Source organism: Clostridioides sp. GD02367 (assembly GCF_045900275.1).
GTDB lineage: Bacteria > Bacillota > Clostridia > Peptostreptococcales > Peptostreptococcaceae > Clostridioides > Clostridioides difficile_A.
In genome coordinates this window covers 173,015-230,685 of sequence record NZ_JBJODK010000006.1, presented here as the reverse complement: position 1 = coordinate 230,685, position 57,671 = coordinate 173,015, and the positions used below count along the sequence as shown (strand labels likewise).

General features: G+C 28.3%; 51 protein-coding genes (2 of these 51 running past the window's edge). 6 read left to right on the top strand and 45 right to left on the bottom strand.

The annotated features are described in order from the left end of the window. Nucleotides 1-465, bottom strand: partial view of a nicotinate-nucleotide adenylyltransferase gene (gene nadD / locus Q3223_RS10660; protein WP_054271118.1) — the 5' portion only. The gene continues 225 nt to the left of window position 1, outside the view; the window shows 465 of its 690 coding nt (coding positions 1-465); it begins with the start codon at nucleotides 463-465; its stop codon lies beyond the left edge, outside the window. Between the two features lie 275 nt (nucleotides 466-740). Here nadD and recX point away from each other — a divergent pair, with 275 nt between their 5' ends. Both recX and Q3223_RS10650 read left to right on the top strand, forming a co-directional pair. Next, nucleotides 741-1,379, top strand: coding sequence for a recombination regulator RecX (recX, locus tag Q3223_RS10655; RefSeq protein WP_167639594.1), 639 nt, complete (start codon nucleotides 741-743; stop codon nucleotides 1,377-1,379). A gap of 152 nt (nucleotides 1,380-1,531) precedes the next feature. Further along, a complete protein-coding gene (locus tag Q3223_RS10650; RefSeq protein ID WP_223152806.1) occupies nucleotides 1,532-3,535 on the top strand; it encodes an alpha-amylase family glycosyl hydrolase in 2,004 nt (667 codons plus the stop codon). Nucleotides 3,536-3,634: 99 nt separating this feature from the next. Here Q3223_RS10650 and Q3223_RS10645 read toward each other — a convergent pair whose 3' ends face one another. The 10 genes from Q3223_RS10645 to Q3223_RS10600 all read right to left on the bottom strand — a co-directional run bounded on the left by Q3223_RS10645 (nucleotide 3,635) and on the right by Q3223_RS10600 (nucleotide 15,268). Next, on the bottom strand, nucleotides 3,635-3,946 hold the full coding sequence (locus Q3223_RS10645) for an antibiotic biosynthesis monooxygenase (protein WP_219673232.1): 312 nt from the start codon (nucleotides 3,944-3,946) through the stop codon (nucleotides 3,635-3,637). 78 nt (nucleotides 3,947-4,024) lie between these two features. After that, on the bottom strand, nucleotides 4,025-4,843 hold the full coding sequence (locus Q3223_RS10640) for a helix-turn-helix domain-containing protein (RefSeq protein ID WP_054277228.1): 819 nt from the start codon (nucleotides 4,841-4,843) through the stop codon (nucleotides 4,025-4,027). 103 nt (nucleotides 4,844-4,946) lie between these two features. Beyond that, nucleotides 4,947-5,471: an ECF transporter S component gene (locus tag Q3223_RS10635; RefSeq protein WP_407811950.1), complete on the bottom strand. Its 525-nt coding sequence runs from the start codon at nucleotides 5,469-5,471 to the stop codon at nucleotides 4,947-4,949. Between the two features lie 23 nt (nucleotides 5,472-5,494). Then, nucleotides 5,495-6,637, bottom strand: a complete 1,143-nt coding sequence (locus tag Q3223_RS10630) for a pyridoxal-phosphate-dependent aminotransferase family protein (protein WP_407811949.1) — start codon at nucleotides 6,635-6,637, stop codon at nucleotides 5,495-5,497. A gap of 269 nt (nucleotides 6,638-6,906) precedes the next feature. Next, nucleotides 6,907-9,294: an ABC transporter permease gene (locus Q3223_RS10625; protein WP_407811948.1), complete on the bottom strand. Its 2,388-nt coding sequence runs from the start codon at nucleotides 9,292-9,294 to the stop codon at nucleotides 6,907-6,909. Next, nucleotides 9,287-9,970: an ABC transporter ATP-binding protein gene (locus Q3223_RS10620; RefSeq protein WP_054271126.1), complete on the bottom strand. Its 684-nt coding sequence runs from the start codon at nucleotides 9,968-9,970 to the stop codon at nucleotides 9,287-9,289. The genes Q3223_RS10625 and Q3223_RS10620 overlap by 8 nt, the downstream gene beginning before the upstream one ends. A gap of 115 nt (nucleotides 9,971-10,085) precedes the next feature. Continuing rightward, entirely contained in the window at nucleotides 10,086-11,396 is a 1,311-nt protein-coding gene (locus Q3223_RS10615) for a HAMP domain-containing sensor histidine kinase (protein WP_054271127.1), read from the bottom strand. After that, a complete protein-coding gene (locus tag Q3223_RS10610) occupies nucleotides 11,390-12,097 on the bottom strand; it encodes a response regulator transcription factor (RefSeq protein WP_054271128.1) in 708 nt (235 codons plus the stop codon). Before Q3223_RS10610 ends, Q3223_RS10615 begins: the two co-directional genes overlap by 7 nt. A gap of 231 nt (nucleotides 12,098-12,328) precedes the next feature. After that, nucleotides 12,329-14,149 (bottom strand): bifunctional metallophosphatase/5'-nucleotidase, encoded by a 1,821-nt coding sequence (locus tag Q3223_RS10605; RefSeq protein ID WP_407811947.1) that lies wholly within the window; start codon nucleotides 14,147-14,149, stop codon nucleotides 12,329-12,331. Between the two features lie 234 nt (nucleotides 14,150-14,383). Beyond that, nucleotides 14,384-15,268, bottom strand: a complete 885-nt coding sequence (locus Q3223_RS10600; RefSeq protein WP_284182156.1) for a DUF4846 domain-containing protein — start codon at nucleotides 15,266-15,268, stop codon at nucleotides 14,384-14,386. A 207-nt stretch (nucleotides 15,269-15,475) separates the two neighbouring features. On the opposite strand from Q3223_RS10600, the gene Q3223_RS10595 reads away from it, so the two are divergent. Beyond that, nucleotides 15,476-16,393, top strand: a complete 918-nt coding sequence (locus Q3223_RS10595; RefSeq protein ID WP_407811946.1) for a ribonuclease Z — start codon at nucleotides 15,476-15,478, stop codon at nucleotides 16,391-16,393. Between the two features lie 111 nt (nucleotides 16,394-16,504). On the opposite strand, the gene Q3223_RS10590 is transcribed toward Q3223_RS10595, so the two are convergent. Then, complete coding sequence (locus tag Q3223_RS10590) at nucleotides 16,505-17,839, bottom strand: CoA-disulfide reductase (RefSeq protein ID WP_284182157.1); 1,335 nt, start codon at nucleotides 17,837-17,839, stop codon at nucleotides 16,505-16,507. Nucleotides 17,840-18,178: 339 nt separating this feature from the next. Between Q3223_RS10590 and Q3223_RS10585 the strand changes: the two genes are divergently transcribed. Then, nucleotides 18,179-19,567: a cation:dicarboxylate symporter family transporter gene (locus tag Q3223_RS10585; protein WP_407811944.1), complete on the top strand. Its 1,389-nt coding sequence runs from the start codon at nucleotides 18,179-18,181 to the stop codon at nucleotides 19,565-19,567. A gap of 160 nt (nucleotides 19,568-19,727) precedes the next feature. On the opposite strand, the gene Q3223_RS10580 is transcribed toward Q3223_RS10585, so the two are convergent. The 19 genes from Q3223_RS10580 to Q3223_RS10490 all read right to left on the bottom strand — a co-directional run bounded on the left by Q3223_RS10580 (nucleotide 19,728) and on the right by Q3223_RS10490 (nucleotide 42,557). Beyond that, nucleotides 19,728-20,936 carry an alginate O-acetyltransferase AlgX-related protein gene (locus Q3223_RS10580; RefSeq protein ID WP_054271134.1) on the bottom strand — a complete coding sequence of 403 codons (1,209 nt, stop codon included), beginning with the start codon at nucleotides 20,934-20,936 and terminating at the stop codon, nucleotides 19,728-19,730. Nucleotides 20,937-20,951: 15 nt separating this feature from the next. Beyond that, a complete protein-coding gene (locus tag Q3223_RS10575) occupies nucleotides 20,952-22,370 on the bottom strand; it encodes an MBOAT family protein (protein WP_054277238.1) in 1,419 nt (472 codons plus the stop codon). Nucleotides 22,371-22,387: 17 nt separating this feature from the next. After that, a complete protein-coding gene (locus Q3223_RS10570; RefSeq protein WP_223152801.1) occupies nucleotides 22,388-23,464 on the bottom strand; it encodes a hypothetical protein in 1,077 nt (358 codons plus the stop codon). Between the two features lie 10 nt (nucleotides 23,465-23,474). Continuing rightward, complete coding sequence (locus tag Q3223_RS10565) at nucleotides 23,475-25,697, bottom strand: glycosyltransferase (RefSeq protein WP_227832256.1); 2,223 nt, start codon at nucleotides 25,695-25,697, stop codon at nucleotides 23,475-23,477. A gap of 89 nt (nucleotides 25,698-25,786) precedes the next feature. After that, entirely contained in the window at nucleotides 25,787-26,632 is an 846-nt protein-coding gene (locus Q3223_RS10560; RefSeq protein ID WP_223152800.1) for a glycoside hydrolase family 5 protein, read from the bottom strand. Nucleotides 26,633-26,997: 365 nt separating this feature from the next. After that, on the bottom strand, nucleotides 26,998-28,746 hold the full coding sequence (locus Q3223_RS10555; RefSeq protein WP_407811943.1) for a DUF4091 domain-containing protein: 1,749 nt from the start codon (nucleotides 28,744-28,746) through the stop codon (nucleotides 26,998-27,000). A gap of 55 nt (nucleotides 28,747-28,801) precedes the next feature. Continuing rightward, nucleotides 28,802-29,611 (bottom strand): carbohydrate ABC transporter permease, encoded by an 810-nt coding sequence (locus Q3223_RS10550; protein ID WP_054271139.1) that lies wholly within the window; start codon nucleotides 29,609-29,611, stop codon nucleotides 28,802-28,804. 15 nt (nucleotides 29,612-29,626) lie between these two features. After that, on the bottom strand, nucleotides 29,627-30,544 hold the full coding sequence (locus Q3223_RS10545; protein ID WP_054271140.1) for a carbohydrate ABC transporter permease: 918 nt from the start codon (nucleotides 30,542-30,544) through the stop codon (nucleotides 29,627-29,629). A 95-nt stretch (nucleotides 30,545-30,639) separates the two neighbouring features. Next, nucleotides 30,640-31,932, bottom strand: a complete 1,293-nt coding sequence (locus tag Q3223_RS10540) for an ABC transporter substrate-binding protein (protein ID WP_407811942.1) — start codon at nucleotides 31,930-31,932, stop codon at nucleotides 30,640-30,642. A gap of 306 nt (nucleotides 31,933-32,238) precedes the next feature. Then, complete coding sequence (locus Q3223_RS10535; RefSeq protein ID WP_074178472.1) at nucleotides 32,239-32,979, bottom strand: SIS domain-containing protein; 741 nt, start codon at nucleotides 32,977-32,979, stop codon at nucleotides 32,239-32,241. 2 nt (nucleotides 32,980-32,981) lie between these two features. After that, complete coding sequence (locus tag Q3223_RS10530; protein ID WP_054271142.1) at nucleotides 32,982-34,241, bottom strand: PTS ascorbate transporter subunit IIC; 1,260 nt, start codon at nucleotides 34,239-34,241, stop codon at nucleotides 32,982-32,984. Between the two features lie 133 nt (nucleotides 34,242-34,374). Continuing rightward, on the bottom strand, nucleotides 34,375-34,653 hold the full coding sequence (locus tag Q3223_RS10525) for a PTS sugar transporter subunit IIB (protein WP_054271143.1): 279 nt from the start codon (nucleotides 34,651-34,653) through the stop codon (nucleotides 34,375-34,377). A 12-nt stretch (nucleotides 34,654-34,665) separates the two neighbouring features. Beyond that, on the bottom strand, nucleotides 34,666-36,585 hold the full coding sequence (locus tag Q3223_RS10520; RefSeq protein ID WP_407811941.1) for a BglG family transcription antiterminator: 1,920 nt from the start codon (nucleotides 36,583-36,585) through the stop codon (nucleotides 34,666-34,668). Between the two features lie 181 nt (nucleotides 36,586-36,766). Next, nucleotides 36,767-37,291 (bottom strand): hypothetical protein, encoded by a 525-nt coding sequence (locus Q3223_RS10515; protein WP_054271145.1) that lies wholly within the window; start codon nucleotides 37,289-37,291, stop codon nucleotides 36,767-36,769. 3 nt (nucleotides 37,292-37,294) lie between these two features. Continuing rightward, nucleotides 37,295-37,792 (bottom strand): pantetheine-phosphate adenylyltransferase, encoded by a 498-nt coding sequence (gene coaD, locus Q3223_RS10510; protein WP_054271146.1) that lies wholly within the window; start codon nucleotides 37,790-37,792, stop codon nucleotides 37,295-37,297. Between the two features lies 1 nt (nucleotide 37,793). After that, nucleotides 37,794-38,348, bottom strand: coding sequence for a 16S rRNA (guanine(966)-N(2))-methyltransferase RsmD (gene rsmD / locus Q3223_RS10505; RefSeq protein ID WP_054271147.1), 555 nt, complete (start codon nucleotides 38,346-38,348; stop codon nucleotides 37,794-37,796). Between the two features lie 58 nt (nucleotides 38,349-38,406). Beyond that, on the bottom strand, nucleotides 38,407-40,464 hold the full coding sequence (gene recG, locus Q3223_RS10500) for an ATP-dependent DNA helicase RecG (RefSeq protein WP_161803383.1): 2,058 nt from the start codon (nucleotides 40,462-40,464) through the stop codon (nucleotides 38,407-38,409). Nucleotides 40,465-40,544: 80 nt separating this feature from the next. Then, entirely contained in the window at nucleotides 40,545-42,188 is a 1,644-nt protein-coding gene (locus Q3223_RS10495; protein WP_054271148.1) for a DAK2 domain-containing protein, read from the bottom strand. 18 nt (nucleotides 42,189-42,206) lie between these two features. Beyond that, nucleotides 42,207-42,557, bottom strand: a complete 351-nt coding sequence (locus Q3223_RS10490) for an Asp23/Gls24 family envelope stress response protein (RefSeq protein ID WP_021385398.1) — start codon at nucleotides 42,555-42,557, stop codon at nucleotides 42,207-42,209. A gap of 360 nt (nucleotides 42,558-42,917) precedes the next feature. Between Q3223_RS10490 and rpmB the strand changes: the two genes are divergently transcribed. Then, entirely contained in the window at nucleotides 42,918-43,106 is a 189-nt protein-coding gene (gene rpmB / locus Q3223_RS10485) for a 50S ribosomal protein L28 (protein ID WP_003416297.1), read from the top strand. A 159-nt stretch (nucleotides 43,107-43,265) separates the two neighbouring features. On the opposite strand, the gene Q3223_RS10480 is transcribed toward rpmB, so the two are convergent. Then, the gene (locus Q3223_RS10480) at nucleotides 43,266-43,418 is read right to left on the bottom strand and encodes a hypothetical protein (protein WP_009893656.1); all 153 of its coding nucleotides are present in this window, start codon (nucleotides 43,416-43,418) and stop codon (nucleotides 43,266-43,268) included. A gap of 97 nt (nucleotides 43,419-43,515) precedes the next feature. After that, on the bottom strand, nucleotides 43,516-43,992 hold the full coding sequence (locus tag Q3223_RS10475; protein ID WP_219673209.1) for an Rpn family recombination-promoting nuclease/putative transposase: 477 nt from the start codon (nucleotides 43,990-43,992) through the stop codon (nucleotides 43,516-43,518). A gap of 219 nt (nucleotides 43,993-44,211) precedes the next feature. On the opposite strand from Q3223_RS10475, the gene Q3223_RS10470 reads away from it, so the two are divergent. Beyond that, complete coding sequence (locus tag Q3223_RS10470) at nucleotides 44,212-44,973, top strand: MerR family transcriptional regulator (RefSeq protein ID WP_074178476.1); 762 nt, start codon at nucleotides 44,212-44,214, stop codon at nucleotides 44,971-44,973. 113 nt (nucleotides 44,974-45,086) lie between these two features. On the opposite strand, the gene Q3223_RS10465 is transcribed toward Q3223_RS10470, so the two are convergent. From Q3223_RS10465 to rsmB, 12 genes are all read right to left on the bottom strand, one after another. Continuing rightward, nucleotides 45,087-47,423: a sensor histidine kinase gene (locus tag Q3223_RS10465; RefSeq protein ID WP_223152796.1), complete on the bottom strand. Its 2,337-nt coding sequence runs from the start codon at nucleotides 47,421-47,423 to the stop codon at nucleotides 45,087-45,089. Continuing rightward, the gene (locus tag Q3223_RS10460; RefSeq protein ID WP_054271152.1) at nucleotides 47,395-48,111 is read right to left on the bottom strand and encodes a response regulator transcription factor; all 717 of its coding nucleotides are present in this window, start codon (nucleotides 48,109-48,111) and stop codon (nucleotides 47,395-47,397) included. The genes Q3223_RS10465 and Q3223_RS10460 overlap by 29 nt, the downstream gene beginning before the upstream one ends. Nucleotides 48,112-48,488: 377 nt before the next feature. Then, nucleotides 48,489-49,145 carry a nitroreductase family protein gene (locus Q3223_RS10455; protein WP_223152795.1) on the bottom strand — a complete coding sequence of 219 codons (657 nt, stop codon included), beginning with the start codon at nucleotides 49,143-49,145 and terminating at the stop codon, nucleotides 48,489-48,491. A 54-nt stretch (nucleotides 49,146-49,199) separates the two neighbouring features. Beyond that, complete coding sequence (locus Q3223_RS10450) at nucleotides 49,200-49,829, bottom strand: HAD family hydrolase (RefSeq protein ID WP_074178477.1); 630 nt, start codon at nucleotides 49,827-49,829, stop codon at nucleotides 49,200-49,202. 132 nt (nucleotides 49,830-49,961) lie between these two features. After that, complete coding sequence (locus Q3223_RS10445; RefSeq protein WP_054277248.1) at nucleotides 49,962-50,603, bottom strand: thiamine diphosphokinase; 642 nt, start codon at nucleotides 50,601-50,603, stop codon at nucleotides 49,962-49,964. Nucleotides 50,604-50,611: 8 nt separating this feature from the next. Next, on the bottom strand, nucleotides 50,612-51,283 hold the full coding sequence (gene rpe / locus Q3223_RS10440; protein WP_054271155.1) for a ribulose-phosphate 3-epimerase: 672 nt from the start codon (nucleotides 51,281-51,283) through the stop codon (nucleotides 50,612-50,614). Nucleotides 51,284-51,287: 4 nt separating this feature from the next. Continuing rightward, nucleotides 51,288-52,172, bottom strand: coding sequence for a ribosome small subunit-dependent GTPase A (gene rsgA, locus Q3223_RS10435; protein ID WP_054271156.1), 885 nt, complete (start codon nucleotides 52,170-52,172; stop codon nucleotides 51,288-51,290). A gap of 97 nt (nucleotides 52,173-52,269) precedes the next feature. Beyond that, nucleotides 52,270-53,007 carry an elongation factor P 5-aminopentanone reductase gene (gene ymfI, locus Q3223_RS10430; protein WP_407811940.1) on the bottom strand — a complete coding sequence of 246 codons (738 nt, stop codon included), beginning with the start codon at nucleotides 53,005-53,007 and terminating at the stop codon, nucleotides 52,270-52,272. Between the two features lie 107 nt (nucleotides 53,008-53,114). Then, nucleotides 53,115-55,133, bottom strand: a complete 2,019-nt coding sequence (gene prkC / locus Q3223_RS10425; RefSeq protein WP_407811939.1) for a PASTA domain-containing Ser/Thr kinase PrkC — start codon at nucleotides 55,131-55,133, stop codon at nucleotides 53,115-53,117. Between the two features lie 16 nt (nucleotides 55,134-55,149). Next, nucleotides 55,150-55,902: a Stp1/IreP family PP2C-type Ser/Thr phosphatase gene (locus tag Q3223_RS10420; RefSeq protein ID WP_054271159.1), complete on the bottom strand. Its 753-nt coding sequence runs from the start codon at nucleotides 55,900-55,902 to the stop codon at nucleotides 55,150-55,152. Between the two features lie 19 nt (nucleotides 55,903-55,921). Then, nucleotides 55,922-56,953 (bottom strand): 23S rRNA (adenine(2503)-C(2))-methyltransferase RlmN, encoded by a 1,032-nt coding sequence (gene rlmN / locus Q3223_RS10415; protein WP_074178555.1) that lies wholly within the window; start codon nucleotides 56,951-56,953, stop codon nucleotides 55,922-55,924. Nucleotides 56,954-56,961: 8 nt separating this feature from the next. Further along, on the bottom strand, nucleotides 56,962-57,671 hold the 3' portion of the coding sequence (gene rsmB / locus Q3223_RS10410) for a 16S rRNA (cytosine(967)-C(5))-methyltransferase RsmB (RefSeq protein ID WP_407811938.1). It continues 616 nt past the right edge of the window; only the last 710 of its 1,326 coding nucleotides appear in the window; its start codon lies off the right edge, out of view; the stop codon is at nucleotides 56,962-56,964.

Genomic DNA, 57,671 nt, shown 5'->3' with positions numbered 1-57,671 from the left:
AGCTATAAAGGTAGCTAACTCAAAGTTTTTCTTTACATCTTTCCACTCTTCAACACTACAAATAGCATCTGCCCCTGTTATAAAATAAATATCTGCATTTTTGTATTTTTTCTTCAAGTATTTTAATGTATCTATTGTATAAGTCCTTTTTTTTCTTTCGATTTCTACTTTTGAAACTAAAAAATCTTCATTGCTTTCAGTTGCTAGAAGTGTCATATTATATCTATCATACTTGTCTGTAGTGATACATAACTTATGTGGTGGATTTCCTGATGGTATAAAGATAATTTTGTCAATGTCATACTTGTCTCTAATAAATTCTGCTGTTGCTAAATGAGCATAATGTATAGGGTCAAAAGTACCTCCCAATATACCTATTTTGATTTTGCCTTTATGGCGATTAAATTTCTCTAGTTTTTCAGTATTTTTCAACTCCGCCTTCTTAACTAGATTTTCGCTTTTCATATTTTGTCTCCTTTTAATGTTATAATACTATTGTACCATTATTTTTTATTTCTTAAAGCTTATAATTTATTTTTTTTGGTATATAATTATATTTATATGATAAAAAATGCTTTAAAAAATAATTATTTAACATGTTTTTACTTTACTTTTTAATAAAAATAACTTTTTACTATTTTGTCTTAATTTTGATAAAATATAACATATAAATGTAAGCTTTTTATTAAATTTTATTAGTTGCTTTTGTTAATATAATTACATACAAAAAGGGAGGATTTATGGGTATAATTACTAAGATAGAACAACAAAAAAGAAATGATGATAGAGTTAATATTTATGTAGATGATAAATTTTTTATTGCTATATTTAAAGAACTTGTTTATACATTCAACTTAAAAAAAGGGAATGAAATAAATGAAGAGGAGTTAAAACCTATTTTGGATGATGAAATGTATATAAAAGCTAAAAATAAAGCACTAAATATTTTATCTCATGCTGACCAGTCCGAAAAAAAAATAAAAGAAAAGTTATCAGCAGAATTTGATGAAAACATAATTGATAGAGTTATAGATTTTCTTAAAAATTATAATCTCGTAAATGATAGTGTATTGGCTCAAAAAATAGTTAATACAAATGTTAATTTAAATAGATGTGGCAAAAACAGAATTAAGCAAAATCTATACAATAAAGGTATCAATAGAAGTACAATTGATGAAGCTGTGTCTGAATTGGATAAGGATACTGAATTTGAAAATGCTATGTATCTAGCAAAGAAAAGGTTTGAAAGGGTAAAGAAGGAAGATAAAAAGAAAATATATCAAAAAATTTCTCAACATCTTTCCTATAAAGGCTTTGATTATGATATTATTAAAAGAGTTTTAAACAAACTTTTAAATTTTGATGAATATGATATATAAGTGTAAATACTAAGGAGGTAAATTATGAAATTAATCATTGGTGGCTTAAGCTTTTTATTAGGATTATATAATATATATCAATTATATAGAGAAGATAGTATGAGATAAATATTATTTTTTAGATGTAATATTTATTATGGAGGAGAAACAAAATGAAAAGTCAAAAAAGATTTAAAATTTTAGATATTGATGTATACCTACAACCATTTGAATCTGATATAAAAAAGAGAATGAAACATTATGAAGATGTTAAAGCAAAACTATTAACCAATTATAAAGATTTTAGTTCTTTTGCAAATGCTCATCTTTACTATGGCTTTCATCAGACAAATGATGGATGGTTTTACAGGGAATGGGCTCCAAATGCAGACAGTTTATCATTAATTGGTGACTTTAATAATTGGAATAGAAAATCTCATCCTCTAAAAAAAATTGGTTCTGGTAATTGGGAAATATTTATTCCCAACAAAGATAGTTTACCTCATAAGTCAGAGGTAAAAGTACAAGTCATTGCAAATGGAAAAACATTTGACCGTATACCACTATATATAAAAAGAGTAATTCAAAAAGATTTTGGTGGATTTAATGGACAAGTATGGCAGCCAGAGACTCCATTTATTTGGACTGACAATGAGTTTGACTTAAAAAGCATAACTTCTCCACTAATCTATGAATGTCATATAGGTATGGCTACTGAAAATGAATCTATTGGGACTTATAGTGAGTTTACTGAAAATATACTTCCTAAAATAAAAAAATCTGGATATAACACTATTCAGCTTATGGCTATTATGGAACACCCATATTACGCATCTTTTGGGTATCAAGTTTCAAATTTTTATGCAATCTCTTCTAGGTTTGGTACTCCTGAAGACTTAAAAAATCTTATAAATACTGCTCATTCCATGGGAATTGCTGTTTTATTAGATTTAGTTCATTCTCATGCTGTAAAAAATATTCTAGAGGGAATAAATGAGTTTGATGGAAGTGAACATCAATTCTTCCACTCAGGTCCAAAAGGAAATCATCCTGCTTGGGGTACAAAACTCTTTAACTATGGTAAACCTGAAGTAATCCATTTCTTACTTTCAAATATAAAATTTTGGTTAGATGAGTATCATTTTGATGGTTTTAGATTTGATGGTGTAACCTCAATGTTATATCATAACCATGGTCTTGGAGTTTCATTTGATAGTTATAAAAAATATTTTAGTATGAATACAGATATTGAGGCTATAACATATCTCCAATTTGCAAATGAATTGATAAAAGAGATTAAACCTAGCTCAATAAGTATTGCAGAAGATATGAGTGGAATGCCTGGTATGTGTATACCTATAAAAGATGGTGGAATTGGATTTGACTATAGACTTGCAATGGGTGTCCCAGATTTTTGGATAAAAACTATTTCTAACTTATCTGATGAAAATTGGGATTTGGGTAAAATGTGGTATGAACTTACAACTAGACGCCCTGGTGAAAAAAATATAGGTTATTGTGAATCTCATGACCAAGCATTAGTTGGTGACAAAACAATTATTTTTTGGCTAGCTGATAGGGAAATGTACTGGAACATGGAAATAAACTCAAATAATCATATTATAAATAGAGCTATCTCTCTAATTAAGCTAATCAAATTAATAACTTTTTCTCTAGCTGGTGAAGGATATCTAAATTTTATGGGAAATGAATTTGGACATCCTGAATGGATTGATTTTCCACGAGAAGGAAACAATTGGAGTTATAAGTATGCTAGAAGGCAATGGAGCCTTTCAGAAAATGATACTTTAAAATATAAACAATTATTAAACTTTGATAAAGCTATGCTTGAACTTACAAAATACAGTGATGTTTTTATCCAAAATGGCTACGAACTTATACATATGGATAATGATAAAAAACTTTTAGTATACAGTAAAGGCAAATATTTATTTATATTTAATTTCCACCCTAATCTAATACAGTCAGTTGATATTTCAAAATTTCAAAATACAAACTACAAGACAGTACTAAGCACTGATATGATAGAATTTGGAGGAAACACAAAAAAAGAAAACTTACTAGACTATAATGTCTATTTTAGCTCAGCCCCACCATCTTCAAAACTACCTATTGCCTCTCGTACAGCAATAGTTCTTTTAGATAACAATATTTAAATATTAAAATAGATACTAAAAGCCAAATAACAATTTTAATACAAAATGTTATTTGGCTAATTTATTTTTTTGTGGTTTAATTACTTTTTAGATTTAAAACTATAATTTCCAGCTTTTAATTTGTGGTATTATGTTCATTTTAACAGTTTGACTTTTTAAAGCTTTTCTAAATTTCTCAGTTGAAGACTCCTTAAACATTTTGCTAGAAGAATTCTTAAGGTCTTCCATAGAATCCCAATGTTGTATCATAATCCATTTTTGGCTTTTTTCATCATGTAAAAGCTCAGTATCAATAAAACCAGGTTGTATAGAATGAAATTTCATTTCTAAATCATTTACAATCTCTATAAACTCCCCTTTTGACAAGTTTTCTTCCACACTAAACTCCACTATCTCTGTAATAATTTTCATATACAAAACCTCCAATTTATTTTTCTTATATCATATCAAAAACTAAATTAGAGGTATTGTAAAAAATCGACAGTGTAATTACAAGTAACTATACCTTATATTTTCTTTAATAGTCTTATTCTCACTAATAAATTTAATTGGTGATGTCCCTGAAAATTCTTTAAATTCTTTTATAAAGTGTGCTTGGTCATAGTACTCATTTTCATAGATAAAATCAAAAAGTTCATTATTTTTATAGGTGCGAATAAGCTGATTACTTGCCATTTTAAATCTACATATTCTCTTTAAAATTTTAGGTGTATATCCTGTATATTTTAAGCAGATTCTTTCCAAAGTTTTAATATTTATATTCATATCATCACAAAAAGATTTTATATTACTATACCTATTGTCATATATAAATGAATCCAAAATTTTTACAGATTTATTTTCAATCAAACCTTCTTCTAGTATAGATAACAACACTTCTTCTAAATATAAAACATACTTTTCTACTGATGATGTTTTATTTAAAGAGTCTTCCAACTTTTTTGCAAATATATCTGATACTTGTTCTAGATTGACAATTTGACCATTAAATTCTGAAATTGGTACCTTTAAAAATGGATAAAGACCAAATGGATAAAAAGAGATTCCCATAACACGTATATTTCCACGTTGAATGATAAATCCATACTTGTCTCTTATTCCATTAAAATGTATATTACTAGTTGTATAGTTTTGGTTTCCAATTTTATATTTTATAATATCAGAAAGATTAAGAATAATATCTATACTATCTGTGGGTAATAACTTATTGTTTAACAATATATTTTCATCTGTCTTAAGATACCAAATAAACTTTACCCATGGCTTTAAACGAGCACTTCTAACTGAATATCTTGTAACTGATAACATATTGAGTTAGCCCCTATCCTAAAATATTTTTATTATTATGTACTTCACCTTAATATTATACAATATAATTTATGCTATCAGAAAATTTTAGTCTACTTTATTATCATTTCATACATTTTTTCAATATTTTAGAAATAGGAAGTGCTATTATAAGACCTATTAATACTTGCATTAAATTACCTGGTATTGATGTAAGAGGTACTACAAAATTTCCATAAAGTATAACCTCTGTTACATAATATCCAAACAACATCCAAATTGATGAAACAACTATTCCTATTACATTTATTAAAAAATTGTTTCCATTCTTGCCATTTGCCCATACAATCTTTCCAAGTAAATAACCCATGATACCTCTAACTATAAAAGTAAATGGAGCCCATAGAGTCCATCCAGATATTAAATCAAAAAGTGACATACCAATAGCACCTGATAAAGCACCTTTCTTACTTCCAAATACTATCGCTGATATGAATAACATTGTTGTTCCTAAATGAACAAGCCCACCATTTATAGATATTGGCAATCTTATATTTATAAATTTGGTTGCAATAAACACTAAAGCTATTAATAGTGAAGTTTCTACCATGTCTTTCGTCGTAAATTTTTGTTTAGCTATAATTTCCATGCTTCATCCCCCTTGTCTAACTATTAAAAATAATACTTATTAAATAAATCTAATAAACTTCCATTTCCTTTAAATCCTAATGTATTTAAACTTTTATCCAAAATATTTAGTATGTGTTCTATTTTATTTAGATTAGCATTTTCTCCCATATGACCTATTCTTAAAATAGTGTCCATGTACTGATTTAATGATGTTGCAACAAGTGTATTATAATTTTTAAGCATGTATTTGGTAAGTTTTAAAGCTCCTATACTTTCAGGAATTTTTATAGCTGTGACTGTATTAGAATACCCTTCTTCTAAAAATAATTCTAGACCATATTCCTCAATAGATTTTCTGACACTATAAGCTATTTTTTCATGTCTATCTAATACTTTTTCTATTCCCTCTTCTAATATATTATCAAGAGCTTTATCAAGACCTATTATGTCGCTTATTGGCATTGTATAAGGAAAGTATTTTTTTTCATAATAACCTTCCCATATATTTAAATTGCAATAAAAACCTGTTACATTCGTTTTTCTATTCTTTATACAATTTTTTGCATCTTTACTTATCCCAACTATAGTAAGACCTGCTGGTGCAGAGATAGATTTTTGCGAACCACCTAATATTATGTCTATTTTAGATTCATCTACATTTAATCTCTCTCCAACCATACCTGCTACAGAATCAACTACAGTTAATATTCCATATGCCTTAAGTAATGGGCATATTTTACTTACATCGTTTAGTACACCAGTTGGAGTATCACAGTGTACAACTGTTGCATACTTAAAGTTACTATCTTTATCTAAAAATGCCTTTAATTCATCAACATCTATACTTTTAGTATATTTACTTGAAAAAAGCACATACTCTCCACCATACATTGTTACAAAATCTTTAAAACCTTCTCCATATATCCCATTATCAATTACAAGGACTCTGTCTCCCTTTTCTGTAAGTGATGCACAGGCAGCTTCAAGCCCTAATATACCTTCTCCACTCAATATGTAAACATCATTTTTTGTACCAACTATATTACCAAACTTTTCACATGTCTTTTTATAAAATTCAACAAAATCAACATCTATATCTGGGTTTGTTGTCTTCTCTGCTCTTGCTAATCTTACATTTTCCCTAGTTTCTGTTGGTCCTGGTGCATAATTAATTTTATTGTTCATATATATTCAGCTCCTTTTTATTTTCTATACGATTATTATACAAAATTTTCATTTTATATGGTACAATTTTATGTTTTTTTAAAATTGTACCAATACATTTCCCCTATAAACAATCTCCTCTATTAGACATACAAATAATTGCACAATAAAATACAGAGCAAATATCATTTTAGAATATCTACTCTGTATCTATATATTTTAATCTATTTACTTAACTTTTTATATTCTTCTTTTTATTACTTAAAAACTACCCATTAAATATCCATATTTTATTCACTATATCTTACTCTATCAATAAGTGATTCTTTATTGAAACTTTTTCCTATTAAATATGTTGTTATAAATTGAGCTATAAGAATACATACAGCCATCAATATGATTGGTACTATTGGTAAAGCATATGTTGCATAAGATAATCCAGTCTTTTTTAGAAATATAACAGCAATGTATCCTAATATTCCTCCAGATAAAATACTTCCTATCATCATTCTAGAAGTATAATATATAGCTTCTGAGTTAAGCATTTTTACTAATTGTTTATTAGTAAGACCAATAGCTTGAAGCATACCAAGTTCTTTCTTTCTAGTAACTATACTAGTTATCATTGTATTTACAAGATTCATAAATCCAATCACACCTATTATACCTGTTAAAGTGTATCCCATTATCTTTATAAATGAAATAACAGCCTTATTTGATTCTACTCTACTATCTAAAAAATCTGTCTCTAAAAAACCATTAGATTTAGCGATTTTCTTTATACTATCTTTTATTTCTTGATACTTTCCTTCTTCTGTATATATTCCTAAACTACTTGTTGAATCATGTTTCAAAGTTCTATCTATAAAATCTTTTCCAATGCCAAAGCTTGGAGACCCCATAGCTATTGCTTGAACTTTAAATTCTTTTTTTATTATTTTATCTCCATCATATAGAGTTAATTTTATTTTATCTCCTGCCTTTACTCCCATTTCTTTTGCTGTATCAACATGAGTAATTACTATTTCATCTCCTGTTTGCAGTCTTTCAAAATTTATTTTTCCATCTACTAAATTATTATTTAATGCTTTGACATCATTTTCATCTACACTCTGTAAAAGGTCATGTTTAAATTCAACATCATAATCATCCATTCCAACCTTTACACTTCTTGCAGACTCTATCTTTTTAATTCCCTCTATATCTTTTATTTGATTTAAAAAGTCTTTACTTAAAGGATTATTCATTTGCAAAATATTCAAATTATTTTTAGGATTTTTATCACTATCCATTTCATAACCAGCAAGTCTAACCTCTATATCATAAGGAAAATTTGCTCTTGCCATCTTTTCAGCATCAAAACTTTCTAAGGCAGTTGATACTGTTATAAATATAGTTCCACTCAATATAAGAGATACCAATGTCATGTAAGTACGTTTTTTATTTCTTTCTAAATTAGCTTGTGATAATCTCTTTAAATTTATATTTTTATAACCTTTTCTCTTATTTTTATTACTTATTTTATTTCCAGTATATCTTACTGCATCAACTATAGATACTTTTGATGCTACTTTCATTGGCTTTAAAAGTGATAACACAACAGACATAAAGCTTATTATTATAACCAATAATATAACTGGTAATTGTGATGATTTTATATCTATATCCATAACTGATTTTATTATAATATTTGAAAGTGCATATCCTAAGATTGTTCCTATTGGTATTGCTATCCCTGCTAAGATAAAACCTTCCTTAAATACTATATTTTTTACTTGTTTTTTAGTCGCACCAATTGCTCTAAGCTTTCCAAATTCTTGAACCTTCGTAACTATTGAAATGTAGAATATATTGTATATTACTAAAATACTAGACAATACAATTACTAGTCCTACAAATACTCCACCCATAATTGTTTCCATATCAGGTTTTAAAGCATTTATATAATTTTCATTTACAGCTACATTAATAGTATCCAATCCTATATCATTAGCAACCTTATTTAATTTTGATTTTGCTTGTTCTATCGATAAATTACTTTTATCATTTAATTTCACATATATATTAAAATCTTCTTGTGACATATCTCTAGTATTTTTCATATATGTTTCTGATATAATAGCTGAATAAAATTTACCTGCTTCAGATATTTCACTAGTTTTTAAAATTCCAGTTATAATGAATTCTTTTTCAATTCTTTTATCGCTTTTATAATCATTATAAGATATTTTTATCTTTTCACCTAAGTTTTTGTTACTATAACCAAGTGCTTTTAAAGCTCCTCTATCTAACACAATTTCATTTTCTTTTGTTGGTAACTTCCCTTTGACAAACTCAAAATTATTTAATTTTAAAGCATCTTCATTCATGTATGCTAGAGAAATATTTGAATCATCTTCTAACTTCTCAAAACCTACTCCATTCATTTTACCAGTTAACTCTACATCTGCATGATTACTCAATATATTAGCTTGTTTTTCATCCGCATTAGCTAATATACCTTGATAATTACCTGAATACTTTATAGTATTTTCTTTCTGATAGGTTCCTGCATCAACAATATAAATTCCAATAGATGAAAGCATTAAAGTTGAAAGTATTATAGTAATTATTATTAGAATACTTTTTGATTTATTTTGCTTTAGATTACTTTTTGCTATTTTAGTAGTATTAATCATTTTTATCACCAACCTTTGATACCCTACCATCTTCTATAAATATAACTCTATCAGCCATTTGAGCTATACTATCATCATGAGTTATCATAACTAAAGTTTGACTGTATTTCTTAGACATAGACTTTAGAATACTCATAACTTCATCAGATGTTTTAGAATCTAGGTTTCCAGTTGGTTCATCTGCAAGTATTATAGCTGGTCTTGTAGCTAATGCCCTTGCTATTGCCACCCTTTGTTGTTGACCACCTGATAATGTATTTGGCAAAACATCGTGTTTATTTTCAAGTCCCAATGATTTTAAAAGCTCTTTTATAAATTGTTCATCTACTTCTCTACTATCTAGACCAATTGGTAACACTACATTTTCCCACACATTAAGAGATGGTATCAAGTTATAACTTTGAAATATAAATCCTATTTTTCTTCTTCTGAATACAGCAAGTTCTTCTTCTTTTAATGTAAATATGTTTTTATTATCTATATATACATTCCCAGATGTAGGTATATCAAGACCTCCAATCATATGTAAAAGAGTGCTTTTTCCAGAACCTGATTTTCCTATTATTGCAACAAATTCACCTTCATTTATTTCTAAGTTGACATTATCTAAAGCTCTTACTAAGCTCTCTCCTGTTCCATAATGTTTTGATAAGTTTTCAGTATATAGTATTTTCATAAAATTATCCTCTCATTCTAAGTTATATTACTCCATTTTTTATTACGTTTTATTTCTGGAGCTGTTTATACTTATATAATAAATGTAGAGGCTTACATTTTCCTTTCATTTAATATTACATAGTTGTAAGAAACAGAGAAAACTTGCTTCCTACCCCTACTTTAGAAGAAACTATAATATTTCCACCCTGTTCTTCTAATATTTTTCTACTTAGATACAATCCTACTCCACTACCTTCTATAGATTCAACTTCCTCAGATATACCTCTATAAAAACGTTTAAATATGTTATTGAACTCACTCTTTTTAATTCCACTACCATTATCTTCTATTATAATTTTAAAATAATTAACAGTTTCTTCTACAGAAATGTTTATTTCTCCATTTATTTGTGTATATTTTACAGCATTATCTAATACATTGAAAATACTCTCTTCAGTCCATTTTTTATCATGAGGTATAATCCTACTATCGAATTCATTTATATTTAATGTTATGTTTTTAATCTTAGCTTTAGGCACTACACTTTTTATAGCATTTAAAATGGTATTTTTTATATCATTATCTTCTTTTTTTATGTTTATCATACTAATCTCTAGCCTTGATATGTTAACCAAAGAATTTATCAAGTTTTCTAATTTATTTATAGAATTTTTGTTAGTTAATAGAAATTCTTGAGCTTCGTCTTCATCTAATTCTTCTTCTATAAGCAATGTATTATACAATTTTAATGATGCTAAAGGAGTTTTTAGTTGATGAGAGATATCTGTTACTAATGATTTCACACTCTCTTTTTCTTTCTCCAATTTAATAAATTTTATCTTTAAGCTTCTATTCAGCTCATATAGACAGTTATTTATTTTGCTAAATGTACCTTCTTTAAAATACTCATTATACTCTACTAGATAACCAGTATCTTCTAGGTCAGTAGTGTCTTTCAAATAATTTTCTTGTGACATCTTATCTACTATAAAGTAAATTTTACTCAATCTTTTATTTATGTATCTTATAAAATAATAGATTATGCTTGTAACAACTATAAACATTACTAAAAAAATAAGAACTGATTCTCTAAAAAAAGATTTTAAGTACAGTCCAAAATTTTTATCATTTGACATTTTATTTTCTAATCCATATCCAAATTTTTTAAATGCTTTTTCTCCAATATCTACCTTACTATAGTCAGAATTGTAAATAGATTTTACTATATCTATTTCATCATTGGGATATTTATCAATCAATACCCCTACAATACTTTGGGTGTTTTTTATTTGATATTCATATAATTTATGTAATCTATTGTATTCAAAGAGTATAAACATAAGTGTTATTATTAGTACAGATAAAACAGAACATCCAATAACTCTTCTCATTATATAATCATCTCTCATACTGAAGTTATCTTTGAGATTCATATTTTTTAACATTTTTTTATACTCCTTTCCCCCCACATATATCCAACCCCTCTTACTGTCTTTATATACTTAGGTTCAGATGGATTTTTTTCTACTTTCTGTCTAAGTCTTCTTATATTTACTGCAATAGTATTATCATCTACAAAATTTCCACTATTGTCCCATAGAGATTCTAATAGTTGTTCTTTCGTCAACGTCTGCATTGAATTTTCCATAAGATATCTTAAGAGTTTAGTTTCTGTTTTACTCAAAATTATCTCTTCTTCTTTATTATCTGTTTTTATAATCAACTTATTTTCTATATAATAAAAAAATAAATCATCACAAACTAATAAAGTATAATTTTTTACTGTATTTACCCTTTTCATAAGTGCATTCACTTTGGATATCAATACCATCAAACTAAATGGCTTTGTGATATAATCATCTGCACCTAAATCATATCCTGTGACAATATCTACTTCTTCATCAAGGGCTGTTAGCATTATTATGTAAACATCACTTTTATTTCTAATCTCCTCGCAAAAATCAAAACCACTTCCATCAGGAAGACCTATATCAGAAATAATTAAATTTATCTCTTCTTTTACGAAAATATTTTTTGCTTCTTCTATGCTAAATGCATTAAAAACATTGTATCCTTCTTTTTTTAGTTTAAAACTGATTCCCCTATTTAAAGATTTATCATCTTCCAAAAGTAATATATTATTCATCCTTCTATCCTCCATTATCATACATACTAGCTAAATTATATCATACTAGTAAAATCATTTTATTTATTAATTTATAAATATTTATAGATTATTAATTGGATTTCACTTAGATATAAATATACTTAAACACAAAAAAACAAAGGTAATTAGTATTTATACAACTAATTACCTTTGCACTTTTATTAGTGTCTAAGATTAAATTTTTATTTGCTAACTCTTACTTATTAATTTTTATTTTGACTTTTTGTTTTTTAAACCTATTTGATTAAAGTTTAATAAGTATAGTAATGTACTTGATGCTATAAATACAATCATACTATTTGAAAAACCTAAGTCTCCTGTTTTAGGAGATTTTTCTTTAGCTTCTCTTTTATATACTCCTGTATTAGAACTCTCTATAGGTTTTATTTTATCTGTTTTTTTACTTTTATAACTATCAAAATTTTTTATATCATTATTAGATGTACTACCTTCATTATCACTAATATTTTCTTTATTTTCTCCTACTATCAATTCACTCTCTTGATTATTACTTGCTATCTCTTTTTTAGATTTGATACTAATTCTTCCATCTATACTTTGTGATATTTCTTTTTTGTACTCTATATATTCAATTACCATACTCTCTAAATTTCCGAAATCCTTTAATACTGGCTCTTTTGAAAAGCAACTAAAGTCATCTCCACCTGATGCTATATAATCATTAGTTGCAACCACATACTTTTTATCCAAATTTAATGGTTTTCCATCTTTTAAAATATCCGTTATTTTTTCTCCTTCTTTTTGTTTTGGGTCAAAATAATATGACATTCCTCCTACTTGTAAAAAGGCTGAATTCTTTTCTGGATAGAGTTTTACTCCTTGCTCTAATACATCTTTAATTTGTGCTCCTGTAAGTTCTTTGGTAACTATCGTATTATTAAAAGGAAATACATCTACAATATCTCTTCTTGTTATGTTCCCTTTTTCTATTGTATCTCTGATATTTCCTCCATTAAATAGAGAAATATCAGCCTTAGTCTTATCAAGTAAAATATCACTTATTAAATTACCTAAATTAGTTTCTTTTGTCCTTACATTTTCATATGAGCCATCTAGAGTATTTTTTGTTACGCCTATAACTTTATCTAATATTTTTTCTTGATGTTCTTTTATTTCATCAATCTTTTTACTTATACTATCATCCAATTCATATTTTAATGCTTCTTCCTTATCTATCAATCTAGCTGATTTATTTTCTATTTTTATATTTTCTATATTACTAGTATTAAGTGTTAGTTTTACTTCGCCAATATGTTCTAGATATTGTCCTGTACTTACAATCAATGTGTCACCAACTTGCTTGCCATTTTCAAACTTAGTATGACTATGCGCATCAATAATTAAATCGATACCTTGGACTTCATTTGCTATATCTATACTATTTGGCTTACTTAAATTATTAGTACCAATATGGCATATTGCAACTATTACATCAGCACCTTTTCCTTTCAACTCATTTACTTGCTCTGTTGCATTCTCTATAGGATTTGTAAACTCCAATCCTTCCACATTTTTAAATCCTGTCTTGCTCTTTGTTTCTTGAGTTGTAAGTCCAAAAAATCCTATCTTTATACCATCTATTTCTTTTATATCATTACTATCAAATACTTTTTCACCATTTTTGAGGATATTTGATGATAAAAATTTTAAATTGTTCTCTCCTGAACTAGCCATTTGAGATAATTCAAACAATCTATCTTTTCCATAATTAAAGTCATGATTACCAGGAGTAATGTAGTCATATCCAGCACACTTAATCAATTCGATTGCTTCTTTCCCTTTGTCCATATTTACTATTGGAAGTCCATGTAAACAATCTCCTGCATCTACTAAAATTGAGTTTGGAGTGTCTTTTTTCAATGTAGCTAGATTACCTATTTGTATATGTTCATTACCTTCAGCATATCTTCCATGTATGTCATTAGTGTGAAAAATAGTTATTTCTTCAATTTGCTCTAGCCCATAAGAAATAACACTCTGACTTGTTGTAATTAGAATTATAATTACCAAAATTAAATATCTCCTAATTTTCAATATAAATTATCCTCCTCAAATTAGTTTTAGCTTTAGATAAAATTTATATTTTACATAAAACCTTTTAGATAAATATTAAATATACATAAGATTAATTAACATAACCTTTAATATCTATCTATCAATTTAATTTTGTCCATATCCAATTAGTTTTAATCTAATTACATTTTTTCTCATATGTATTTTTCTTTTATTTTATATAAAATTATTTTAAAATCTTTTCAATTGGTCTCTTTTAAAAGTCCATTGAGGTATTGTTAAATCACCTTTAAAGTCTAAACTATACCAAGGACTTAGGTTTGCGTTTTTGCGATTAATAAGAAGCTGAGTTTGTTGTGCAGGCATATAGCTTTGAGCTATCATAAATACTTTTTCTCCAGTCTTTTCATTTTCTGCCATATCCATAATTATACTTGCATGTCCTGGGCTTCCACCAATTATAAAAACATCTCCTATCTTCATATCATCAACTTCTACAGGTTTCAATTCTTTTTCAAGAGATAAAGTTCCTGAATAAGCAAATACTATATCCATAAACTTTCTAAAGCTCTCATAAGATGTTGAATATTCAGTTGATTTATACCAACTTGAACCACTATCTTTTACTGAAATTCTATATCCTTCTACCCACTTTGAATACTTAGCCTTAAAACCATCGACAAAATCAAAACTTATTTCGTCATACCTTTTATTCTGATATAAGTATTCAGCTCTCATAAGCATAATTGCATCTGCACATTGATGTAAATCTCTATTACCAATATCAACATCGAATACACTATCATAAATGCCTTTTGATTCCTTAGTTCTGCCATCATAATACTTTACCTTTTCTCCATAATTTTTCAACTTAGTATTTCTAAGAAATGATTCAAAACTACCTTTTTCTACATCCACTCTTTTAAAACCTTTTGGTGGCTCATACCTATCTTTCAATATATTTGCATCTTTATGTACTATTATTGCTTGTTCATATTCTTTAGAGCTTTGAGTTTTCTTAGAACCTTCAATAGTTTTTTTACTTTCTCCATTACTACATCCAACCAAAGTTAATGTAATCAATGACAAAATAGTTATTTTCTTTAATATTTTCATTAATTTATCCTCCTTTAAATGTTTCTAAAAATAAAATTCAATTTCTTCTCATAAAGTTTTTATATATTTCAATACAAAAAAACTATTTGACAATATTTCTTGACTCAAATACACATTTATTGATATATTTAATGTTAAAATAATTATAATAGGATATTATAATAAAAACAAACAACAGATTTGTGTTAATTTTAGAAAGGGGAAAAAATGATAGATTTAACTTTACTTGGATGTGGTGGAAATGTCCCTATGCCAAACAGATTTCTATCTTCTGTGTTCATAAACTATAAAGGTAGAAAAATACTAATTGATTGTGGTGAGGGCACTCAGGTATCCATGAAGCTAAAAAAATGTGGCTTTAAAGATATAGACTTGATTTGTATAACCCATTTACATGGTGACCATATATTTGGACTTTTAGGACTTTTATCAACGATTGGAAATAGTGGTCGTACAAGTGATTTAACTATAATTGGCCCAGTTGGAATAGTTGATTGTATTCGTTCTATGAGAAATTTAGTAGAATATATACCATATACTTTAAAAATCATAGAAAATCCTCAAGGTAATTTTACTTTAGATAATGAGTTTTTAAGAAATGTAGAAATTTCAACAATTGATTTAGAACACTCCATAGAGTGTTTAGGGTATAGTTTTAATTTTAGAAGAAATCCTAAATTTGATATAGATAAGGCAACTAGAAATGAAGTTCCTAAAATATTGTGGAAAAAACTCCAAGAAGGTCAAAGTGTAGTTTTAGATTCAAAAAAGTACACTCCAGATATGGTCTTAGGAGAATCAAGAAAGGGCGTTAAAATAAGTCTTACGACTGATACAAGACCTATAGAATCAATACCAAGCTTTATAAAAAATAGCGATTTATTCATATGTGAAGCTATGTATGGCGATGATTTAGATATATCAAAAGCTGTTAAAAACAAACATATGACTTTTAGAGAAGCTGCAAATCTTGCAAAACTAGGAAATGTTAAACAACTCTTATTAACACATTTTAGTCCATCATTAGATATGCCTAATATGTACTTAGAAAATGCCACTAATGTTTTTGAAAATACAATTCTTGGAGAAGATAGGCTAAGCCTACACTTAAATTTTGATGAATAAATATCTATTTATATTTATTAACAAAAACTTAGGAATGAATTTTACATTTATAGAAATATTTTCGTGTAAATTCATTCCTTCAATTACTTGTTGGCTATAATCTAAATAATATTATTTAGATACATTTCCAGCCACATTTAACACATCCCAGGTTCTTGCAAATGGAGGAGCATAACACAAGTCTAACATTCCAAGCTGATTTGTGGTCATTTTTCCAAAAATAGCAGCTGCCAATACATTTGCTCTTTGTACAGCATCCTTAAACCCAGCCACTTGTCCTCCTAAAATAACTTTTGTATCTGCATCATAAACAAGTTTTACATATATCTTATTTCTTCCTGGATAATAATGAGTTTGATTATAATCAGAAATAAATTTAGATTTAACATTTATACCTAAAGCTTTAGCTTGTCTTTCTGTAATTCCAGTTGAAGCTGCTTCCATATCCATAATTTTTATACAACTTGAAGATAGTGAACCTTGATAAGAAACTTCTCTTCCTCCTAGATTTTCTCCTACTATCCTACCTAATTTATTAGCTCCAGTTGCTAAAGGTACATATACATTTTCATTACTTACTATATTCTTTATGGTTGAACAGTCACCAGCAGAGTATATATCTTTTACAGAAGTTCTTCCGTACTCATCAACTACTATAGCTCCATTTTTTAGCATTTCTATATTAGTATTTGACAAAAACTCTGTATTAGGTCTAACACCAGTAGCAATTATTACTACATCTGTATCTATTTCTCCTTTATTTGTTATAACTTTTTCTACTTTATCTTCTCCATACAGCTCTACAACCATTTCATCCAAGTGCAATTTAACATCATGTCTTCTTATTTCTTCCTCTAAAACATCTGTAATTTCCTTATCAAATACTTGAGGTAATATTCTATCTTCCAATTGAATTACATGTACATCTTTGCCTAACTTCTTACATGCCTCAACTGCTTCTAATCCTATAAATCCAGCACCTATTATTGTAACTCTTTTATTTTCTTTGTCACTTAAAATCTTTTTTAAATATTCTCCATCATCTAAACTTTTTAACATAGAAACATTCTTCAATTCTACATTTTTTATAGGAGGCATAATACTTCTTGCCCCAGTTGCTATCATCAATTTATCATAGTAATCTTCATGTATTTCACCTGTTTTTATATTTTTTACTTTTATTTTTTTAGATTCACTATCAACTTCAATAACTTCTTTAAATATATTTAAATCAATTCCAGATTCTCTAAGTTTTTCAGGTGTTCTTGCTAATAAGTCATTAGCATCATCAAAATATCCACCAACAAAATATGGCAATCCACAAGCACCAAAAGATACTATCTCTGTTTTTTCGTAAACAATAACCTCATATTCAGGTTTCATTCTTTTTAATTTAGCTGCAGCACTCATCCCAGCTGCAACACCACCAATTATTATTACTCTCATTTTATCTCTCCTTTGATGTCTAATTAATTTCTTTACTTATTTTGAGCTTTTAATTTGATATATATTCTATGTACACATCTTTATAATAAATTGATGTTATTTTTTTCACATCATTTTGTTTGAAATCAAATTTCACAAAAGCTATTTTATCTTTTCTTACCCAAAGCCAAATTCTTTAAACACATATTATACCCTATTTTTCTGTATTTAATCACATTTATGTAAATTAAATTAATTTATTCTATGTTGGTAAATTATGATATAATATTGACATTTTTTTAATATATTGATATTATTTAGACTTAGAAAAATTTATTTTTAGATAAAGGAGAAAAAATATTGGAAAGTTCATTCTTATCACAATTTCTTATGATTACAGATTTTAAAACGATTTTTTTTATAATCTTGCTTTTAGGTACATTCTTTATTGTTAGGCAATTTGAAAAGAAAAAAATCAAATTTTCATTGAGAACAATATATGCTACAATACTCGGACTTATATTAGGAATTATAATTCAAGCTTTTGCTGGTTTTCCTAATGATACAACTCAAGTTACTTGGCTACAAGAAGTAAGTAAATGGTATAGTCTATTTGGCTCTGGATTTATGGACTTATTAAAAATGTTAGTAGTACCTTTAGTTTTCTTATCAATTATAAAGGTAATTATTAATATGAAAGATAATAATCTTGGGACACTTACTTTTAGGTCTTTAGGTATGCTTCTTACTACTACTGCTATAGCTGCTATTGTTGGAATTGTAGTTGCAAATATAATGAAGTTGGGTATAGGAGTTAATCTACCTGCTTTGGGAGGAACTCAAGAACTTAAAGAAATAAATTCTCTTGTGGATACTTTAAGAGGATTACTTCCATCAAATCCTGTAATGGCTATGGCAAATGGAAATATCGTAGCTACAATAATATTTGCTACATTTATAGCTACATCAATAAAAAGATTAAACAAAAAACATTCTGAAACGATAAAACCATTTATAGATTTTATAGAAGCATCTTACAAAATAATTGTAAGTGTATCTATGACTGTTATCAAATTTATGCCTTATGCTGTAGTTGCCCTACTTGCAAATACAATAACTTCACAAGGTATTAGCTCAATAGTATCTGTTTTACATTTTATATTAGCACTTTATATATCAGTTGCAGTATTATTTGTTATACACTTAATTTTTATAACTTTAAATGGACTAAATCCCATTACTTATATAAAAAATTCAACTGAAGCTCTACTTCTAGCATTTACTTCGCGTTCTAGTTTAGGAACATTGCCTGTAACGATAGAAAGCTTAGTACAAAATCATGGAGTTGATGAGGGTGTATCAAGCTTTACAGCAAGTCTAGGTGCAAATATGGGTATGAATGGTTGCGCAGGTATATATCCTGCTTTAATGGCTGTTACACTTGCCAATATGGCTGGCGTAAACATGGACATAAGCTTTTATGTTATGTTGTTAATAGTTATAACAATTAGTTCTTTTGGAATAGCAGGACTTCCAGGAACTGCTACAATGGCAGTTTCAGTTGTTATATCTGGAGTTGGCCTTGGCTCTTATTTTCCATTAGTTGGTGGAATCCTTGCAATAGACCCTATATTAGATATGGGACGTACAATGGTAAATGTTAATGGTGCTATGGTATCATCAATTACTGTAGGAAAATCACTTGGAAAAGTCGATAAAGAAGTATTTAGTAAAAAAAATATTTCTTAAAATAAGCATGAAAATAAATGAGGCTGTCTCAAAATAGAGATAAGCCTCTTTTTCATTGTTGAAATAATAAAAATATATTTGATTTCATCTAAAAAAGAGTGCCTCATGAACTAAAAAGTTCATGAGGCATTCCCATTTATTTTTTATTTTATTTACAAATTTACTCACAAAATGGAAAGAATTCTTTTGTAAGATTTTGAGGATATACAGATATAAAAACAAAATCATAGTCTTGAGACTTTGCATATTCCAAAATATCTCCATCATAATATCTAGGGTCTATCATATCTATAGTTGAACAAACAGAAGAAAAGAATGCGGCTGTTGGTACAATTAAAGAGTCTTTAACAAATAGCACTTTTAATCCTTCTGGATTTTCTATATTTTTTATTTTAACTAATGGTCTATTTCCCAATAAATAAGTAAAATACTTATCAGATTGACCATCCATTAAATTAAGGTCTGCATTAAAAGGATATGACAATATCAGACTCTCTTCAAACCTTCCTTTTAATTCAAATTTCTGTGACTTAGAATCTGTATAATAAGTATAATCAGTCTTAAATTTAGGATAAATCAATGTAAAGTCATCTATACCACCATACAAAATACCAGTCTTTCTTCCCATAGAACCAAGAAATGATTTAGGGTATACAATTGAATTATAATTATCCTTATCTCTATAATAATGATTTTCATCTAAATTCATACTGTATTTTTTATTAAGTTGTTCAACTAGTTCACCAAACGCCCAAAAAGAAGTTTCTACTTTCCAGTGATGGTCTGTTTTAAAAAATAAATCATCTTTTGGAATGCCACTTTTTAAAATACTTTCCCTAAAATCAATATAGTCGACATTGTACTTTTTTAGTTGATTTAAAAAATTATCTGCAGTCTCATTGCTATAAGAATAAGGTATCCCTTTTGGAAATTTTGTCACTCCTTTTATATATTTATCTGGAGTCATTAAATAAACTAATTTAGTGTTTTGTTTGTTCATCTCCTCAGAGAATTTTCTCACCCTATCTGCTAGTACTCCAACTTGATTTGGAGCTTTAGCAAAATATGTATAATGCATCTTCCCAGAAGTATCCTTTACAACACTAAACTTTGAAAACTCATTTTTACCCATTAGCTTTTGTAAATATCCATAAGTTTCAATAAATGTGTTTTTATATATTACTTTATCATTTACGGTATTATCAATAGATGATATTGTATCTTTTAGACTACTTTTCTCAGCAACTGAATTTTTTATTTCCTGTATCATATCTTTTCCAGAATAACAAATATTAAAGATAGAGAAAGCGAATAAAACAATTAAGAATATGATTGCTGTTATTAATCTTACTTTAAAAAATCTATTCATACTTTTCCCCCTTAACTAAAAATTAAAATAAATAAATGGATTATAGCTTCCAGTTACTAAATATGTCACAGAAATAAAGAATAATAAAATTGCCGATATTGGATAAAACACATTAAATAGCATACTGTATTTAGCCTGTTCAACAACAAACTTATTGATTTTCTTCGCAATAGGCATGCTAAAAATAAATGCAAATATAAAGAAAATCCAATATTCTTTCAAAAACATATATGTATAATCACTCCATATGGCTCCATTTCCTCCAAACATAGCTTTAAAATAATTATATGCTTCTTTTAAATTAGGTGACCTAAACAATACCCACCCAAAATTAACTACTAATAAAGTGTAAACATGCTTTATAAAATTACGATTTTCAATTTTTTCAAGCATTATAAATCTCTCTATAATTAAGAAAACAAAATTTAAAATTCCCCATATTACAAATGTCCATTCTGCTCCATGCCATATTCCAGTAAATAACCATACTATAAACATATTTCTAATCATAATATCTTTATTTGCCACTCTAGAACCTCCAAGCGGAAAATAGATATAACTCTTAAACCACATTCCTAAAGAAATATGCCACCTTCTCCAAAATTCAGTAATTGATTTTGATATATATGGATAATTAAAGTTTTCTTCAAATTTAAATCCAAACATAAGACCTAGACCTATAGCCATATCTGAGTAAGCAGAAAAGTCAAAGAATATTTGCAGGGTATAAGCTATGGAACCAAGCCATGCAAGTGATGTAGCTATTTCTCCTTGACTATTCATGGTATAAATATAGTCTGCTACTATAGCCATATTATTTGAAATTAATACTTTTTTGCCTAGACCTGTTATAAACCTACAAGTCCCAATGGAAAACTTGTTCCAAGTTTCCTTTCTATTATGAATTTGTTCTGCTACACTTTCATATCTAACTATAGGCCCTGCTATTAATTGTGGAAAAAAAGCTATATAAAGCCCCACATAAAAAGGATTCTTTTGAACATCTCCATGTCTACGATAAACGTCTATAACGTAAGACATCCCTTGAAATGTGAAGAATGAAATTCCTATAGGTAAAACAATACTAGGTATAGTCAACTCAGTACTAATAAGTTCGCTAATATTTCTTAGTGCAAAAGCTAGGTATTTAAATATAAATAAAACACCTATATTATATACACACATTAAAACTAAAAAAACTTTTACTTTTATTTTACTTTCCCTATATCTATCTACTAGTAAACCAAATATGTAATTCACTATTATAGAAGCTACCATAATAACAACAAATTTCGGTTCTCCCCAAGCATAAAAAAATAGACTAACAACAAGCAATATCATATTTTGTATAGTTCGATTAAATCTAAACATATAATACAATACTAAAGTTATTGGCAGGAAATAAAATAAAAAAATTAAGCTTGAAAATAACACACTCAAACCTCCTCTCTCTACTTAGTTTTTGAGCGTTTTTTCCAATACAAATATATTCCAAAACATATTATTACTAAAGATATAAATAAAATTTGAATAAATATTATGATATTATTCATAAAGTTTATCTTTTTCATATCTTGTACTGTTGGTGATTGTTTAGGAGATACTAATGTATATGGAACACCATCTTTATCTTTTTGATTAATACTCCAAGACTGAGTCAATTTTATTTTCTTTCCAACTTTAAATTTCTCATCAACATTAACTTGTAAAATAATTTGTTCTGGTTTAACTTTATTACTTAATGTTAATTTACCTGTTTGAGATATATTTACATTATCTTGTTTTTCAGTAAGAGAATACTTAATTTTTGAATTACTTTCAAGACCTAGCACCTCGTACTGACTTATACTTTGACCCAATACAGGTATTTGTACTTCTTCATCACCAATTATTTTAATATTATGCAAAGATTCTAACTGCTCCTCAACCAATAAAGATAACTTTTTTATAGCAATAACATTATGTTCTTCATCAGATGGGATAAATGTAATCCCCCAACTGACAACATTTGATAGCATATTTGAATCCAGTAATATATTATCCTTATCATTTATAAAACTATTAAAATTCACATATATTTTACCATCAAACTCTCCTGGCACTTCTATACATCCATCTTTTATTCTATCTGAATATATTATATTTTTATCTTCAAAAAATACTTCACTTCCTTCTTTTAACCTAAACTCAAGCATATTCTTACTTTGTATACTTAAATTTATTCTTTGAGAACTTTTGTTTTTATTTTGAATCTCAATATAAAAATTATGGTATATACTCCAATTTTCTTTTATATTTTGATAAATATATAAATAATGTTCCTTATCATTTTTAGAACTATCTGTTTCTATTTTTATACTTCTATCTTCATGTATAATCTTAGAACTTAGGTCATTATCTATCTTCTTAAAAGATAAATCTAATATTTTGTCACTCGTTGCTGAACTTATAAAAGTAGCATTTATTAAAAAAACAAACACCAAAATAAGATATTTCACAGAACAAAAAAACACTTTTAAAGTTTTCATCTCATCTCTCCTAAATATATTCCATGGGTTCAAACTCATCATTACTCTGTTCTTTCTTTTTACTAGGTTCTGAAACAACAACTGTCTTATTTTGTAATATCCAATCCATCATTTCATTTCTTAAAAAGAAATTTTGCATTATACTGTCAATGTTATTTACTTTATATAAAATACCTCTTTCATCGGTTTTGCCCTCACATAAATCACATTCTAACACAATATTTTCATTAATTTCCAATGTTACTTCTTTAGGATAAATATTTTTATTCTCAAAATTTAATAATACATATTGATAATTAAAGTTTACCATTCTTAATTTGCCTATATTTTCTACATCCATATGAAAATTCATATTGATTCTTGGACTTCTTCGTGATAATGTTCTAGCTTTTTCAATACGTTTTTTTACATTAATTTGCAAGTCATCAAAGAAACCTAGTTGATTAGATATTGTCATTGGTAAAGTAGGTATTCTATCATGAACAATACACATCCAGTTATCTACTTCATTATCTTCAATATGTGTAATATAGGCTGCATATTTCCATTTTGAACTTACTTCTACAACATTAACAATCTTTGCTTTCATATTAGCTATATACGTCTCATTTCCTGATTTTTCTCTAAACTCTACTTCAAACTCTTTTTCTGGACAAATATATTCTGGCTTATCTAACAAAAATGCAAATCCATTTTCTGATATATCGATTGTCTTTGAAGAAAGTACATAAGAATTTTGCTTTAACTTAAATTCAATTTCAGCAACATAACGCTCAGACTTTCTTAATTGTTGTCTTCCTGATATAAATAAAGTAGCCATAACAAGATTGAAAAGATTTCCTATTAGCCAAAACAAGACGACTGAATATGTCATTGAACCTATTTTAAATATTGATATAAACATTTTTAAAATTCCTATTATAGATAACACTATATAAATAAAATACGGGATACCCTGTAAAAACTTATACATTTTATTTTCTTCTAACTTATTCTTATTTGTGACTGAAAATTTATTTTTGGATATTGCAAACGTTTCGAGTATCACTGATGGCATTAAAGACTGAAACATTATAGTTTCATATATATTGGTCCATCTAGTATTTCTTATGTTTTGAGAAAATATTTTAAGAGATAAACTACTTAGAATATACATAGGTAACCAAAATACCAATACTTGAAGTAGTGTACATTTTACTACAATCACATTAAATACAGAAAATAATATAGGTGCCATTATATATACAAATCGTTTTATACTTGCATACCAATAAGTAATTGAAGAAATATAACTTATTTTCTGCCAAAAACCTAAACCTCTCCTAAATAAAATATTTAGTCGTCTACCAGTTTGTATACACCCACGTGCCCATCTTTCACGTTGTTTAATAAGACTTTTTAAGTCAGTAGGAGATAGACCTGATGCATGTACTTCTGGAATAGCATAACATCTATACCCCTTGCTTTGAATTAATATACCTGTTGCAAAATCTTCTGTAATGGAATTAGTATAAAATCCATCAACTTCTTCTAAAGCTTCTCTTGAAATAACAGTATTACTACCACCATAAATTACAGAATTTGTTCTGTTTCTAGCTAACTGAATATCTCTATAAAAATAATCCTGCTCATTTGGAATTCTACCTTCAGAGTGCAGATTAAATTGAAATAAATCTGGATTATAAAAGCTTTGTGGCGTTTGCACAAAACCAACTTTTTCATACTCCTCTTCTTTTCCATCTTTTTTAGCTTGCTCATTTTTCAAAAAGTATGGTATTGTAGCAATCAAGAAATCATGCATTGGTATCATATCTGCATCAAATGTAACAATCAAAGGAGAATTTGTATGTTTCATTGCATTATTTAAATTCCCAGCTTTTGCTCCTTCTCTTTCCGTTCTAGTTATATAATTAACCCCCATTTTTTCTGCTAGAATACGCATTTCTTCACGATTTCCATCATCACATATGTATATATGTACCTTTTTCTTATCTGGATATTGCATATGGATACATCCATTTATAGTTTTTCTCACTAAATCAACAGATTCGTTATATGTTGCAACGAATACATCCACATGTGTATAAAGCTCTTCACTTATAATTGGCTTTTCAGGACACTCAATATTTGACATACCATAATAATGTACAAACATTTCCATCATTCCTAGTATCTCTACAAAAAGAAGTATTATAGCGCATATTAATGCAAACATCCCCTCTTCTTTAGGCACTGTATAAAAAATTCTCCAAAAAATATATATGATATTAGTAATGATAGTTAAAGTTATAAGTATTTTCTTTGAATTTTTTTTCACAAAAATCATCTCTTTTCTATTAATGAATTTAACATATCTTTATCCCAAGTCCCTTCAGTTTGATTATATATTCCAAATCCAGAAGCAAGCTCCCAATAAGCCCATGAAAAATTTCTTTTTTCAGCCTCTTTTCTTACAGCTTTTACCCAAGCTTTTCTTGAAGCTTCTGGTGCTTCTTTTGTTATTCCAAATTCACCCAGAAAAACCTTTACTTTATTTTTATTTGCCCAATTTTCCACAATATCAAACCTTTTTCTTATATACTCCATTTGTTCATCGGTTCCTTCCCAAGTAATATTGCTCAAGTGTTCAAAGCCCTTGTGGTATATATTTCCTTGGAATGCAAAATCATTTGGCTCATAATAGTGAAAAGAAACTACTATATTAGAATCTTTAGGAATATTTAATTCATTTAAATAATCAATTTGATAGAAATTGTATGGTCCAACTATAATGGTTCTTTTAGGGTTAGTTTTTCTAATTATATTTACTGCTTCTTTAATGTATTCATTTAATAACTGTGAAGATAGGTTTTCTTTAGGCTCATTTAACAATTCAAATACCAATCTTTTATCGTATCTTTGGTATCTATTAGCTATCTGTTGCCATATTTTTAAAAACTTATCTTTATTAACTTCTGGTTCTTTCATAATTTCCTCAAAATGATGCAAATCCAACACAACTATTAAATCTTTATCCAACGCATAGTTTATATATCCATCAATTTTCTTAAAAAATTCCTCATCAATTTTAAAATCTTTAGAAGTTGATGTATAATCAGAAAACCTTACAGGTATACGTACTGTATCAAAACCTGCATTTTTTATATCATCAAAAAATTTATTTGACATTTTTACATCCCAAGGAAAATCTTTGGGTGATTCTAGTGCATTACCTATATTTATGCCTCGTTGCATCGTGACTGTATCACTATTTCCTCTTATTATAAAATAAAACCAAACAAACACTATACTTAAAAAACATATTATAATAACACCTATTCTTTTTATCTTACTCTCCCCCTAACAATATTATTTTCTACATAATATTATGCAATCTTTATTATAACAAATTAAATTGCATCATGTTATATATAATTATTCTCATTTATAAACTTTACATTGATTATAATTTAAAAATACTTGATACATCTAAAAAAAGGCAGTATATTACTAAATAGTTTTAACTACTTAGTAATATACTGCCTTTTATTTTTTTACAATTTATCCAATAAATCTAACACTTGTTTTTTAACTTTATCATATCCAAAATTATCAAGTGAATATCCTAGTTCTATGTTTCCAAAACCTTTAATCTCAGCATTTTCTTTTTTATTTAATAATTCTTGCATAAGTTCAACTTCTATATATTCTCTTCCCTTTTCTTTTTCCAACATAGTAAATAATTCAAAATCTTGTATTCCAAATCTTAAATTCTCCATTCTAACACTTCTAACTGGCTTTAAATCTTTTCCAGGATAAACAAAGAACATATCTCCAGCCTTCCAAATAGGGAATTTGTAACTTGCATCCCTCCAAGGGTCTTCCGTCCATAAATTGTAATCCCATCTTAAAAATCCATCAAGACCAAAATAATAAGTATACCATCCTATTATTCTATTTTCCACAAAAGGAGAACTTATAAAACTATTTGGCTTCTCTGGAAAACAGCATACAAACCAAGTTAATATTCCACCCTTATCATTAACCTTTTTCTTTAACTTGTCTATATCTTTGTAATTTTGAATAGTAAGTTTTAAGTTTATTGACATATCATCAACTTCATCTTTAGCTCTATCTAAGAAATTTTGGTCATGTGTTGCTGATTTGTACTTAACTTTATATTCATCTACAGTAGAGTTTATAAACTCGATACACTCTTTTACTACTTCTGGATTATTTGGTTCATCAGCTATCACTCTAACTCTATCCCATAACCCACATTCTATTAAGTGATTTAAAACTAATCCTATATATTCTTTTAAATCTCCTGTATTATTTATAAACTTAAATACCTTATCATTTTCATCATAATATCTTACTCTTATTGGGTCTTTATAGCCTTCTATAGGGTTTCCAAATTCGCCAGCACACCAATTGCCCAACAAACCAAATAAATCTATTTCCTGAGCCATTTTATGCTTATTAGCTATATTTATATACCTGTCCATACTTTCAAAATTACATTTAATCTTTCCATCTATACCTTTTGAAACACTCACCATATTGTATTCATATAAGTTTGATGGATTTTTATAAACTTTATAACAACTTTGCCCTGCCCATGGATAATCAGAAACTATCACAGTTGCAACTTTTTCCCCTAAAGAAGCTAGTTCTTTTAAATAGTTATCAATTATTTCAAAATGGACATCAGACCATAATTCAACTTTATACATTCTGGCTAAACAACTTGGATGTTGCCATAAATCCAAAAAGAATCTGCTTTCATCTAAAGATTTTAATACAACATTTTTTACTTCCACAGGTACATCAATAGTACAAACTTTTTCTTCATCTTCATATCCAAAGCTTTTGAATACATCAATACCTATATTAAAGTTATCTTCTGTAAAGTCCTCAGGTACTTGACCTTCAATCCAAAACATTTGAGGTAAATGTTGTTCTACTAATACATCTTTATCTCTCAAAATAGCATCATTTACAAATGCCTTTGTATCATCTTGAACATATCCCATTACATTGATACTAAAATCATTTTCTAATTCATTAGGTACATTTAACTTAAGTCTTACTCTATTTCCAAGACCTTTCCATGATATAGTACTACTTCCATCAATTGTACAATTAAATTCTTCCGTCGCTTTTAGCATAATTTGAAAAGCAAACTTCTCCCCCTTAGCTACTACAATATCTAAATCTTTAGGTTCCCAAGTATCAGCTTCTATAACTGAATATTTATTGTGTTTAAATGTACAATCCTTCAATACATATGAAATCTCCATATTTTAAACTCCTCCACATCTACATAATTCTATTTTATATTTTAAATTAAAATATCTAACCCTTTATTCCTGACAGAGATACACCTTCTACAAATTTACTCTGTAAAATCAAATAGAAAATAAATGGAGGTAAAAATGTTATTGTTGCACCTGCCATCATTTGTCCATAGTTTGTTATCTGGAATGTCTTAAGAGTTGATAATCCAACTGTTAATGTTCTCATTGTATCTTTAGTTGTGGCTATAAGAGGCCACATAAATTCATTCCATGCTCCCATAAAAGTAAATATTGCTAATGTAATTAATGCTGGTTTAATTAGAGGAAGCACTATTTGTATTAAAATTCTAAGGTCCGAACAACCATCTATTTTTGCTGACTCTAATAGCTCTTTTGGTACTCCTAAAATAGCTTGTCTCATTATAAATACACCAAATGCAGTTGGTATTGGCATAATAAGTGCAAGGTAACTGTTTATCCAGCCTAAATGTTTCATTATTATATAAAGTGGTATCATTGTAACTTGAGATGGTATAATTAAAGTCATTATCATAAATAAAAATAACTTATCACTACCTTTAAAATCCATCTTTGCAAAAGAATATCCTGCTAGTGTACTAAATACTAAGTTTAATATTACACCTGAAAAAGATACTATCGCTGTATTTAAAAAGTATTGTGTAAATCCTTTCTTAGTAAATATATCTATATAATTTTGTAGTGTCACTGTTGAAAAAGATATATCTAAATTATATGAATTATATGTTACCTTTAAAGATATTATCAACATATATATAAAAGGTACCAAGCTTACACATGCTATAAATAATAACAAACCGTCACTCAATAATCTTCTTGTCGCTTTCATTTTGTACCTACCTTTCTAAATATCTGAACTATCTCGTCTTACAAATTTATTCTGCAAAATTGAGACTACAGCTATCAACAAGAATAATACATTTGCTACAGTCATTGCATATCCAGAATTAAAATTTTTAAAGTTCAAGTTAAAAGCATGCATAACTATACTCATAGTAGATATCCCTGGTCCTCCACCAGTCACAGTATAGATTAAGTCAAATACCTGTAGTGACCATATAGTTCCTAAAAACACAACCATTATTGTTGTTGGCTTCAATAAAGGAACTGTTATTTTCATAAATTCTTGAAGTTTTGTAGCTCCATCAACCTTTGCCACTTCATAACAATGTTTTGGTAAATTCATTATTCCCGAAATGTAAATCACCATAAAATACCCTATATTTTTCCACATAGATATAAACATAAGTGTAGGTAGTGCGGTCTTACTGTCTCCTAAAAGTTTGGAAGACTCTATGCCAAAAACACCTAATACTTGATATACAATTGAACCTTCACCATTTAATAAAGCTCTCCATACCATACCTATCAAAACCATAGATGATAATACTGGTATAAATATTGCACCTTTAGCAAATGAAGCTATTTTACTATTTCCCTTCCCAGTAATCCAAACCGCCAAAACCAATGATAAAATAGTCTGACATGGTACTACAACAATAGTAAATTTAATTGTATTTATAATAGATACTTTTAGTGTTTCATCTGTAAACAACTTTTTATAGTTTTCTAAACCTATAAATGTAGCTGGACTAATAATGTTATACTTTGTAAAGCTAAAATATATTGACATTATTATTGGTATCACATAAAATGCCACTAAAATTATACCTAATGGCAATATATAGATATATGGTTTAATATTCAATCTTATTCTTTTCTTTTTTGAATTTCCTTCAAAATCTCTAACTAAGTTTTCCATTTTATCCTCTCCAATATAAATATTAGCATTGTACTATGATACAATGCTAATTTTAATCTGCAAGATACTATAAAACGTCTTACAGCTGTAAACTTTTATTGTGCTAATAAATCATTTGAATATTTTGCAGCATCATCCAATGCTTGTTTTGGAGTTTTATCTCCTGAAATCATTGTTTGAAGTTCTTTCCATAAATATTCATATATTTCAACACCATGAGGACCTACAACCAATGGTCTATATATATCTTTGTCATTTTCAACCATTTCTTTAAATCTTTCATCACCTTGATATGGTTCACCTTTTGTTATTGGTGCTCTTGGTATTGCTTTATGGAATTCTGTCATCGATTCAACACTTAACATATGTTGTATTAGTTTGTATGCAAGTTCTTTGTTTTTTGCTGATGACATTAGAGATAAATGGTCTACTGCTCCAAAAGTCGCTGCTTTCTTATCTTCTAATCCAGTTACAAATCCCCAATTTAAGTCTGGGAATGATTTATCAAATACACTTGTTGCAGCAGAAGATAGCATTACTGTAAATGCTGCTTTTCCTGGACCAAATACACTTTCTATTATTTCATTACTATCTTTAGATAAAGAATCTTCAGGTACATATGCTTGTAATTCTTTTAAGAAATTTGCTGCATCTAAACCATTTTTATTATTAAACTTAACTGATTTTAAATCATCATTATATATATCCCCACCAGCTTGCCACAAGTAAGGGTACCAGTTCCAATTTAAGTTACCAAAAGTTTTAGCTCCCCATCCTTGAGCCAATCCCCATTGGTCTATCTTTCCATCACCATCAGTATCTTGTGTTGCTTTTTTACAGATTCTTTTAAAATCTTCCCATGTTTTAGGAGGTTTTTCTCCTATTTTTTCTAAGATATCTTTGTTATAGTACAGTACACCTGGATTTGCTGCTTGGAATGGCATTCCATACATTCCACCCATCATTTCAGATGTCTTTATATAAATAGATTGTTCTTTGTCTTCTTTAGTTGCGTAGTTAGTTAAATCTTCTACTGCGCCACTTTGTATAAATTGTGGATACATTTCTGCATACATATATCCCACATCCGGACCTTCATCAGCACTTATAGCTGTTGCAAATTTTTCAGAATAATTGTCCCAAGGAATTATCTGTAAATCTACTTCGCAGTTATTTTTTTCCTCAAATTTATCTAAAATAGGGTCCCAAACTTCCTTCATATTATCTTCTACTGGTGGCATCCAAAGAACTAACTTTTCTTTTTCTCCATCCTTTTTTGAATCTTTTCCATTCCCGCTTGAACACCCTGTTATAAGAGTTGTAGTCATAATTACCACCATAGCTAGTGAACATAATTTTTTCAACATACCCAATTTTATTCCCTCCATCTTATTTTATTTTTCATTATAATTCTACATATTTTATTCCATTTAAAATATTATCAAAGCGTGTATTTATTGTCTAATCAGTTTTTTCTATGCACTTTTTTTTATTATAGTTTTTTTCTATGACAACGTTTCCCAAAATGGGCTTTTTAGTTCATGAGGACTCTTTTTTGTATAAAATCAAATATATTTTCATCATTTCAACAATTAAAAAGAGGCTTATCTCTATTTTGAGATATCCTCTTTATTTTATACTACTTATTTATATTGTTATAATACTTTAGAATTTATTAAAACACATCCTTCACCTTAATATTCGTAGTGAATTACATTTTTATACTCTTCAAAAATCTTCTTATTTAATTCATCTCCACCATCTATATTTGCACTATAAAAAATTGGTGGATTCTTTAATCCTCTATTAACTAGTTCTTGAGTAATTTGAGCTATAATAGAATTCATAACAGTAGTTGCAATTACAGTAGAAGTTGGGCTAACTTTTTGATTTAGACCATCTATTTCTACACAAGCATCTCCCTTTTGACCATGATTATCTATTACCAAATCACATACTTCATAAAGATTTTTCCCTAAAGAATGTCTTGATGATACACTCTTTGAGTAACTTAAATTGGTTATGCATATTACTATTGCATTTCTTTTTTTAGCCTCTATAGCAAATTCTATACTTACTGGATTTCTACCAGATACTGAGTGAATTATAACTACATCTCCTTCTTTAATTGGAGTCTTATCAGCTAAGGTTGAACCATATCCTTCTAACCTTTCCATCTTGCTAGTGTGGGTTATAGGTGCTGTATCTAACATCAAAGATTTCGCAAATACTGGATTTATAAGAACACAACCACCTGCTCTGTAGAATAATTCTTCTGTTAGTATTCCTGCATGTGAAGCTCCAAAAGAAAATATTGCTTTCTTGTTTTCTATTGCTTGAACAAGGATTTCCACTGCTCTTTCCATATTGGCTTTTTCTTCATTTTCTATTATATCGATTAATCTCTTTATCTCACTTATGTATTTAAATTCCATGTCTATAATACTCCTCCAAATAATGACCCCATAAATTTACTGATTATGCCAAATAAAGAAAGGTCATTACCACCAAATATTAGTATCCAGTTTTGAATAGTACCTGAGTAAATTACAGCAGATACTCCTACTAAAGCTACCATAAATATTGCAGCTACAGCTGTACCTATTATAGCTCCACGTATGCCTCCTTGTGATTCTCCTATTACAGCTGCTGCTCCACACTCAAAGAATGAAGTTATAACAAGTGGTATAAGTAACATATTAAATACATTAAAGTAGTTACATATTAAAATCATAGCTGTAGATGTTAACATGGCAACTAAAAATCCTATTAATACAGCATTTGGCTTATAATTAAATAATATTGGACAGTCAAAAGCTGGTAGAGCATTTGGCACAACTTTTTCTGATATACCTTGGAATGCAGGCATTATTTGATTTATTAACATTCTTACACCATGAAGCATTATTATAAGACCTGCCCCAAAAGAAAGACCTTGTTTTATTGCATATGTTCCAATAAATTCATTAGCATCTTTAAACGCATCTGGTATCACTATTCCAACAACTATAAACATTAGAAATACTGCCATTCCTCCACTTATAGATATTTCTCTAAAGAATGATATACTTTGAGGTATGTTTATATCTTCTGTAGACTTTTCTTTATTTCCTACTAACTTAGCAACAAATCCTGATATAAGCGCTAGACAACCTGATGGATGTCCTAGTGTAAATGACTCGTCTCCAATAACATCAAATACATACTTTCTCAATAACCAAGGCATTATTGACCAGTAAAGTGCTGATAATACTGCTGCAAAGGCTATTAATACTCCACCACTTAATCCCGCTTCAACTCCTGATGCTACAAATATAAATGGGAACCAGTAAAGCATGTGACCTGTTAAAAAAATAGTCTTAATAGGTGTAAACCTCGCTATCATTAAGTGAAGAGCCAGACCTACAAACATGGCTAAACCTATAATCCCCCCATAACTTGCAGTAAAAGTGACATCACTTAAACCTTTTGTTACTGCACCACCACTTATACTCTGGAAAGCTCCATTAATTGGTGCTATTGAACTGACTAACATGCCTGTTCCAGTCTCCATGATTATGATTCCGAAAGCTGCAAGTAATGCCCCTTTTATGACATCTGATGCTTTCTTTTTCTGCAATATAAGACCAAATGCTGCTATTAATCCAATTAGCATAGATGGATTACGTAAAATATTATTTGAAATAAAATCAAGCATTATATTTTTTTAGTGATAGGTCAACTATTTAAGTTTTGTACCACTAAATTCCTCCTCTCCCTCTTACTATTTTCAGTTTTAGTAATCTTTTATTCTATTTTACTTATCTTAAATTTATTTTTAAAAATTTATACTATTTCTTATCATTTAAAAAAGTTTGAACAACTTCTTTAACTTCTGATAAATCCATATACTTCTTAACTGGATATACTGGCACATTGCAAGTTCCTTTTAATTCATTTAATAATTCTTGACTTGTAAATATACAGTCACAATCTGTTCCTCTAGCTGAGTTTATATCTGTATTTTCTACTTCACCTTCTATATCTAACTGCTTTAAAACTTTTTGTATTGTCATTTTTAACACCATTGATGAACCTACACCAAATCCGCATACTGCTAATATCTTCATTTTTTAGTCCTCCTAATTTTGTTTATTTATAAGCTCTAGTATTGAACTTTTATTGCTATTAATTATTAACTTTATATTTTCTTCTTCATACATCATCTCTGATAGTGATGCTAATGCTCTAATGTGAGTAGTATTATCTATAGCAGCCAGTACCATGAATATGTTTACTGGCTTTCCTAATAAGTCAATTTCTTCTTCTACTATAAGTAAAGACATCGCTAGCTTGTTTACTCCCTCTTTAGAACTTGCATGTGGTAGAGCAAATCTGTCAGCTAAAACAATATAAGGTCCATATTTTTCAACTGATTTTATCATATTCTCTACATATAACTCTTCTATAGAATTATCTTCTAATAAGGGTTCTGAGGCTATTTTTATTGCCTCTTTCCAATCTTTAACACTACTTACTATGTTAACTCTTTCTTCATTAATTAATTCCTTTAACATTGGTTGATACATCTCTCCTTCATCTATCTTGTGTATTATGTTTAATAAATCAGACTTTAGTGCTTCTTCATTATTAATAACTCCATTTTTTCTTATAACTTGCATTATTAGTTCAAGATTGAAATATTTATCATTTTCCTTTACACTTATGAGTTTATTCATAAGTAATTGAATATCTGATGCTGTTAAAAGAGGATTTACAACTATTACATTACTTACATCTTGTATATCGATAGTCGTAATTATGTAATCGTAGTATACTTTTACTTCTTTCAGTTGCTTAATAGACACTATCCCCACTATTTCTATAGTTGGTATATATTTGTATAGCTGTATTTCCAAGCTTTTCGATACCATAAGACCATTAGGACAAACTAATAAAACTTTATTTCTTCTTAGACCATTATCTCTAGACCCTCTTAGATATCCACCAAAATATGCTGCTATAAACCCTATTTCCTCTTCCCTTATACCCTCAAATATAGGAAACTCTTCTTCATTCTCTATAATTGATTTTATAATTTTATAAAGTGACTCATGTTTATACTTTGTTTCATCTAGCATGGGGTTGCTAATAGGGAACTTAAATCTTATTCTGTTGTAAGAAGAATGTAGATGTCTTAAAATGTTTTTCTTAAATTCATGCTTACTTTCTAATTTTATTGCTGTATTCACTTCAAACTTGTCTATAAGTTTATCTACATATTCTTCAACAACATCTCCCTTAATTTCACTATTTAAACTAGGTAGTGAACTTACATAAGTACATACATAAGCCTGTTCATTTTCATTTGCTTCTTCACATAGAAGGTCTTTACAATTATTAAAGTAACTAATTTTTTTAGCTTCATTTAGGTATTTATATGAGTATAATGTTTTCCCATCTCTTATCCTTTTATTTACAAATTCTGTAAACTTAGTTAGATTTAATAAAGAATAATCTGTAAGATTTATACATCCTTTTGTATCAAATTTAGTGACTTCCTCACTTATACAATTAATTTCTAGTACATTTTCTTGTGTAAGTAATAAAAATAGTTCTCTAATAGCATATTCATCACCTATAATTTTGTATTTTCCATTATATTCTAGTTTCAATCCCATTGTCTGAAGGTATTTTTTTACATCAGTTATTGTCTGCACTACTGTATTTTTTGAAAGTAACATTTCATTTGTTAGTTTTTCTATAGATATCTTTTCACCAAGTAATATTTTGTTTAATATAAAAGTTCTTCTATAGTCACTATCCAAAAACTTATCTTCTTCAGTTGAAATTATTTTTCTTGCATTAACTAAGTTACCTTCAAATGTAAATTTGTGTTTTACATTTTTTATATTACCATTTTTTCCTAGTTGTTCATTTATAGCTAAGATATCATAATAAATAGTTCTCTTTGATACATTAAACTTTTCTTGTAATTCTTGTGATGTTACATTATTATTTTTAATAATAAAACCTAATATTTTTTTAGCCCTTTCTTTCATACTACCTCCTTAATTTTATTATCTATATTTTCTATATATAATTCCATACCAAATAATTGCACATGATTTTATAATTTTGCACATTTTAACTCTAATCTAAAAGAATTTCTATAATAAAAAAGAGCTATCACAAATCATTTAAAATTATTTGTATGATAGCCCCACTTTATTCATTTAAAATTTACTTTTTAGGTCTAAGTTCATTCTTATCTCTTTTTACTTCTTCTAATATTTCCTTCAGATTATACTCAACACTAGAAAGCACATCTTCTGCATATTCAATTGACCCAATTCTTATCTCATTTGCTATTCTTTCAGCTCTCTCAACTATCTCCTTAGCTCTTTGGTCTGCTTGAACAACAGGTTCACTTGATTCTACATATGCTTTTACCACATCTTCAGAATTTTTCTTTAACTCTTCTATATTCTCATGATACTCTTGTTGTATTCTTTCAGCTTCTTTTTTTGCTTGTTCAACTATATTTGCAGCATCTTGCTTAGCTTGGCTTATTATTTTATTTCTTTCTCTATTAATCCATACTGCTTGTGTCACTTCCTCTGGTATCAAAGTTCTTATGTCGTTAATTATGGCTAAAACTTCGTCTTTATCTACCGTACATTTATGTGAGAAAGGAATCGTAGAGGCACTTCTGAATATCTCCTCTAATTGATCAAATAGTTCAATCATTTCTAAATCTATCTTCATATATCAATTACCCCCAGTAGTTTTTTTCTTTAATTCTTCCAAAACAATCTTTGGAACCAAATTTTTTATATCAGCATCAAAGAGCAAAACCTCTTTTATCAAAGATGAGCTTATAAATGAGTATTTTGTACAGCTTGGTAAAATTATAGTCTCTATATTTGGATTAAGTTCTCTATTCATATGAGCCATTTGAAGTTCATAATCAACATCAGCACCACTTCTCACACCTCTAACTAGTGCTCCAATCCCATTTTCCTGACAGTAATTTATTAATAAACCATCAAAAGTTACAACTTTTATATTATTTAAATGGCTTGTACTTTTTTCTATAAGCTTTACTCTCTCATCAAAGCTAAATAGACCTTTTTTATTAGGATTATTTAATACTCCTATTTGTAATTCGTCAAATAACTTAGAAGCCCTGCAAATAATATCTAAATGTCCATTAGTAATTGGGTCAAAGCTTCCTGCAAATATAGCTTTTCTAGGTTTATTTTCCATATTATGCCTCCATCTTATAAAAAGTTAATGTAGTATTTCCATATTTCTTATCTCTAGTTTTTTCTAATTTACATATTTTGTCTGGAAACAAATCATTAGTATCATGTTCTACAACTATTATTCCATCTTCATTCAACAGATTAGAATTATCAATTTTTTCAATAGCTTCTATAAACATATTTTTATAATATGGAGGGTCCATAAAAATTATGTCAAATTTACTATTTTGTGATTTAAGCTTGTCTACAGCAGTTTTAAAATCTAGGTTTAAAATAATGCTTTCATTTTCAACTCTTGCCTTTTTTATATTAGACTTAACAATATCTATGCTTTCCTTACTGATATCTACAAAAGTACATGCCTTGGCTCCTCTAGATAAACACTCTATTCCTAAAGAACCCGTCCCAGCAAATAAATCCAGAACTTCACTTTCCATTATATATGAATTTATTATATTAAATAGAGATTCTTTTACTCTATCTGTAGTTGGCCTTACATCTTCATTTTTTGGAGTATTTAGTTTTAATCCTCTCGCTTTTCCTGAAATTACTCTCAATATGACAATCTCCCTTCAGCACATTATTACATTAATAATATTTTAACATAATCTAAAATTAATTTAATGAAATTTCTTTCAATGTATCTTTAAATTTATCTATAATTTCTTTTTTAAGCGGCATATTTTCTTTCAATTGTAGATTATTATCTTCACCTAATATATATCTAGCTTCTTGTTGAGCTAACTTTAATATTTTTATATGTTTAAACAAGTTTGCTACTTTGAGTTCTGGAAGTCCATGTTGCCTTGTTCCAAAAAACTCGCCAGGCCCTCTTATTTCTAAATCCTTCTCTGAAATCTTAAAACCATCATTTGTCTCTTCCATTATAGCCATTCGCTGTCTGCATACTTCTGTTTTAGAATCATAAATTAGTACACAATACGATTTATGACTTCCTCTCCCAACTCGTCCTCTAAGCTGATGTAATTGTGCAAGTCCAAATCTCTCTGCATTTTCTATTATCATTAGTGTTGCATTTGGGACATTGACACCAACTTCTATAACTGTTGTTGATACTAAAATATCTATTTCTTTATTTTTAAAACGACCCATTACTTCGTCTTTTTCACTTGACTTCATTTTACCATGAAGCAATCCAAGCCTTAAATCTTGGAAATATTCAGCTCTTAATTCCTCTACAAGTTCAACAGCTGATTTAGCTTCTATGGCTTCACTTTCTTCTACCAAAGGACATACAATATATACCTGTCTGCCTGCTTCAACCTCTCTTCTTACAAGGTTATTATAGGCTCTATCTCTTTTATTATTTTCGATAGCAAGTGTTTCTATTGGTTGTCTCCCTGGTGGAAGTTCATCTATAATAGAAATATCTAAATCTCCATAAAGTATAAGTGCTAAAGTTCGAGGTATTGGTGTAGCTGTCATTACTAATATATCTGGATTTGCACCTTTCATTGAAAGCTTACTTCTTTGCATAACACCAAATCTATGTTGCTCATCTGTTATAACTAAACCAATATTGTTAAATTCAACCTTGTCTTCTATTAGTGCATGTGTTCCTATCAATATATCAATTTCATTATTTTTGATTTGTTCTAATACTGTATCCTTTTGTTTTTTTGTAAGGCTACCTATTAATAAGCCTACATTTATTCCAAAATCTTTCAGAGATTCAGTAAGAGAAATATAGTGTTGTCCTGCTAATATCTCTGTAGGTGCCATCAAAGCGCCTTGATATCCATTTAAAACGCAATTTGCAAGTGCCAAAAGGGCTACTACTGTCTTACCACTCCCTACGTCACCTTGAACTAACCTATTCATTATTTTATCCGAATCCATATCTTGTATAATTTCATCCAATGCTCGATTTTGAGCTTTAGTCAATTTAAATGGTAAAGAACTTATTATGTTTTTTAAATCTTTACTTATTTCAAATTTTATTCCATCTTCTTTATTTCTTCCACTTTTAAATACAAATAATCCAAGTTGTAGTATAAGTAATTCTTCAAATACAATTCTATATAAAGCTATTTTTAATGATTCTTTATTGCTTGGAGAATGTATATTTCTAACTGCAAAATCTATATTACATAGTCTATACTTCTCTATAATTCTCTTTGGCATATATTCTTGTATAATTAGTTCTTTATCTTCAAGTACTGTTCTAATTATACTCATAATTTCTTTATTTGTAACACCATATGTAAGCTGGTACACAGGCATAAATCTACACGTATTCTTAGGTGAATTAGTAAGATACTCTAACTCACATGATGTAAGCTCTAAATTATTAAATTTTTTCTTAACCTTACCAAAAACTAATATTGAATCACCTGGACGAAATGTATTTTTTATATAACTCTTGTTAAAAAACACCAATTTAGCTGAACCAGTCTCATCTTTCACATCAATTTTTGTCAATGTCATACCTTCTTTTGGACTAAACGTATTTATACTTGATATGACTGCTTTTATTGTAACTTTCTCATCATCCTCTAATTGTGCTATTTTCTTTAGATTATTTCTATCTTCAAACTGTCTTGGAAAATAATACAATAAGTCTTTTAAAGTAAATATTCCCAATTTATTCAGCTTATCAGCTTTTTTAGGTCCTATCCCCTTAACATATTGAACATCTTTATATAAATCCAACAAATATATCACCTACTACACAAAAATCCTGTACAACCAACTTTATAAAAGCTACTTGGTCATACAGGTTCTTATAATCATTATTCAACTGAAATTAAGTAATAATAAAGAGGTTGTCCTCCATAATATAATTCTACATCTACATCTTCAAACTTTTCTTCTAAAGAAGTACGTAGTTCATTTGCTTGAGATTCTGTAACATCTTCACCAAAGAATAATGTTATTATAGCAGTATCTTCATCAACCAACTTTTCAATAAGGTTTGATGTTACTTCATCCACATAATCTCCTGCTGATAATAAATTTCCTTCTGCAATTCCAATTATATTACCTTCTTTAACATCAATTTCATTCATTACTGTATCCCTAACAGCAAAAGTTACTTGACCTGATTTAACTGAGTTTAAAGCATCCATCATAGCTTCTTTATTCTCATCTTCACTTAACTCTCCATTAAATGTTACTAATGCAGCAAATCCTTGAGGTGTGTTTTTTGTAGGTATAACTATTATATTTTTCTCACTCAATTCTTTAGCTTGATTAGCAGCCATTATTATATTGCTGTTATTTGGGAAAATAAATATATTTTTAGCATTTATATTATTTATGGCATTCATAAAGTCTTCTGTGCTTGGATTCATGGTTTGACCACCTTCTATTATATGGTCAACTCCAAAGTCTTTAAATATATTTGCCAATCCTTCACCCATAGAAGTAGCTATAAACCCAAACTCTTTTTCTTCTTCTAAAGGTTCCTCTTCTTTTTCTTTCTTCTCTTCTACATCTAATAATGTATTTTCATGTTGTAACTTCATGTTTTCTATTTTTATAGTTAATAATTGACCATACTTTAGAGCTTCTTGAAGCACATTTCCTGGGTCATTAGTGTGTACATGTACCTTTATGACTCCATCGTCTCCAACTACTGCTAAGCTATCACCATAAGCCATCATTATATCTCTTATTTTAGTGTCTTCTACCTTAGAACTTTCTAGTATAAATTCTGTACAATAACAATATTTTATATCATCTGTACTAGTAGTACTCTTTGCAAAATCCATACTTGCTGAAGTATTAACATCCAAGTTAGCATTTTTTATTTCTATATCATTTCCCTTTATAGAAGCTAACATTCCTTCGTATATAAGTACAAGACCTTTTCCACCAGAGTCAACTACACCAGCATCTTTTAGATTTTTTAGAAGGTCTGGAGTTCTTTCTAATGAAGCATTAGATTCCTTTACAAGCATACTTAAAAACTTTACTATATCTTTTTCTTTTTTGGCAGCTTTTATTGCAAATTCGCCACTTTCTCTAACTACAGTAAGTATAGTTCCTTCAATTGGTTTTATGACAGCTTTATATGCTGTATCTGAACCATTTTTAAAAGCTTTTGCTAAATCATCTGTTGATAATTTACTTTTTCCTTCTATAGACTTAGCTATACCTCTTATTATTTGCGAAAGTATAACTCCTGAGTTTCCTCTAGCTCCCATTAAAGAACCTTTAGATAATGCCTTTCCTATGTCCGATATGTTATCAGTTTCCACTTTTGCTAATTCTTTTAAGGCATAAGATATAGTTAATGACATATTAGTCCCTGTATCTCCATCTGGTACAGGAAATACATTTAACTTGTCAACCAAATCTTTATTGTTTTGGAGATTGTTTGCACCTGAAATAAACATCTCTCTTAACCTTTTACCATCTATATACTGAATCATTTGTTTCCTCCTATGAAATTACTTAACTCTTATTCCTTGTACATTAATATCAATTCTAGTGACTCTTACGCCAGTCATTTTTTCAACTACATATTTTACTCTATCTATTATATTATTGGCAACAGTAGATATATTTGTACCATATTGTATTATAACATAAAGTTCTATTGCTATGGCATCTTCTTCAACTTCTTCAACTCTAACACCTTTAGTAGCGTTTTCGCCTTTTAATAACTCTACTATTCCTTTAGATTTATACGCTAAACCTACTAAACCATAACTTTCCATTGCAGCTCTATATATGACTTGAGCTATTACTTGATTATCTATTTCTATACTTCCATATTGATTCGTTACCTTTGCACTCATGGTTGACCCCCTTAAGCTTATTTTTATTAAAAATACTTCTTAATTTATTTTTTACTATTTTTACTTATTTATTATATAAAATTATAATCATATCATACTATAAATATGGTATAATTTAAACCTAGAAAAGTTTTTGGATAAAATTTCTTCTATAGTATATATATTCAAAGAAAAATAATAATTATTTTCCAAATATATTTACTTTATATAAAATTATATATATAATTTTATATGATAATAAGAAATTCTTCAATATGTGTAAGGCAAATATATATTTCTATTGCAAATTTTTGTTATTTATGATAATATAAATATGTTTTTAGTCTTTAAATAGTTATCATTTTAAGGAGGTGTGCGTAGATGGCAAAAGTATGTAGCGTATGTGGTAAAGGTAAGGTTTCTGGAAACCAAGTATCACACTCAAATAAACATAATAAAAGAACATGGTCAGCTAACTTAAGAAGCGTAAGAGCGATTATAGATGGAGCTCCTAAGAGAGTAAAAGTTTGTACTAGATGTTTACGTTCTGGTAAGATTGAAAGAGCTTAGTAACCACGTTTAAAAGCCTACTTCCGTAAGTAGGCTTTTTAATTTAATCATTTTTACTCTTTCTCATGAATTTTAAGACTATATTTGAAATCCATTTTGGTAACTTTATTGTTACTACTTTCATCAATACTCACCCCACACTTTATAGTTAAAATTATTTTAACAAAAAAATAATAATGCTCCACATCCAATAAGTATTAATGCGGTAAGTGCTGACCAAATCCAGCCAGGAAGCAACATAGACAAAATTACAGCCATTCCTGTTGCCAGACATAGTATTCCTAGCAATACCTTAGACTTGTTATTTCTCATGGAACACCTCCACATAGAACTTGTATCTATAAATATTTTCATATTCAAGTTTATGCGATAGTTTTCCATTTTAGACCAACAAACATAATATGTAATTTTAATTTTTTATACTAGAATTATTACTCTCCTCTGATATAGATTCTATCATATCTAAAATACCTCTTTTTCTGCTTAATCTTTCAGGTCCACTATATAAAACCACTGGTATAACTTTGGGAAGTTTAAAATTCTTGTCTTCAATTTCTTCAAGACTCTTTTTCATAATAAAGCTTTTCCAAATTTGCTCTCTATATGATTTTAATCTTGGTACAATATCAGTATCCATTTCTGTTTGAAACTCCAGTACTATATAATGTGATACCTTATGATTTTTAGAAAAAACCTTATATATTATATCAACTTCCTTTCCTTTATATTCACATATAAAAGATGTTTCTAACTCTATATTTTTAAGAGTTAATTCTTTTGCTATTGAGACACTTGTAAAATTTTGAATCAAACTTAAAAAACTTTCTTTATCTGAATACATTCTTATATACTCTTCTCGTTTTTCGTTGCTTCTTTTTAAATTCATACAGTTCCTCCTAGATTACAGACTCTCTATATTTCAATAAAGAAAATCTATAAATATTATTTTTTTAATTTTCACTAGTGAGTATTGACACTTGTGTGTAAAATATCCAGTAAAGATATTTTTTTATATTTTTATTAAAAGATATGAATTTTTATATTTTAATATATTGACATTGACGTTGCGTAAAAGTGTATATTTAATTTATAGGAGGTATTACTCATGGAATATACAGTTCAAAAATTAAGCAAAATAGCTGGTATAAGCACTAGAACACTTAGATACTATGATGAAATTGAACTTCTTAAACCACTTAAAATAAATTCGTCAGGTTATCGTATATATGGTCAAAATGAAGTTAATAAACTACAACAAATACTTTTTTATAGAGAATTAGGCATTAGCTTAGAAAATATAAAGAATATTATAAATTCACCAACTTTTGACAGTCTAAATGCATTAAAAGAACATCACAACAAGTTACTAGCTAAAAGAAAACAAATTGACTTGTTAATAGAAAATGTAAATAAAACTATAGCTTTAAGGGAGGGAAAATACAATATGACAGATATAGAAAAATTTGAAGGTTTTAAAGAAAAAATGATTGATGAAAATGAAAAAAATTATGGAACTGAAATTAGAGAGAAATATGGTAAGGATGCAGTAGATGCATCAAATAAAAAATTTAAAAATATGTCTAAGCAAGATTATGAAGATTGGCAAAACTTAAATATTGAAATAATTGCTAAACTCAAGAAAGCTTTTAAAACTGGTGATGCTTCTAATGAACTTTCTCAGGAAGTTGCAAGATTACATCATAAGTGGTTGAGTTACACTTGGAATACATATTCTAAGGAAGCTCATGCCTCTTTAGCGCAGATGTATGTATATGATGAACGCTTTACATCATACTATGATAAAGAACAGCCTGGGCTAGCAAAGTTTTTGAGAGATGCTATAGTAATATATACAAGAGATAATTAGTAAGTTACTCAATTCTACAGACCAAAAATGGTGAATCCTATATATTAGGATTCACCGTTTTTATTTTAACAAATTGTAATTATATTTTAATATTGTACTTATAAAAATTTACTTTAGTTTTTATTAAAAGTAATTGTAACTTTAAATAAATCACCATCCACACTTATATTCATCTTTCCACCCTGCAACTCTACAAAACTTTTTGCTATTGCTAGACCAAGTCCAGAGCCTTCTGTATTACGTGACTTATCCCCTCTTACAAATCTCTCCATTATATCATCTACACTAAAATCAATCTCAGTTGCAGACATATTCTTAAGCATAACAGTTACTTTATTATCTGTTTCTAAAATATCAATATACACTCTTGAGCTTGGCATTGCATACTTACTTATATTCATTATAAGATTTTCAAATACTCTAAATGTACGCTGACTATCCAGTGGTAATATTATCTTTTCACTAGAAAAATTATTTTTTAATATTAGAGATGAATCTGTAATTTTATCATCTAATTCTAAAAGTGTCTGTTTCATTAGAGATACAATATCCACATTTACTATATTCAAATGTACATCTCCACTATTTACCTTACTTACTTCAAACAAATCTTCTATTAAATGTTGTAATCTTTGTGATTTTCTATCCAATGTATCAATGTACAATCTACGATTTTCTTCTGTTATATTTTCATCTTTTAATAAATCTATATAAGTGATTATAGATGTTAAAGGTGTTTTTAAGTCATGTGATACATTTGATATAAGCTCTGTTTTCATCTTTTGACTCTTAACTTCTTCATCAACAGCTTTTTTAAACCCAGTTTGAATATTTCCTAGTTCATCTTTTATAGGATTAAAAAATCCTAAATCTTTTTCCATATTTACTTCTAAGTTTCCATCTGAAATTTTCTTCGTAACATCTAAAAGTTGATTATATTCACATACTGTCTTTTTAGAATAATCAGATAGTACTTTAAATAAAACTATTGAGTAAATTATTGCTAGTATTATCCCAAAGAACCACATACTACACATTATAACTATAATTAATAAGTTTACTCCAAGAATTATAACTATAGTTTTATTTGGTTTTTCTTTCAAATCTATTGTTCTAATTTGATTAATAGCTTTTTTTCCTACTTTTTTAAACCATACAAGGAACATTCCTGTTATAGTACTCTTTACAAAATACTCTCTTATTCCAACATTTAAAATATGTTTTAAAAGTGTTATAAATACAAATATTATTGAGAATATTACAAACCAATAAGTTAGATTCATCAAGCTTACCAATATACTTGCCATTTTAGCACTTATATCATTATTTATTAGATACTCTACATAATTTCCATTCAAGGTACCACTTATTATTCCAGTTGGATATAAGTCTACAATCCCCTGTACAATAACAATAGCAATAAAAAGTATCTCTAATGGTATTTTTGATAATGTATCAAATCCCATTAATTCCTTAGATTTTCTATATGGGAATGCCAAAGCTACAATCACGACTATAGCTAATATAATTTTTAAAATCATTCCAGAAATTTTATAATAAGAATTATTTTCTACATTGTTTATATATGCACTTATATTATCACTGTTATAAATACTTCCATAACCATACTCTGTACTATCATCTTTGCTTATTACTTTAGGCACAGCATATACTACTGTTACATTTTTTATTGGTGTTAGTTTATATGAAATTGAATTTCCACCTAAATTGGTATTCATTAAATCTTCTCTTGCTTTAGATAGCAACATTTGGTTAATAACTTTTTGATTTACTCCATAAGAATCTACAACATTTACTTTTCCATCTTTATCAAAATTCATTGCAACATAAAATCTATAATTATCCTTTATATCCTTAAGCTTACTTTGTCTCTCTTCATTGCTCATTGTTGTATTTTTTGCCTGACTTTCATCAGAATTTTCTCCTGAACTATCATTCTTTGTTGTATCAAGAGCCCTTAATTCTTTATCTTCATTGAAAAGTTCGAAATTTTTTTCTTTATCAATCAAATAATATTTTAAATTTTTTCCTGAATTATTAATAAAAGACTCCCAACTTTCAAAGTTTTCATTAAAATCTGCATTAATACTCTCATCTGTATAATAGCTTTCTGAACCATCATATAAGTTTTTTTCTTTACTTACATTTTTTATATAGTTTATAGTCTCTTCATTTATAAAAAGCTTTGATGGTTGTATCATTTTACCTTCTTGATCTTCTTTCATATTATGATATAAAACATAACTACCTTTATATATATCATCTACAAAACCTTCTTGTTCAAATGGATTCTTAGCTCCACCTTTAGCACCTGCTTGTATAGTAGAATATTGACTAATCATACCTAATGATGCTGATAACATGAGTATAAAAACTATAACAGTAACTATATATTTATCTTTAAATTTTTTCAATTTTGTATCCAACACCCCACACCACCTTCAAATATTTTGGATTTTTTGGGTCTATCTCTATTTTTTCCCTTATATTCCTAACATGTACCATGACTGTATCTGTATTTACAGCATTCTCATTCCAAACTCTTTCATATATTTCATCAGCAGAAAAAACTCTTCCTGCATTTCTCATAAGTAAACTTAGTATTTTAAATTCTATAGGAGTTGTTTTTATATATTTTCCATCAATACTAACTTCTTTCGTGTTTTCATTTAATTCTAATCCACCTATTACAAATACACTGTCACTAGTTTCTACACTTTGCTCTTTATCTCCAATCATTTTTAGATACTTAGTATATCTTCTAAGTTGTGAATTAACTCTAGCCAATAACTCTAATGGTTTAAAAGGCTTTGTCACATAATCATCTGCTCCTATGTTAAGTCCCATTATTTTATCAACTTCCTCTGATTTTGCAGATAACATTATTACTGGGAAATTATGATTTTCTCTAAGTTTCATTGTAAGTGTTATTCCATCCATTTTAGGCATCATTATATCAATTATAGCTAAATGTATTTCTTGGTCTTCTATAACTTTAAGCCCTTCCACTCCATTGTACCCCTTAAAAACATTATATCCTTGATTTAATAGATATATTTCTATAGCATCTGCTATTTCCTTCTCATCTTCTACCACCAAAATATTATATGAATTCATTTTAATCTCCTTTTATTAATTAGTTTGAAAGTTTTCTTTACATCTATGATTATACAATATGATAGAAGTTTTTCCATTTTTTTATAGATTCATATCTTTTGATTTCAGTTATTTGAACTTAATTCCCATTTTAAAAACCTCCCTCTAGCACAATTTAGTATTGTTTTATTTTGTTTATATACTTAATATTAAAGTTAAAAACTAAAGATATTATACATACTTTTCTAAAGATTTTCTAAAGATTTAAAGACGTTCAACATTAATATACACAAAAAAAGTAGCTCTTATTGTATTAATCAAATCAATGATTTGAAATATAATATCAATAAAATCTACTTTTTAACTTTTAACATACTTATTTTTACTTTAATTTATTTTTACTTTATAAATGTACATATTTCTTCTACTGGCTTTTTAGATGGGCTCTTTAGGTTGTCTTCTGGTACTCCAAGAGCTAACATTGCGCCTAAAAAATACTCTCCCTTTTCAAATCCAGTTTCTGCTTCTAAAATAGCTTCTATCTCATCTGCTGCATAGTTTTGACTTGTCAACCAACAAGAGCCATACCCTAATTCAATTGCTGATAATGTAAAGTTTTCAATTGCAGCACCTAAACTTTGCATACCTGGATTTCTTATAAATAACTTATCTATAGTCTCTTTAGGTGCATCTATAAGCTCTAATTCATAATATCCTGATGGATTATATACTTTTGTAAAAACTAATATTAAAACTGGAGCTTTTAAGTAGAATAATGTAAAGTTTGGTACAAACTTTCTAAATCTATTAGCTTTTTCTACTGATACTTTATCCATTTCTACAAGTATTTCTTGTTGTTTTTTAGTTATTACATCTGCGATTTTTTCCATTAAATCACGTCTCTTTATAACTACAAAATGCCAGTTTTGAATATTTTTCCCTGATGGAGCTGCTCCAGCTGCTTTTATCATTTTTAAAATATCTTCATCTGAAACATCTTCATTTTTAAATTTTCTTACACTTTGTCTTTTAAAAATAGTATCTTGTAATTCCATTTTTAAATCCCCCCATAACTTTTTTATTATATTAATATAATCTTTAAACTCACCTTATTTTAATATATCATGTTCTAATAAATCTTTAAATGAGTCTATAGAATATTCATATCCATCCACATTTCCAAATCCATATTTTGCATATATAAAAGGTATATTCACGAACTTAGCACTATTTGCATCACCTTGAGTGTCTCCAATATAAATTGGATTACTTAATTTATTTCTATCTATTATAAGCTTATTATTCTCACCTTTATGCAAACCAGTATTTCCAGGACATTCAAAATCTATAAAATACTGTTCTAATTTATGTGCTTTTAAAAAAGATTCTATATATCCAGCCTGACAATTACTTACTATGAATAATTTATATTTTTGAGATAACAACTTCAGAGTATCTTCTATATCGTCAAATAACTTAGCTCCATTTTCAGATAAATAGTCACATTCTTTTAAAGAACATTCATTCAATAAATTCTTTCTTTCTTCTTCATTTAGATTTGGAAATAAACGATTAGCTATTTCATCAAAAGAAAGACCCATAACACTTCTAAACAACTCTCTTGTGACATTTAAGTCTATATCTTCATGTTTATTTAAAACATCCTGCCAGACCTTGCATACTTCTTCAGTTGAATCCCATAATGTTCCATCTAAATCAAAAATAATACTATCTACCACAAAAAAATCCCCCTTATGTCCAAAATTTATCATATATTTATAATTATATACTAAAAAACAGATACAATCATAAATATATTTTACTTGATTGTATCTGCTTTGTAATATAAAATCAATTGTCAAAATCGATTTTTATAAATTTCTAACTACAAGTGCACACCCTTGCTCTACTTTAATTCTGCAAGAATCACTTAGCATAACATTTGACATTCCAATAGGCACAGAGTATTTCATATAATAGTTATCTAGAGGATATTCTAAACCAGTAAGTGTTACCCCTTTAGCATCTCCTTTTATAGCTATTACAGAAATAGTGTCACCTGCATTGCCATATAAGGTAATTTCCTCATTCATAACTATATACATTTCTTCTTTATCTGATAGTATTCTAGAATATATACCATCTTCTTTTAGATAGTATAATAGATTTACATTGGTAATTGTATGGTCAATCCTTCCACCTAAAGCTCCAAAAAAATCAATATGATTTGCTTTAAGAGTCTTAGCTAAAAAAAGACAAAGCTCTGTATCAGTCTCATCTTTCTTAGATGGAAATTTTTCAAATTTAACACCTTTGTTTCTATAGAAATCTACCTTTTCTTCTTCCACTGAATCTAAATCGCCTAATATATAATCTGGCATGATTTCCATTTTGTAGGCATGATTTGCCCCTCCATCTGCACATATTATATAGTCATAACATTCTTTAGTTATAATATCTCTTGTAATTTCGTAATCTTCAATTTCTCCATTTAAAATAATACATATTTTCATTATTAAATTTAAACCAATTCTTCAAGAGAAGCATTCTTTCTAAATAAATTAACTGTTTCTTGAATGTCATCACTTCCAAATATTGCAGAACCTGCTACTATTACATTAGCCCCTGCTTTTACAACTTCAGCCACATTTTTAGGGCTTATACCACCATCAACTTCTATATCGATGTTTAAGCCTTGATTATCTATAATAGCTTTTAACTCCTTAATTTTATCTAGAACACAAGGTATAAATGATTGACCTCCAAATCCAGGATTAACAGACATTAATAATACCATATCCAAATCAGGTAGAACATGCTTAATAGTATCTATTGGTGTAGCTGGATTAAGTACAACACCAGCTTTTATTCCATGTGATTTTATATTTTGTATAGTTCTATGTAGATGCACACAAGCTTCCTGATGAACAGTTATTATGTCACATCCTGCTTTTACAAACTCTTCAATATATTGGTCTGGATTTTCTATCATAAGATGAGCATCAAATACCATATTTATATTTTCTTTTTTTAAGCTTTTAACTACAAGTGGACCTAATGTAATGTTTGGTACAAAGTGTCCATCCATTACATCGATATGAAGATACTCACATCCTGCACTCTCTACCTTTCTTACATCTTCCAATAATTTCGCAAAATCTGCTGATAATATTGATGGTGCTAATTTAATCATACTTCTAATACCTCCTACTGTTATTTTGTCTTATTTCATTTAGTAGCTGTATATAACTATCATATCTTTCTTTAGATATTTCTCCATTTGCAACAGCTTCTTTTATAGCACAATTAGGTTCATTTTCGTGAATACATTTTGAACCAAACTTACAATCATTAAATTTATCAAATTCTATAAAATAATCTTTAAGCTCAACTTCTTCTATGTCTTCAAGTGCAAGCGAACTAAAACCTGGTGTATCTGCAACCATTCCACCAAATTCCAACTTTAAGAGTTCTGCATGGCGAGTAGTATGCTTTCCTCTTTTTATTTTATCACTTACTACTCCAGTTTGTAGTTTAAAGTTCGCATCTATTTCATTTAATAAGCTTGATTTTCCAACTCCAGATGGGCCTGCAAATACTACAACATTTTCCTTTAATTCTTCTTTTACTTTCTCTATATTTAACTTAGTAATATTACTTACTGGAATAACCTTATATCCACTAAGTTCATATATATTTTTAACAGTTTCTAACGTATCATTATCATCTAAATCTGCTTTTGTAAGGATTATTACAGTTTCTAAATTTTCTTTTTCTGCCAAAACTATAAATCTATCTAAAAGAGACAAGTTTGGTTTAGGATTTTTTATTGCAAATACTATTAACGCCTTATCTACGTTTGCTATAGGAGGTCTTATAAGTTCTGTATCTCTACTATCTATTTCTTCTAAAATACCTTTTTTTTCTTCTTCATCAACAATACTTATTTTTACTCTATCACCAACTAAAGGTGTTATTTTCTTCTTTCTAAAGATTCCTCTAGCCTTGCATTCATAAATACCATTATCTGTATCAACATAATAAAATCCACTAATCCCCTTTATAATTTTTCCTTCTAGCATCAAATGCCTCCCTTTATAAAATTTATATAAACACATACTGTTCATTAGCAGTATATCGTGTTATTATTTCCTATTTTTATATAATACCACATTTTTTTTAAATAACAAATCCTCCATTTGGGCTAATTACCTGACCAGTGATAAAATTTGATTTATCTGATGCTAAGAAAATAGCACAATTTGCTATATCGTCTGGAGTACCTAGCCTCATTAGTGGAGTTTCTTCTACAAGAACATTTATATATTCACTATTATATTCAGATAGCATGTCAGTATTAATGACTCCTGGAGCTATACTATTTATCCTAATATTTGATGGTCCAACTTCTTTAGCTAATGCCTTTGTCATACCTATTATACCTGCTTTTGTTATAGAATAATGCACTTCACAAGAAGCACCTGATATTCCCCAAATCGAAGATATATTAATTATATTCCCTTTTTTTTCTGATATCATGTATTTTAAAGCCACTTGTGAACAATAAAAACATCCTTTTAAGTTAATATTCATCATCCTATCCCAGTCTTCATCAGTTATATCTGTAAATAACTTGTCTTGACTTATACCAGCATTATTTACAAGTACATCCAATCCACCAAATTCTTTTACACAGTAATCTATCATATTCTCTACTTCTACTCTATTTGAAACATCTGCTTTAAAAAGTTTTACATAGGAATTTTTTTCACTTAATTTAGTATATAACTCATTAGCTTCATCTTCTGACTTATTAAAATTTATTAATACATTATATCCTTCTTTTGCAAAAGCTTCAGACATAGCTTTACCAATACCTCTAGCTCCTCCTGTAATTAAAACTGTTTTATTTATCATAAATACTTTTCTCCTTTATTATAACCAATTTCATATTTTATACAAAACAAACTGCCTCTTTAAAGAAAATATTTTCCATAAAAAGACAGCTCTTATTTTGCTAATGTTTATTCTGTTTTACCAATATTTCCGCCAGTTCCAGATGGAGTTTCTCCATTTCCTCCTGAACTTGAACCTCCTGAATTATCTCCACTATTTCCTGAGTTTGAGCCTCCTGAGTTATCTCCATTTCCGCCCGAATTTGAACCTCCTGAGTTATCTCCATTATCTCCTGAGTTACTGCCATTATTTCCTGAGTTTCCGCCACTATTTCCTGAGTTTGAGCCTCCTGAGTTACTACCATTATTTCCTGAATTTCCTCCACTGTTTCCTGAGTTTGAGCCTCCTGAGTTACTACCATTATTTCCTGAGTTTGAACCAGGTGTTTTTGTATCATCATCAGGTGTTGTTGGTGTTTTGTCTGGTGTTGTTGGTGTCTGTGTATTTGATTTTTCTGAGCCTTTACTCACATATAGGTTTATCTCATCACCCTCTTGAGCTCTTGATGAACTAGCTCCTGGACTTTGATTTAAAACTGTACCTTCTTTATATATTGAACTATACTCATACTTAACTGTTCCCACTTTTAAATTATTTTCTTCAATAAGTTGTTTTGCATTACTCAAAGTGAGTCCTACTACATTAGGAACAGAAGCTTGATTTGCACCTTTACTTACAACAACATTTATAGTATCACCCTTCTTAACATTTGTACTTCCTCCTTCAGGTGTCTGTGATATTATACAGTTTTCATCTACTTCACTACTATATTCTTCACTTTTTACACTTAAGGATAATCCTTCTTTTTCAACAGTACTTTGAGCTTCTTCTAAAGTCATATTTACAAGATTAGGAACACTTAAAGACTTATTCCCAAATCCTCCTGCAAATAAAAATTTATATGCTAAGAATACTTGAGCACATAATATCACTATTAAAATAGCAGCTATTACTTTTAATCTTTTTCTAGACTTTGGACTTTCCTGTTTTTCCTTCTTTTTCTTAGCCCTCTTACTTGGAGTATTCTTCGGTTTCTGATTCTTCTTAGCTCTCATTATCTCTTCCTCATCTTCATCTTCATCATCATCGTCTTCATAAAAATCATCGTAGTAATCATCATCTTCATCCAAATCAGCAACTTCAACAGGCTTGACTACTTTTTCGGGAGCTGGCTTTGCAAGTATTGGATTTACAACTTTATTAATTTCCTTTTCATCAATTTTCTTAGTTGCAAAATCATCATATTCTTTTATAAAATCTAAATCGATATTTTTTTCTATATACTCAATGTCTTCTATCAATTCCTCAGCAGATTGGTATCTATCTGCACTAGATTTTTCTGTAAGCTTTTTTATTGTAGTTCTTACACTTTGTGGAATCCTAACCTTTTCTTCTGATGTAAAATCTATATCATCATTAATATGTTGAAGAGCTATAGAAATTGGACTATCTCCTCTAAATGGAACTTTTCCTATCAACATTTCATATAAGACTATACCTAAAGAATACAAGTCAGCATTATTAGTTACAAATTTACCTTTGGCTTGTTCTGGTGAAAAATAATGTACTGAACCAATTATACTCCCAATATTGGTCATTGTTGAGTTTGAGACAGCTTTAGCTATACCAAAATCAGCTACTTTTACTACTCTTCCTTCATTGGATATGAGAATATTATGAGGTTTTATATCTCTATGTATAATCCCCTTTTTATGCGCAGCACTAAGTGCCATAGCTATTTGTTTTGTTATATCTAATGCAGTATATTCATCTAATGTACCTTCATCTTGTATAATCTCTTTTAAGTTCTTACCATCTACAAACTCCATTACAATGTAGTGAACTTTTCCATCTTCACCAACATCATAAACATTTACTATATTTGGATGAGAAAGACTCGCTACTGCCTCTGCCTCTCTTTTAAATTTTGTTAAAAATTCATCATCATCAACAAATTCAGGTCTAAGTACCTTGAGCGCAACGGTCCTATTTAATAACCTGTCTTTAGCCTCATATACAAAGGCCATACCTCCATCACCAATCTTTCTGATGATTTCATATCGATTTCCTAAAATTGTATCTCCCACAATATCACCGTCCTAATTATACTTTTATCACTATAACCGAAACATTATCTTTACCAGAAACATCATTGGCCATACTTATCAATTCTTCACTTATATTACTAATTCTCTCGTATTCATAATCTAATATTAAATCTCTTATATCTTCATCGTCAATAAACCCAGTTAATCCATCTGTCGCAAGAAGTATTATATCACTTTTTTTAATTTCTTTCTTAAAAATATCTACAACAACCATATCATCTGTTCCAATTGCTCTAGTTATTCTATTCCTTTGTGGATGCCTTCTTGCCTCCTCTTCTGTAATAACATGAGCCATCATAAGTTCTTCAACCACGGAATGGTCTATAGTTATTTTATCAAATTTTTCACCTGTTAACAAATAACATCTGCTATCTCCAACATTTGCCACATATAAGACATTATTATACACTATAGCTGTAACTAATGTAGTTCCCATTCCTTCAAATTCTATATCTTCCATAGATTTTTTGTGCACAATTGAGTTTACATTATTATAAGCCTGTTTTAATATATCATCTATATAGTCTATTTTTACATTATCATGCTGTAATAAGTTTTCTTTTAGAAAATCAATTATATTTTCTACTGCTAATTTACTGGCAACCTCACCTTTTTTATGACCGCCCATTCCATCAGCTATGGCAAATATTCCTATTGGACCATGTTCTGTATCTATAACTTCTCCCTCACAATAGTCTTCATTGTTTTTTCTTATTTTACCTATATGGGAGGCACAACTATAAACCATACGACTTCCTCCTTACAAATTACTTGTATTTTCTTCTCAATTGCCCACAAGCTCCACTAATATCAGAACCCATAGACATTCTAACTGTGGCAGGTATATTATTTTTCTCTAAACTATCCCTAAACTTATAAATAAATGCTTTATCAGGCTTTTCATATTCTCTTTCTTCGACTTTATTTATTGGAATTAAATTCACATGGCAAAGCATACCTTTTAGGAGCTTAGCTAATGCCCTTGCTTCTTGTTCTGAGTCATTTACTCCTTTTATAAGAGAATATTCAAATGTGACCCTTCTATTCGTCTTTTTTATATAATATCTACATGCATCCAATATTTCTTTAATGGAGTAAGCATTGGCTACAGGCATAATTTTTCGCCTTTCTTCGTCATATGGTGAATGAAGTGATAAAGCTAAATTTATAGCTATTTTTAAGTCTGCCAATTCATACATTTTAGGTACTATCCCACAAGTTGAAAGAGTTATGTGTCTATACCCTATATTAAGTCCATTTTTTTCATTAATTATCTTTAAAAATTGTTTTGTGTTTTCAAAATTATCAAGTGGCTCGCCACTTCCCATCAATACAAGATTTGATACTCTCTTTCCAGTATCTTCTTGAATTTTAATAACTTGGTCTAAAATCTCCCAAGGTTCTAAATTTCTAATCAATCCATCCATTGTAGATGCACAGAAATTACATCCCATTCTACAACCCACTTGATTAGAAATACAGACAGTAACCCTACTATCATAATCCATCATCACAGTTTCTATTATATTTCCATCATCTAATAAAAACAAATATTTTTTTGTACCATCTACTTTAGACTCTAATTTTAATTCTATATCTATATGTCCTATACATGAGACTTCCTCTAATTTATTTCTCAAACTTTTTGGTATATTATTCATATCATCAAAAGTTTTTGCACCCTTATATATCCAGGCAAATATTTGACTTCCTCTAAAAGGCTTTTCATCTATAGTTTTCATAAATTCTTTAAGTTCATCTTCAGTAAAATTTTTTAATACTACCTTTTTCTTTTCCATTATCTTCACTACCTTATTCTCTTTAATTTTGCTATGAAAAAACCATCTATTCCATGAATATTAGGATATATCTTTAAATATCCTTTATCTTGATTATCCAAGTCTACATTTATTGTATCAATTGGAGTTAATTCAAAATTATTATTGTCTTCAATAAAAGAAGTAATTATATTTATATTTTCCACATCTTGAATTGTACATGTACTATATACTAAATTTCCACCAATCTTAACATACTTTGATGCATTTTCTAAAATTTGCTTTTGTATAGAAGTAATATCTTTTAATTCTTCTTCTTTCTTGTACTTAATTTCTGGCTTACGTCTTATTATGCCAAGGCCAGAACAAGGAACATCTGCCAAAACATAATCGAATTTACTTATACTATTTTCATCAATTTCAGAAGCATCAAACTTTTCTACATATACATTTTTAATACCTAGCCTATTTACAGTAGCTTTTATAAGCTTTAATTTGTGGTCAAAAATGTCTCTAGCTATTACTTCACCAGTATTATTCATCAAAGTAGCTAAGTGAGTAGATTTTCCACCAGGAGCACTACATACATCCAAAACAGATGAATCTTCTTTTGGATTAATTACTTTCCCTACTATCATAGAACTTATATCTTGAATTGTAAATAAACCAGCCTTAAATAATTCATTTTTTTCTATATTCTTCATTTTTTCGACTTTAATAGCTTCTTCTACCATAGGAA

Bases quoted from the DNA above. Each gene is read 5' to 3' on its own strand.
- Q3223_RS10580 (WP_054271134.1), bottom strand. From the start codon at position 20,936: ATGAATAGATTTTTTAAAGTAAGATTAATAACAGCAATCATATTCTTA.
- Q3223_RS10540 (WP_407811942.1), bottom strand. From the start codon at position 31,932: ATGGAGGGAATAAAATTGGGTATGTTGAAAAAATTATGTTCACTAGCT.
- Q3223_RS10495 (WP_054271148.1), bottom strand. From the start codon at position 42,188: ATGATTCAGTATATAGATGGTAAAAGGTTAAGAGAGATGTTTATTTCA.
- Q3223_RS10615 (WP_054271127.1), bottom strand. From the start codon at position 11,396: ATGTTAAAAAATATGAATCTCAAAGATAACTTCAGTATGAGAGATGAT.
- Q3223_RS10470 (WP_074178476.1), top strand. From the start codon at position 44,212: ATGGAATATACAGTTCAAAAATTAAGCAAAATAGCTGGTATAAGCACT.
- Q3223_RS10635 (WP_407811950.1), bottom strand. From the start codon at position 5,471: ATGGAAATTATAGCTAAACAAAAATTTACGACGAAAGACATGGTAGAA.
- Q3223_RS10630 (WP_407811949.1), bottom strand. From the start codon at position 6,637: ATGAACAATAAAATTAATTATGCACCAGGACCAACAGAAACTAGGGAA.
- Q3223_RS10555 (WP_407811943.1), bottom strand. From the start codon at position 28,746: ATGGAGATTTCATATGTATTGAAGGATTGTACATTTAAACACAATAAA.
- Q3223_RS10650 (WP_223152806.1), top strand. From the start codon at position 1,532: ATGAAAAGTCAAAAAAGATTTAAAATTTTAGATATTGATGTATACCTA.
- Q3223_RS10570 (WP_223152801.1), bottom strand. From the start codon at position 23,464: ATGAAAACTTTAAAAGTGTTTTTTTGTTCTGTGAAATATCTTATTTTG.
- coaD (WP_054271146.1), bottom strand. From the start codon at position 37,792: ATGGAAAATAAACCTAGAAAAGCTATATTTGCAGGAAGCTTTGACCCA.
- Q3223_RS10560 (WP_223152800.1), bottom strand. From the start codon at position 26,632: ATGTCAAATAAATTTTTTGATGATATAAAAAATGCAGGTTTTGATACA.
- Q3223_RS10480 (WP_009893656.1), bottom strand. From the start codon at position 43,418: ATGAGAAATAACAAGTCTAAGGTATTGCTAGGAATACTATGTCTGGCA.
- Q3223_RS10475 (WP_219673209.1), bottom strand. From the start codon at position 43,992: ATGAATTTAAAAAGAAGCAACGAAAAACGAGAAGAGTATATAAGAATG.
- Q3223_RS10550 (WP_054271139.1), bottom strand. From the start codon at position 29,611: ATGAAAGCGACAAGAAGATTATTGAGTGACGGTTTGTTATTATTTATA.
- Q3223_RS10445 (WP_054277248.1), bottom strand. From the start codon at position 50,603: ATGAAAATATGTATTATTTTAAATGGAGAAATTGAAGATTACGAAATT.
- Q3223_RS10490 (WP_021385398.1), bottom strand. From the start codon at position 42,557: ATGAGTGCAAAGGTAACGAATCAATATGGAAGTATAGAAATAGATAAT.
- Q3223_RS10420 (WP_054271159.1), bottom strand. From the start codon at position 55,902: ATGGTTTATAGTTGTGCCTCCCATATAGGTAAAATAAGAAAAAACAAT.
- Q3223_RS10595 (WP_407811946.1), top strand. From the start codon at position 15,476: ATGATAGATTTAACTTTACTTGGATGTGGTGGAAATGTCCCTATGCCA.
- Q3223_RS10625 (WP_407811948.1), bottom strand. From the start codon at position 9,294: ATGATTAATACTACTAAAATAGCAAAAAGTAATCTAAAGCAAAATAAA.
- rlmN (WP_074178555.1), bottom strand. From the start codon at position 56,953: ATGGAAAAGAAAAAGGTAGTATTAAAAAATTTTACTGAAGATGAACTT.
- Q3223_RS10545 (WP_054271140.1), bottom strand. From the start codon at position 30,544: ATGGAAAACTTAGTTAGAGATTTTGAAGGAAATTCAAAAAAGAAAAGA.
- recX (WP_167639594.1), top strand. From the start codon at position 741: ATGGGTATAATTACTAAGATAGAACAACAAAAAAGAAATGATGATAGA.
- Q3223_RS10600 (WP_284182156.1), bottom strand. From the start codon at position 15,268: ATGAAAATATTAAAGAAAATAACTATTTTGTCATTGATTACATTAACT.
- Q3223_RS10645 (WP_219673232.1), bottom strand. From the start codon at position 3,946: ATGAAAATTATTACAGAGATAGTGGAGTTTAGTGTGGAAGAAAACTTG.
- Q3223_RS10515 (WP_054271145.1), bottom strand. From the start codon at position 37,291: ATGAAGATAGATTTAGAAATGATTGAACTATTTGATCAATTAGAGGAG.
- Q3223_RS10535 (WP_074178472.1), bottom strand. From the start codon at position 32,979: ATGGAATTTAAATACATAAGTGAGATAAAGAGATTAATCGATATAATA.
- Q3223_RS10520 (WP_407811941.1), bottom strand. From the start codon at position 36,585: ATGAAAGAAAGGGCTAAAAAAATATTAGGTTTTATTATTAAAAATAAT.
- Q3223_RS10460 (WP_054271152.1), bottom strand. From the start codon at position 48,111: ATGAATTCATATAATATTTTGGTGGTAGAAGATGAGAAGGAAATAGCA.
- Q3223_RS10530 (WP_054271142.1), bottom strand. From the start codon at position 34,241: ATGCTTGATTTTATTTCAAATAATATTTTACGTAATCCATCTATGCTA.
- rpe (WP_054271155.1), bottom strand. From the start codon at position 51,283: ATGATTAAATTAGCACCATCAATATTATCAGCAGATTTTGCGAAATTA.
- ymfI (WP_407811940.1), bottom strand. From the start codon at position 53,007: ATGATAAATAAAACAGTTTTAATTACAGGAGGAGCTAGAGGTATTGGT.
- Q3223_RS10640 (WP_054277228.1), bottom strand. From the start codon at position 4,843: ATGTTATCAGTTACAAGATATTCAGTTAGAAGTGCTCGTTTAAAGCCA.
- rpmB (WP_003416297.1), top strand. From the start codon at position 42,918: ATGGCAAAAGTATGTAGCGTATGTGGTAAAGGTAAGGTTTCTGGAAAC.
- rsgA (WP_054271156.1), bottom strand. From the start codon at position 52,172: ATGCTAGAAGGAAAAATTATAAAGGGGATTAGTGGATTTTATTATGTT.
- Q3223_RS10455 (WP_223152795.1), bottom strand. From the start codon at position 49,145: ATGGAATTACAAGATACTATTTTTAAAAGACAAAGTGTAAGAAAATTT.
- Q3223_RS10590 (WP_284182157.1), bottom strand. From the start codon at position 17,839: ATGAGAGTAATAATAATTGGTGGTGTTGCAGCTGGGATGAGTGCTGCA.
- Q3223_RS10620 (WP_054271126.1), bottom strand. From the start codon at position 9,970: ATGAAAATACTATATACTGAAAACTTATCAAAACATTATGGAACAGGA.
- Q3223_RS10610 (WP_054271128.1), bottom strand. From the start codon at position 12,097: ATGAATAATATATTACTTTTGGAAGATGATAAATCTTTAAATAGGGGA.
- Q3223_RS10525 (WP_054271143.1), bottom strand. From the start codon at position 34,653: ATGAAGATATTAGCAGTATGCGGATTTGGTGTAGGTTCATCAATGGTG.